Below are 56,167 nucleotides of genomic sequence, written 5' to 3'. Positions count from 1 at the left end.
TGCAGCGAAGGCAAGTCGCGCTCAATCTCTTTCAGCGTGTTGCGCAGCCACTTCCCGAGCGGGACGCCGGGGTGGCGCACCTCGTTGAGAATGAGGCTGGGCTCGACTCCGAAAGAGCCCGCAGGCCCCCGTGCCTCCTTCACATCTTGGCCCGCGACGAATGGGCCGTTGCGCCACGACCATTTCTCCGGCAATGTCACGCAAGGCATGCGTCAATCGGTCCAATCCACGCAGTCGAGCACCCCGAAATGATTGATCACATTCTCAGCCGTGCTGTCAAAAAGCCAGTGAGATCCGCCGCCCGCCATCTCTGCAGCCTCTCCAAGCAAAAAGGAACCAAGAGGGCCTCCCGCATCTCCCACTAGGCCGGCAGCTGCGTTCAGGAAATTGGGGTTCGCTTCCCAAGCGCCGCGCATTGTGCTCTGTATCTCGACCTCAAGCGGCGAGTTTTCAGGATTGTGTGACGAGGTCTCTTTCTGTTCTTGGTACGAGTGGACGAACGTGTCTAAGCCTTGAAGCGCATTTAGTCCAATATCGGCGAAGCCCGTTAGCTTGCCGAAGCCTTTGAGCACCTGTTCGCCCACGCCCCCGTCCGGTACGATGTCCGCGAACTGGTCCGCTATGGACACGACCTTTTCAGGCATGCCGATCGCTTTGGCGTAGTCTCCCAGTTTTGAGAATGTTTTTGGTTCGTCTCTGATCTCGGGCTCGGCTTGATCGACCGCTCGCGAAAGAATGCTGGGCGGGCCTCCCGTCATCAGCACCCCGGGGGTGCGGTAGTATTCCGCCATCGGATCGATTTCTGCCTTCAGGACGCCCTTGCAGCTGCTCTGAAAAGTCGAATGCGCGCTCGCCTCGTCGTCACGGGCCTTCTTGGAACGCTCCTTCAGACGATTGAAGACTCTTACCTTGAAGTCGTAGTCTTTCTTATCGCCGTTTGAAGCGCCGTTGCCGGGTTTCTCCGGCTCCTGGATGACGTTGTTCTTAATTTCCAGATCGTTGTCTTCCGCGTTTCCACGCATCGCCTCAAGTTCGTCCTTGACCGGGGTCAAAGCGTCGTACAAGCTTTGGACATAACCCTTGTAGGTCTTTATGTCGTTGCACGCATCTTCGAGGTCCGCAGCGTAGTTGTACATTTCGACGTCTGCTGCGTCAGCGGTCTTCCCCGAAGGCCAAGCGGAATTCACGCGCTTTCGCACCCCGCTGAAGTCGCTGACGCAGTCGTTGAGAGTCGTGGCCTTGCTGTCGAGATCGTTGATGTGCTGCTGAATGGAAGCCAGGTCGGATTTGAATTCCGTGTCGATGGTGACCATTGTCCTTTACCTCAACTTGTCGAAATCGATTTTGGGATCTTTGCTCGGAGCCGACCCGCCGTCGCCGCCCGAGCCTCCGTCTTTGCCTGGACTCCCGCCGCTTCCCAGGTCCTTGCCGTACTTCGGGCCCTCCTGCTCGTCAGTGTCTTTGACGTCGCGCGAGCCTTGGTCCAAGGAAACGTTGAGTTTGGCGACAGCTCCTCGGGACAACCGCCGCTGCCAGGGCGCCTCCTAATCCCATTGGACAGCGTCTATATTCTCCTCAACCTTGGAATCCACGGCCTTGTGCGCCACATCGACTAATATGCCTCCGATTTGACCGAGGGCGAAGGCTCCGGCTGGCGTGAGGGCCTCCCCGGCGGTGAGAGAGGCTATGTCGATCGAAATTTTGGCGCCGTACGGAGCAGCCTTCCACCGGCCACGGGCCAAACTCTGCACAAGACGCTCTTTGGGCGAAAGTTCGGGATTGTAGGCTCCCATTGCTCTTGGAACCCGGCCCAAAAAGCATCGACGCCCTTCACTGCATTCGTTCCGATGTCGATGGTTCCCATCGCTTTCCAGGGACCATTCGAGATAGATGCGCTTTTGCAGGCCCCGAGCGTCCTGTGAACGCTTCAACGGAGGCGTCGTCGAACGTCCTCGCCCGCAGTTGTGTGCGAGGTGCGCAAACCATGTCTATTTTGCCGGGCGGGCTGTCCCGCGCCCGGGTTGCGAAGAAGGGGCGTCTCGGCGGATCGCGTTAGGGATGCCGCACAAACCCGAGGGGCCTCCTCAAGGCGCATGGCGTAGAATTGCCACAGTTCCACAAGCGTCCCCAACAAGAGGTAGGCCCGTGTTCAACACTCTTTCCGACCGCATCACAGGATCGTTCAAGAGCCTCCGGTCCAAAGGGCGCCTTTCGGCTTCCGACGTCGAGGAGACGATCTCGCAGATACGCCGCGCGCTGCTCGACGCCGACGTCGCCCTGCCCGTCGTCCGCTCCTTCACCGCGGCAGTTCGCGAAAAGGCGACGGGGGCCGTCGCCTCGAAGGCTCTCAACCCCGGCCAGCAAGTGGTCAAGATCGTCAACGACGAGCTCGTCGAAATCCTCGGCGGCGAAACCCGCGAGCTCGACCTTTCCCGCAGGCCGGCCGTCATCATGCTCGCCGGCCTTCAGGGCGCGGGCAAGACGACGCTCGCCGGCAAACTCGGGCGATGGCTGCGAACCGAGCGCAACAGGAAGGTCTTGCTCGTCGCCTCCGACCTCCAGCGCCCCAACGCGGTCAACCAGCTCCAGGTGGTCGGCGGGCAGGCGGGGGTCGACGTGTGGGCGCCCGAGCCCGGCAACGGCGTCGGCGACCCGGTCGCGGTGGCGCGATCCGGCCTGGCTCGGGCCGAAGAGTACGGGTACGACGTCGTGGTGGTCGACACCGCCGGGCGCCTCGGCATCGACGAAGAAATGATGCGCCAGGCCATCGACATCCGGGCCGCCGTCAATCCCAATGAAGTGCTTTTCGTCATTGACGCGATGATCGGCCAGGACGCCGTCGCCACGGCCAACGCCTTCCAGGACGGAGTCGGATTCACCGGCGTCGTCGTCTCCAAGCTCGACGGCGACACCCGAGGCGGCGCGGCCCTGTCCGTGCGGGGCGTGACGGGCGTCCCCATCATGTTTGCCTCCACCGGCGAGAAGCTCACGGACTTCGAGCAGTTCCACGCCGACCGCATGGCCTCGCGGATCCTCGACATGGGCGACGTCCTCACGCTCATCGAGCAGGCGGAGCGCACGTGGGACGAACAGCAGCAGGCGGAGCTCGCGGAGAAAATGAGCGAGGGGTCGTTCACCCTCGACGATTTCCTCGTGCAGATGCGTCAGCTCAAACGCATGGGGTCGATGAAGAAGATCATGGGCATGCTGCCGGGGATGGGGCAGTACCGTGAGGCGCTCGAAGCGTTCGACGAAAGCTCCGTGGGCCGAATCGAGGCGATCGTCCAGTCGATGACCCCGGCGGAGAGGACGGACGTGAAAATCCTCAACGGTTCGCGGCGTCAGCGCATCGCCCGCGGCTCGGGCACCACCGTTCAAGAGATCAACTCCCTGGTCGAGAGGTTCGAACAGGCGCGCAAGATGATGCAGCAGGTCTCGCGCGGGGGAGGCGTTCCCGGGATGCCGGGGATGGGCGGGATGCCCGGAATCGGGGGCGGCGGCCGCAAGGCCAAGCGCGCCGCGAAGAAGAAGTCCGCGAACAAGAAGGGACGTTCCGGCAACCCAGCCAAGCGCGCCGCACAAGAGCGCGAGCAAAGCCAGCAGGGGCAGAAGGGCAAGGGTTCTTCGTTCGGCGTCGGCGCATCGCAGGGCGCCGGGCAGCCGGGAGGCAACCCGGACTTCGAAGACCTCGCGAGGTTCCTCAAGTGACCTCATATCGCCTGACGGGACCTTTGCGAGGAACCGATCTGGCCGAGGTGTGGATCGTCGACGGCGCGATCCGCCACAGCGCGCCCGATAGCCCGGCGCAGACCGTAGCGGGCTGGACCTATCCGGGCCTGGTCGATGCCCACGCGCACCCTGGCCTGTCCCATTCCGCCGAGCCCGTCGCCGACGCCGAGGTGATCCGACGGCTTGACGCGGCGCGTGCGGCCGGGGTGACGACGGTGCGCGAAATGGGTGCGCAGCTCGACGTCGCCCGCTTCGCGGCGCGAGGCAGAACGAAGGCAATCCGGTCCGGACGGCACATCGCCCGGCCCAAACGCTATATTCGGAACGTCGCGGCGGAGATCGAGCCGGGGGAGCTTCCGGACGAGGTCGTGCGCCAGGCCGCGCGCGGCGACGGCTGGGTCAAGCTCGTCGGCGATTGGATCGACCGAACGGAAGGGGCCGATTCGGATCTGCGCCCGCTTTGGCCGCGGGACGTGCTCGCCGACGCCGTCGCCGCCACACACGAGGCCGGTGCGAAGGTCGCCGTCCACACTTTTGGGGTGGAAACGGTCGACGACGCGCTCGAAGCCGGAGTCGACTGCATAGAACACGGTTCGGGGATGAACGAAGACCAGCTTCGCGAGGCGGCGCGGCGCGGCGTGATTCTCGATCCGACGGTCTGTCAGACAGGCACGTTCGCCTCCATCGCGGAACGGGCGGGAAAATACCCCGTCTACCGTGAACGGATGCTCGCGATGTACCGGGGGAGATTCGACCATTTCGCGCTCATGGCGGATGTGGGCGCGCATTTCGTCATGGGCACGGACACCGAGGGAGAAGGAAAAGACAGGACGCTCGACGTCGAGCTTCGCGCTGCCGTCGACGCCGGACTCCCCGCGGGCCTCGTCATGGCCGCCGCGAGCCACTCCGGCCGTTCTCTGCTTGGCCTTCCTTCCTGGGAGGAGGGTGCTCCGGCCGACGTCGTCGTGTACGCGGAGGACCCGGAAAAGGACATCGCGGCCGTCTCGCGTCCGGCCGCGGTGTTCATCGACGGGGAACTGGTCGGCGGGACGCTCGCGACCGCATAGTCAAATGCGCGGAAGAGGCCGGCCCCCGGCAGCCAGACGGCGACGATTGTTTGAACGGACGCCGGCGGGTTGCTCGCGCCGGTTTGACCGCCGCTTGGAGACGCTGCGGCATTGGCGCGAGGGGCTCTGCGTCAGAAGGCGGTTGGCGAAAGGGCGTATTGGAAGACCGCCGGCGAAAGGCCGTATTGGTGGTGGAGGACTGCCGGCGAAAGACCCGCGTCAAACGTCAGGGGCCGCGTAGTCACAGGGCATTAGGCCTGGCCGCCCGCGGCTTTGGCCGCGGGGAGGTCGCCGTCGCCGACGCTGAGCGAACCGGTCGGTATGTCCTCGTAGGAGCGGGGGTCCTCGATCGGCTCGACGTGGATCTGGGAGTCGAGCCCCGGAACGGCTGCGGAAAGCGCCTCGGCGACGTTGTGGGCCAATTTGTGGCCGCGGCCGACCGTCCACGAACCGGGAACGAGCATGTGGACGTTCGCGAAGGAAGCTTGGCCCGCCGCGCGCGTTTGAAGCCCGTGGAATCGCACCGACTCCGTTGTGAATCTCGCGAGAACCTCGATAAGGGCCTGGTTCTGCTCGGCTGAGAGAGTGACGTCCATGAGGCCGCGTATCGATCCCCTGAGCAGACGCCAGCCGGTGACCAGGATGTTCAGGCCGACGAGAAGTGCGACGACGGGATCGAGCACGTCCCATTCCGTGGCGACCACAAGGCCGACCCCCAGGACGACGCCGACAGACGTGATGACGTCGGTCCACAGGTGCCGCCCGTCTGCGACGAGCGCCGGCGAACGCCAGCGCCGCCCGGCCCGCACCAACGCCACTGCGACTATTCCATTGACGACCGAGGCGGCGACGGATATCGCCAGACCCGGTCCAAGATTGTCGATCGGCGCGGGGCGAATGATCCTTCCCACGGCGCTCACGACAATGAAACCTGCCGCGACGAAGATCATCGTCCCCTCGACGGTGGAGGAGAAATACTCGGCCTTCGATCTGCCGAAAGCAAACTGGGAGTCCGCGGGTTTGGCGGCCTGCTTGAGGGCAACGAGCGCTACGACGGCTGCCACGAGGTTGACCACGGATTCGGCCGCGTCCGAGAGCAGGCCCACCGAGCCCGTCACGAAGTAGGCTGCCGTCTTCATCGTAATGGTGGCCGCCGCGGCAACCACGGAAAGCCAGGCGTAGCGGCTGAGGTCTTTGGCGGGGGTTTCGACTGTCACCAGAGTATTCTCCGAGTTTGCTCGGGGCCAGCGACAGAGGAACATGGCAAATGCGGTGCGATCCACGGCATTCGCCTTCCCGAAAACCGCCGGACGCGCGGTTATGACGAGACGTATGCCCACGATGGGAAGCGTACTCATAATGAAATCGCCTAGGATTATGGGCAAGGACGGTTGGCCATCCGTCGGGAGTGAGGAGCAGCGGTGGGAGCCTACGGCGGGCAGGCAGGATTGTCGTTTCGAAACTATGGCGAAGCGGAAGTACTGGAGTGCTGTGCCTCCCAAGATCGCAGGGCTGACGCCTGGCTTCGTCGGCATGTGTCTGACTGCACGTGCCCGGTTGTGGCTCCGATTGCCGGGCGAGCCGTGCATCTGGCAAACTAAGGCTTTGTACTCGGGCGAAAGAGGGCCCTCTCATCCTCTGGCTGCCTCAGTCTCGGGCCTTCTGCACCGCGACTCCCACCGCGATTGCGTCGGCCCAACCTAAAGTAGAACCAGGAGTGACCACACAAGTGGCAGTCAAGATCCGTCTCAAGCGCATGGGCAAGATCCGTGCGCCTCATTACCGCGTCGTCGTCGTCGATTCACGAAAGAAGCGCGACGGCCGCGTCATCGAGGAGATCGGCAAATATCATCCGACCGAGAATCCTTCGCTTATCGAAATCGATTCCGACCGCGTCCAGTACTGGCTTTCCGTCGGCGCACAGCCCACTGAACCCGTGCTCGCCCAGCTCAAGGTGACTGGCGACTGGCAGAAGTTCAAGGGGCTTCCGGGCGCCGAAGGCCGCCTTAAGGTCAAGGAGTCGGTCGACGTCGAAGGGGCCCGGAAAGCTGCGGTGGAATCGGTTCAGAACGAAGCCGAGAAGCGCCGCGCCGCTGCCGCCGAGGCGAAGATCGCGGCGGAGGCCGCCGCAGCCGAGGCCGTTGAGGAATCGGCCGAGGAGGCCTGATGATCGCCGATGCGCTCGAGCACCTTGTGCGTGGAATAGTCGATTCACCCGAGGACGTGGATGTGCGTGCTCGGAGCAACCGCCGTGGCGAGCTGCTTGAGGTTCGCGTCAATCCTGAGGATCTCGGGCGTGTTATCGGACGCAACGGCCGCACGGCCAAAGCTTTGCGCTTGGTCGTGGGCGCGCTTTCCCCCAAAGGGAATGTGCGAGTTGACGTGATCGAAACCGATCAGAGTTAAGTTCAACGGCGTTAAAGAAGGGTCGGCCAGCCTTGCGGTTTGGCCGACCCTCTTCGTGCGCTTCAACAGTTGTTCGCGTGCGACCGGTATCCTAGGAAGCGGATCGAGGCTCAGGTCAGCCATCGCGTTTCAAACCGTTCGTCGATCGAAGGAGAGATATTGCAGCTAACTGTCGCCGTCATCGGCGCCCCGCACGGTCTCAAGGGCGAGCTGCGCCTTGACGTGCGCACAGACCAGCCGGAGCGACGCCTCGGAATCGGAGCCATGCTCGAGACCGACCCTCAGGAGGCCGGCCCGCTCACCGTGGCGCGAACCCGCGAGTACAAGGGCGCAATATACGCGATGTTCTCCGAGTGCACGGATCGAACGATGGCCGAGCGGCTGAGAGGCGTCAAACTCACCGTCGAGACCGACGAAGACGACTATGTCGAGGAGGACGCCTTCTACGAGCACGAGCTCGTGGGCTTGGAAGTGCTCGATCCCGAAGGGTACGAGCTTGGAAGGATTATAGGGCTGGAGACGTTTCCCGCCCAAGACATGCTCGTGGTCCGCGAGCCGGACGGAGACGTCGCCAGGGTTCCCTTTGTGCGCGAGATCGTCACCGAGGTCGACCTGGACGACAATTGCGTCGTCGTTCGGGCGCCCCAGGGGCTTTTCTCAGCGGACGGCGAGGCGGATGGCGCCGATCTGGGCGAGAAGAGCGACGACCAGCGGGAAGAGGCCGCTGAGGAGGAATAATGCGAATTGACATCATCTCGGTGTTTCCGAGGTTTTTCGACGTTCTAGAGCTCTCATTGCTGGGAAAGGCCCAAGAGAGGGGAATCCTCGACGTCGTCGCCCACGACCTTCGCGACTGGACGGACGATCCTCACAGAACGGTCGACGACACTCCGGCCGGCGGCGGCGCAGGAATGGTGATGCGGCCCGACGTATGGGGAAAGGCCCTCGACGAAGTCATTGGCGCCGATGCGGCGTCCGGCGACGTCGTCCTCGCCATCCCGACTCCCGCGGGAAAGCCTCTGACGCAGCGTGCATGCGAGGAGCTCGCACGCGCCGAACGCATCGTCGTGGCCTGCGGACGATACGAGGGGATCGACGCGAGGGTGGCGAGCGAGTACGCCGAGAGGCCCGGCGTGCGCGTCTTCGAGTACTCCTTGGGGGACTACGTGCTCAACGGCGGCGAGGTCGCGGCCGTCGCCCTCGTCGAGGCGGTCGGGCGCCTGCTTCCCGGCATGGTCGGCAACCCCGAGTCGCTCCTCGAGGAGTCCCACGGCGTGGCAGGGCTGCTGGAATACCCTGTCTACACCCGGCCGGCAGTGTGGCGGGGTCGAGAGATCCCCGAGGTTCTGACCTCGGGCAACCACGGAGCCGTAGCCCGGTGGCGGCGCGATCGGGCGATCGAGAGAACCATTGAACGTCGCCCGGACATGATCGAGAAAATCAATGCCGCTTCCCTCGGCAAGAAAGAGCGGCGGGCGCTCGCCGCGCACGGATACCTGGCGCCTGCGAAGGCGGCGCATCCCGCGAGGGCCGAAGTCCGGCGGGCGGCGGCGGCGGACGTGCCCGGGCTGGCAAGCCTTGCAGCGAGGACCTTCCCGGACGCCTGCCCGAAGGGAATGCCCAAACAGGACATCGACGCCTTCATCGCCGAAAGCCTGGGCGAGGAGCATTTCGAACGCTACGTCGGTGACCCGGGCTGCCTCACGATGGCCCTGGAGGTCGGCGGCAAGCTTTTGGGGTACTCGTTGACCTACCTTCCCGAGGACGGCGGAGTCTCCGGCGCCGACAGGGGAGCGCCGGTCGACGCCGTCGTCGCCGGACGGCCCAGGCGCGGGCCGCTCGTCGAGCTATCAAAGTTCTACCTCGATCGAAGCCTGCGCGGACGAGGCGCAGGAAGCCTCCTGTGGGAGGCGACCAGGGCCGAGCTCGAAGAGTGGGCCGAGAACTGGCCGGAGCCGTACGTGTGGCTGGGGACCAATGAGAAGAACACCCGAGCCAGGCAGGCCTACCGCGGGCTCGGCTTCGAGTTCGTGGGCACCCGAGAATTCCTTGTGGGTGAGCAGAACAACGTCGACCGCGTTTTTGCGCGCCCCATTCGCGTGGCATAATTGTGAAGTTGTCTCGCTGTCACAATGCGCTGGACCTGCCGCAGGGGGTCGCGCACCGGCGAGTTTCCTGTAGGCAGGCGGTTTGACCGCCCCGACCACGCTTGTGGCCTGCGCGCACGGGCGGAAAGAGAAACGAATATGCACACTCTCGATTTTGTGGAGGAAAGCCAGCTCCGCAAGGACATTCCCGACTTCCGCCCCGGCGACACCGTTCGGGTCGACGTCCGAGTGGTCGAAGGCACCCGCACCCGCACCCAGGCCTTCCAGGGCGTGGTCTTGGGCCGTTCCGGCTCCGGCATTCGCGAGAGCTTCCTGGTTCGCAAAATATCCTTCGGCGTGGGCGTGGAGCGCTCGTTCCCGCTGCATTCTCCCTCCATTGAGGCGATAACCGTCGTCACTCGAGGCGACGTTCGCCGTGCCAAGCTCTACTACCTGCGCAAGCTGCACGGCAAGGCCGCCAAGATCAAGGAGCGTCGCGAGGACAATCGTCGGTGATTCGACGTCGTCCAAAGGCTTGAAGGGGCTCGGCATCGCGTCGAGCCCCTTTTCGATTGAGCCGGCTTCGTTCGTAAGCTCGAACTTCCGGCTTCGACAGGGGCCGCACGGTTGGGGAGGTCTTGGACCGATCTGAACGAAGGGAGGAAAAGAGCGTGAAATCGCCACTCTGTGCGGTGTGCGCGTCAAACTGTGAGCATAAGCGCCGTCCGTCATGGCGAGAATCCACAGGAAACTCCGATACCCTAGAGGAGGCCGTCGCCGCAGGATCGCGAGACACTGGGCGCAGGCCGGCGATTCACGGGGAGTATCCCCTTGGCATGTGGTGCTCTCGCGGGCGCCGGGGAGCGGAGAATGGACGATCAAAGGCAGTCTGAGGTTGCGGAGGAGATGCCGCCGTCGTACTTGCCGGAAAAGCTGGACGAGGATCCGAAGAGCGCGTCGGACGACGCAGCCGAATCCGAAGACGCCGGCGATGCCGACGACGACCGCAAACTGGACGCCGACGACGACCGCGAGCTGGAAGAAGGGGAAAAACGCAGGTCCGGCATTCGCGCGCTCCTGGAGACGCTCTCCATCGTCGCCGTCGCCCTTCTGGTGTCGGTTATCGTCAAAACGTTCTTCATGCAGGCCTTTTACGTGCCGTCCGGCTCGATGGAAAACACCCTCAGGCCAAACGACCGCATCGCGGTCAACAGAATGGCGGACACCGCCGACGAGATTCACAGGGGAGACATCGTCGTCTTCGTCGACCCCGGGAACTGGCTTCCTCCCAGCGTCGATAAATCCCCGGCTTGGAGGCGCGCACTGAGCAAAAGCCTGCAGACCGTGGGCCTGCTGCCCGAAGACGCGGGCAAGCACCTGGTCAAGCGAGTCATCGGAGTCGGCGGCGACAGGGTCGCATGCTGCACCGCCGCGGGCAAGCTGCGCGTGAACGGCAAGGAAATCACCGAGACGTACCTCAAACCCGGCGTGAACCCGTCGGAGATCTCCTTCGATGTGACCGTTCCCAAGGGCAAACTCTGGGTGATGGGCGACAACCGCTCCAACTCGCGAGATTCGCGCTACCACATCGGCGAAAGGAACGGAGGCTTCGTTCCCGTCGACAACGTGGCCGGACGGGCGTGGGCGATCTTCTACCCGTTCTCGAGGTTCGGGTCCATAGACGACGCATCGAAAGTCTTCGCAGGCGTCCCGTGACTGGCCGGACCGGCGGAGGCGGGCCCAAAAGAGAAGGCGAATCTGCGTCCGAAGGCGGGCGTGCGCGAACAGACAGCCGCGCGCGGAAAGGCACGGACGAGCCTCCGCAAAAGCGGACAGGCGGGTGTTTGCGGAAACCGGCGGACGGGCGTGCGCCGAGCCGAGAGATCGAAATCGATGCCCTCCGCTCCCTGCCGCCTGGCGCATTGATAGCCGGAGTCGACGAGGTGGGGCGGGGATCCCTCGCGGGACCCGTGAGCGTCGGAATCGCGCTCATCGACGCCTCCACAGGCGATTTCCCCGAGGGGCTGCGGGACTCCAAGGCAATGAGCCCGGCTGCGCGCGAACGCATGGCGCCCCTGGTGAGGGAATGGGCGGTGGACGTCGCCGTCGGGCATGCGGGGCCGGACGTCATCGACGACGTCGGGATCGTCGCCGCGCTGCGCCACGCCGCCAAGGAGGCGCTGAACGGACTGTCGGCGACGCCGTCGGCCGTGCTGCTCGACGGCAAACACAATTGGTGGGCCGAGGATTCGCTGTTCGACGTCGATCCTCTCCTCCCGCAGATCCCGGTCCGGATGGAAGTGAAGGGCGACGCAAGGTGCGCCGTGATCGCCGCGGCGTCGGTCGCCGCAAAGGTGGAACGCGACGGACTTATGGTCGTTCTCGACGGGTGTTTTCCGGGCTACGATTGGGCGAGGAACAAAGGCTACGCGAGCCCTTCTCACATCGAGGGGTTGGCAAGGCTCGGACCGAGCGACCATCACAGGAAGTCGTGGCATCTGCCCGGCGTGAGGGAAGGACACCGATGAGCGAGATCGAGAACTACGAGGCCGACGCCGAGCTCGCGCTCTACCGTGAATACCGCGACGTCATCAACATCTTCCGGTACGTCGTAGAGACCGAGCGCCGCTTCTACCTCGCCAACGACGTCGATGTGCGCGTGCGCGCGTCCTCCGGCGGGGAAGTGTTCTTCGAAGTCAACCTTTCCGACGCGTGGGTGTGGGACATCTACCGCACGAGCCGCTTCATCCGATCCGTGCGCATCGTGACCTTCAAGGACGTCAACGTCGAAGAGCTCAACAAGGCCGACATCACCCGCGAGCTAGACCTGCCGCACGGGTGACGCGCGGCAGGCTTGACGCACGGGCGGCCCGCGGGTTTGCCGCACGATTCGCGGGCGGCGGCGGGTTGCGCCGTCTGCGCTAATTTCGCGGGCGGCAGGACGTCAGTTCGCGGGCGACGGTTGTGACGTTTGAGAATGGCAGAGTGTCGGCTGGCGTGCGGCAAGGAGCGATGATGGAGACGACGATTTGAGCCCCTGCGAGAACCGGCCGCTGGATGGCCGCTACTGGGAAGAGCATTGGCAGAGCCTCGGCGAGCACGCTCTCGGCGAGGCTGCGAACCCGTACGTCGTTGCCGAGACGAGCGGTTTGGGGCGCGGGACCGCGCTCGACGTCGGATGCGGCGCCGGGGCCGAAGCCGTTTGGCTCGCAGAGCAAGGGTGGGACGTCACCGGCGCCGACATAAGCCCCACCGCCCTCGCCAAGGCGCGTAGACGGGCGGAGGCCGCCGGGCTGGGATCGGCGGTGCGGTGGGTCGAAGCGGACCTCATGGCTTGGGAGCCCGGCGAACGCTGGGATCTTGTCATGACCTCGTACGCCCACCCGCCGGGCAGCCAGATCGACTTTTACCGGAGGATTTCCCGGTGGGTCGCCCCCGGCGGCACGCTGCTCGTCGTCGGGCACTTGCACGGATCCGGCGTGATGTCTGGAGACGAGGCCCCCGAGGGGACGACCGTCTCCTTGGAGCACGTCGCCGGGCTTTTCGACGGCGGCGATTGGACGATCGAGACGGCGCGCCAGAACGTGCGGACGGCGACCGCCCGCGACGGGAGCGCTGTGGAGATGCGCGACGTCGTCGTCCGGGCGAGGCGGCTTCGCCAAAGGGGCGGCGGCCCAGCTAGAGAGCAGTCGTCTCCGATGCGGACGTCGCATTTGGCGGACGTTGCATTTGGCGGACATTGCATTTGGCGGACATTGCATTTGGCGGACATTGCATTTGTGCCGACGCAGCGTCTGAAGGTGGGTCTGCAATTGGACTGTTCCCCGTGCGTCGCCATTGTTGGTGAGCGCACTGGTCCACAGGCGGGGATGGCGTAGCCCGCATCCACAGATCGTCTGACAGCTGAGCGGCGCACAGCCGCCTTCGGCGAGACTGGGCCCATGGATACGAGTATGAGCGCGACGGTGGATTTCGTCGCTCCGGAGATGCCGGAGCCTCTCGGGAACCAGGAACTCGGAAAATGGGGCGAGGAGCTCGCCGCGAGGTACCTTCAGGCATACGGCTACGTCGTTTTAGCGCGCAACTGGAGGCGCCGTGCAGGCGAGCTCGACCTCGTCACCGCCTGCCCGCAGAGGAGAGCCGTCGTCGCGGTGGAGGTGAAAACCCGCAACGCCGAAGTGAGCGTCGGGCCGGTCGAGGCGATTTCCCGGGCAAAGCTGGCCAGGCTGAGGAAGCTCACAGGCATGTGGCTGCAGGAGACCGGGACGCGCTGTGAGCGGGTTTGCCTCGACCTCGTGGCGATCACGGTCGAAAACGACGGGTCGTGGCTGATTCGGCATCTGCGGGACATCTCGTGAGGGTTGGAACGGCGCACACCATGGCCGTCGTCGGAATCGAAGGAAGGCCGGTGCGGATTGAGGCCGTGCTTCTCCACGGCCTTCCCGCAGTCACGATCGTCGGGCTTCCCGACGCCGCGGTGTCCGAATCTCGCGAACGGATTCGAGCCGCCTTCGCCTCGGCTGGAATCGGCTTCCCTCAAGCGCGCCTGACGATCAACCTTTCGCCTGCGGACACGCCGAAAAGCGGCACGGCATTCGACCTCGGTATAGCGGTGGCGATCCTCGGGGCGATGGGCGGCCGCGAGATTGGGCAACGGTACGTCATGGGCGAGCTCGGCCTGGACGGGTCGGTGCGCGCCGTGCGCGGAATACTGCCGGCGGCTTTGGCCGCGGCAGACGAGGGCGCCGCAATGGCCGTGCCCCCCGGATGCGGGAAAGAGGCGGAACTGGCGGGGGTCAGGGTCAAGGAGGTGTTCCACCTCGCCCAGCTCGCGGAAGCCATGAGGATCCCGTGCGGTCCGGTTCCCGATGCGCCCTCGCCGCCGGGCATGGACGAAACGGAGGCCCCGCCTGCCTGCCCCGACCTTGCGGACGTCCGCGGGCAAGCCCAGGCTCGCCATGCGCTCGAAGTCGCCGCCGCGGGCGGGCACCACATGCTCGTGACAGGGGCGCCCGGTGTCGGAAAGTCGATGCTCGCCGCGCGTTTGCCCGGCATCCTGCCGAGACTCGACATGCACGAGGCCGTCGAGGTCGCCGCGATAGCTTCGGCCGCAGGGGAGTTCGACGGGCGGTTGAGCTACACCCCTCCCTTTTCCAGCCCCCACCATTCGAGCAGCGCAGCCGCGCTCATCGGCGGAGGGGCGATCCCAAAGCCGGGGGCCGCCTCCCGGGCCCATCGCGGCGTGCTTTTCCTCGACGAAATGCCCGAGTTTTCCACCCACAGCCTCCAAACCCTGAGGGAGCCCATGGAAACCGGAAGGATCGAGATCCATCGGGCACGGGCCGTCGTCACCTATCCGGCTCGTTTTCAGCTGATCGGGGCCGCCAACCCGTGCAAATGCGGCAACTACCTGGATGCGCCGGGCAAATGCACCTGTTCCGTGCGGGACCGCCGCGACTATTTCCGCCGAATCGGAGGGCCGATACTCGATCGCTTCGACATCAACGTCGTTGCCCCGAGGCTTTCTCGGGCCGATTTGGCGGAGGCCGGCGCGGGTGAGCCGAGCGCCGTCGTCGCCGAGCGGGTGGCCGAAGCCCGCTTGCGCCAGCGGGCCCGGCTTCGTTCGACCCCGTGGACCGCCAATGCCCAAGTGAGCGGCTCGTGGCTGCGGCGAAACACCCCGCTTTCCAGGGAAAGCGCAAGGGAGCTGGATTCCATGCTCGCTTCGGGGGAGACGTCGATGCGGGCTGTCGACAAGATCTTGCGGATTTCTTGGACCCTGGCCGACCTTTCGGGCAGGTCCTCCCCTTCGCGCGACGACGTCGATTGCGCTTTCACCCTGAGAGAAAGGAACGGCTTCCATGGCACGCACTGACCGCGGCGGAAATGCAGAGCTGGACGGGAAGCCGGGCCGCGGCGGAAAAGCCTGCGGCGACGAAGAGGTTTGCCGCGGCCAAGGCGAGGATCCGAACCGAATGGAGGGGCAGTGCGGAAATGAGCTGCCGGGCGGACACGAGGAGCGCGCAGCCGCAATGGCTTGGACGCGAATCGCGGAGGGGGAGGACGCGTACGCTGTGGCGCTCGTCCGGCAGATGGGCTACGTACGGGCGCTCGAATGGGTCGCAGAAGAAGACATTGCTGAATCCGGAAACGTTGCGCAAGCAGGAAAAGGCGTTGAGTCCGGAAGCGTCGCCGGGCTCGGGGGCTTCGCCGAGCATTGGACCGTCGCCGGGCTCGGGGGCGGCGCAGGGCGCGGCTTGGCGAAAGCCAAGGCCCGATGGAAGACGCGGCTTGCCGCCCTCGGCCCGGACGTCGCCGAATCGGACGGCGCCATGGGCTTCGTCATGCCAGGCGATCCGCTGTGGCCCGCCGCCCTCGACGATCTAGGCGACACCCGGCCGCTCGGCCTGTGGTTCCGAGGCGACGGCAAGGTGCTCGCCAGGGCGGGCGCGGCCGTCGTCGGATCGCGGGATTCCTCCCCGTACGGCGTGAAAATCGCGACTGACGTCGCATACGAGCTTGCCGATTCGGGCGTCAACGTCGTTTCGGGAGGGGCGTTCGGCATCGACGTCGCCGCTCACAGGGGCGCGCTCGCCGCCGACGGATACACAGTCGCCGTTTCCGCCTGCGGCGTCGACAGGTACTATCCGGCCTCCCACGCTGACCTATACCTTGAGATTCTGCGGCGCGGAGGGGCAGTATGCTCCGAGGCGCCGCCGGGGGCCGCCCCGCACAAGCATCGTTTCCTTTCCCGCAATCGGATTATTGCGGCGCTCTCGCGAGCCGTAGTCGTCGTCGAAGCGCCCTTTCGATCCGGGGCGATATCCACGGCCCACCACGCCATGTCGATCGGACGCCCCGTCGGAGCGTTCCCGGGCCCGGTCACTTCCCCCAGATCCTCTGGATGCCACCGGCTGCTCAGAGAAGGGGCCGCCTGCGTGACGCAGACCCGCGAGGTCTTCGAACTCATGGGAATGGAAGCGAAGCTTGGCGGGCAACCCGGACCGGGAGAGCCGCCGACCCCGGGAGGATTGCAAACCGAGAGGCAGCTCGCCCTCGACGTGCTCGATCCGTTGGCGTCGCGCGTGTGCGAGGCGCTGCCGGTTTCCCGCGGGGCGCCTGCGGAAAAGATCGCGGCGGTGGCCGGAGTCTCCGTGACCGAGGCCCTGACAGGGCTGGGAAGGCTCGAAAGGCAGGGAATTGCCGCGCGCAACGCCGGGCTGTGGAAGCTGGCTCGAAAAGGCCGATAACTTACCCTTGACATGTGCGGATCGATGAAACGCTGGACGCCTACGAACGCGAGCTCAGGCTGCGCAGAGGGCTCTCGGAGAACACTGTCGCCGCCTACGTTCGCGAGGCGCGCTCCCTCCTGGAGTTCATATGGGAGATCGCAGGCGGCGACGTCGAAGAGCCCATGGACCTGCGCGGACTCGAACTCGCAGACGTCCGTGCATGGCTCGCCCGCAGCCAGGCGAAGGGACGCTCGCGATCCACCCTAGCGCGACATTCGGCCTCAATCCGCACGTTTTGTCGATGGCTGCATCGAAAGGGCCACACCGACGTCGACGCCGCCGCCCGGCTCAAGGCCCCGCGCGCGGACAACGCTTTGCCGCGCGTGCTCAATCAGGAGCAGGCTCGCCGGCTCGCGGAGCACGCCGGGCGCCTGGCGGCCTCGGGCGATCCGCTCGCGCTTCGCGACCACGCCGCCGTCGAACTCCTGTACGCCTCGGGAATTCGCATCGGCGAACTGTGCTCATTGGACGTCGATTCGCTCGGCGCGGACTCGACGCTGCGAGTCATAGGCAAAGGGGACAAAGAAAGAATCGTTCCCTTCGGCGTCCCCGCCAGACGTGCACTCACCGCGTATCTTCCGGCGAGGGCGCAGCTCCTTGTGCGCCCCAACAGGGCGTTGTTCCTCGGCGCGCGGGGCGGGCGGCTCGATCCGCGCACGCTCCGCAAGACGATCCACCGGCTCGCAGCGAGCGCGGGGGTTCCCGACATATCGCCGCACGATCTACGGCATTCCGCGGCCACGCATCTTCTGGACGGCGGCTCGGATCTGCGCACCGTCCAGGAGATACTCGGCCACGCGTCGCTCGGAACCACCCAGCGATACACGCACGTCAGCTCCGAACGCCTACGGGCGGCCTTCACGCAGGCGCACCCTAGGGCTTGAGCCGCGTGCATCCGGAACCTGAGTCACGTGCGTCTTCGTGCATCGGGCCGTGCGCTGCCTGGCGCATGAGTTCGACGCCGGGAGAATTGACCGCCACGCGAACACTTGAAAGACTGGGAAAGCACGTACAAGTCGATCGATGAGGAGCGACACTATGACCCAGGTCTACATGGGTATCGACCTCGGCACGGGCGGATGCCGAGTGGGACTTTTTGATGATCGTGGAAGGCCGCTTGCTTTTCACAACACGCCTGTGACGGCGATTCATCCCCATCCGAGCTGGGTGGAGCAGGACGTCGACGAGTGGTGGCGGGCGCTGGTCGCCTCCACCCGAGCTGCTTTGGCGCGTTCTGGGATCGACCCAGCTCAGATCGCGGGCATCGGCTTTGACGCGACGTCGGCCACGCTTGTCGCCCTCGACGGCGCCGGAAAGCCCTTGAGAAACGCGATCATGTGGGCCGACGTGCGCGCCAGCGAACAGGCGGGCAGGGCCTCGGAGATCGACCACTGGGCGCGCCTGTACAACGGGGAAGGCAAAGATCCGGCGTCCGCCGAGTGGTTCGTTTTCAAGGCGATGTGGCTCAAGGAGAACGAGCCTGACGTGTGGGCGCGCTCCGCGTGGATACTCGACGCCCCCGATTGGATGGGGCTGCGGCTGACAGGGCGCCCAGCCGTCAACCTGTGTTCGGCCTCGCTGAAGATGTACCACAACAACGACCACGGAGGCTTCCCGGTCGACTTTTACGAGCGGCTGGGGGTGGGCGACCTCATGGACAAGATGCCCTCCCAGGTCAACGCAATGGGCGAGCCGCTGGGAACCCTCTCTCCCGAGGCTGCGGAGGAGCTAGGCCTCGTCGCGGGCACTCCCGTAGCCCAAGGAGGCATCGACGCCGAGGCGGGAATGATCGGAATGAACGTGCTCGCCCCCGGGCGCATGGCGCTCATCACCGGTTCGAGCAACTGCCTTCTCGCCCAGAGCGCCATTCCGCTCTACGGCGCGGGAATGTTCGGCGCGCACACGGCCGCCCTCGTTCGGGGGCAGTACACGATCGAGGCCTCCCAGGCCTCGACGGGGTCGGTGATCCGCTGGTTCCTCGAGAACTCCGCGAAAGACCTCGTGGAGGCGGCCAAAACCGGAGGCCCCTCCCCGTACGAAGTGCTGAACGAGGCGTCCAAGGACATCCCTCCGGGGTCCGACGGCGTCCTCGTCCTCGAATACTTCCAGGGAAACCGCAGCCCCTACACCGACGCCAAGGCGCGCGGAACCATCACCGGGCTGACGCTCAGCCACAGACGCGAGCACATCTACCACGCGATTCAGGAAGCCACGTGCTACGGGCTCGAGCTCAATCTGCGGACGATGCGCGCCGCCGGCTACGAGCCCCGCGCCATCACGGCGTGCGGCGGAGCGCTCTCGAGCCCGGAATGGCTGAAAATGCACGCCGACGTCACCGGACTCGAGATCACAGTCACGGAGATTCAAGACGCCCCGACCCTGGGCTCGGCGATGATGGGCGCCTTGGCCGCCGGCAGGTTCGCCGACCTCCAAGAGGCGGCCGACGCAATGGTCCACTACAGCGCCGTGATCAAACCCGATCCCGCACGCCACGAAGAGTACCGGTACTGGGTCGACGAGTACGCCGCGTTGTTCCCCGCCATTCGCGACATCCAGCACCGGACGGCCGAGCGCGCGGAGAAATCCCACAAGGCCGGGGCCGAGGAGCAAAGGGACGAGGCCAAGGCCCGGATCAGCGGAACCGTCGACGGCGACACCACGGGGCTGGCCGATTTCACCACAATGCTCGGCGACGGCGGCCTTTAGGCCGGAGGCGGGATTTGGGCAAAGGCCGCAATCGCCCGACAACGAAAGCCAAAGCAACGAAAGAGAGGAACGATGACCGCGGAACTCGTGGAAAAAGGGCTTGAGAATGCAAGCCACACCAAAACCGTCGATGTTGGAAGGGGAGTCCTCGCGTCCTCGGGGACGATCATTCGCGACGAGCTGCTCGAAGGGGGGCGCAAAGCGCTGCTCGTCGCCGACGAGCGCACGTGGAAAGCCGCCGGAGCCGACGTCGAAAGGTCGCTCCGCGAAGCGGGCGCCGACCTTGCCGAGCCGATGGTCTACCCCGGATCTCCCACCCTTTACGCCTCCTACGAGCACTGTGAGGAAATCCGGGAGAGGCTCCGCGAGACGGACGCGCTTGCGGTCGCAGTCGGCTCGGGAACCCTCAACGACCTGTCGAAGCTCGCCTCGGGCGAGCTGGATCGGCCCTACGCCGTCGTCGCAACCGCGGCCTCGATGGATGGATACACGGGATTCGGCGCGCCCATGACCAAGGACGGGGTGAAGATCACGATGCCGTGTCCCGCGCCGCGCGTCGTCGTCTTCGACCTCGACGTCGCTGCCGCGGCCCCGCGGCCCATGGCTTCTTCCGGGTACGGAGACCTCTCGGCGAAGATTCCCGCCGGCGCCGACTGGATGCTGGCGGACGCGGTCGGGGTCGATCCCATCCACCCCCTGGCGTGGGAGCTCGTTCAAACCGGTGTCCGCGGGGCGCTGTCGCGCCCGGCAGAGCTTGCAGCCGGAGTTCCGGAAGCCTATGAAGGCCTGTGCGAGGGCCTTGTCCTTTCCGGTTTGGCGATGCAGGTCGCACAGGGCACTCGCCCCGCATCCGGCGCGGAACACTACTTCAGCCACCTGTGGGAGCTCGACCATCTGGGGTCGGAACTCGACCCTCCGCTCAGCCACGGATTCAAAGTCGCGATAGGCACGCTGGCGATGGTGGGCTTCTACGAGAAATTCCTGGAGCGCGACGTCGCGGGCTTGGACATCGACGCGGTGGTTTCCCGGTGGCCCTCATGGGACGAGGTCGAGGATGACATTCGCCGTGTCATGTCCGGCCCGCTCATCGACAAGGGGATAAATGAAACGCGCGAAAAATACGTCGACGCCGCAGGAATCCGCGCTCGCATCGAGAAACTGGTTCAAGCCTGGCCGCAGCTTCGCGCGAAACTGGCGGGCCAGCTGATGCCCGCCAAGGAGCTCCAACTGGCGCTTGCTTCCGCCGGGGCGCCGAGCGTGCCGAGCGACATCGGGCTGACGCCAGAAGACGTCCGCGCTGCGTTCCCGCGTGCAATGTACTACCGTTCGCGTTACACGGTCCTCGACGTGGCCCGCGAACTGGGATGGTTTGAGGAAATCGTCGACGACGTCTTCGCTCCAGGAGGGCTGTGGCAGTAAAGGGCCGCGGCGGCAAATAATTGCGGCGGTGAACGGGCTCCTGCGGCGAGAGGGGCGCCTCGGCGAGACAGTCCCGCGCGTACACTCCCTTCGTCTGAGATGGCGAACGGCCGAGTCATTTGAGAAGGCGAATCGCAGGGTAAAGGAGGGAAAGGGGATCGATGTAGCGGTCTTTTCCGATGCGCGCTCCCCAGTGGAGGCAAGAGGCCGGGACACAGTGCCCGGCCTCGAGCACTCCTATTGGGTCTCCCGCTTTGACCTTGTCGCCGGCGGAGACGGAAGGGCGTACGGGTTCGTAGGTTGTTCGCAGGCCGCCGTGGTCGATCGACACGACGTCCTTGTCGGCAACCTTTCCGGCGAAAACGACGGTTCCCGCGCCCGCCGAGACGACCGTTCCGCCCTCGGGCGCATCGAGGTCGACCCCGCGATGGCCGCTCAGCCATTTGCGCGCGGGAGGGTCGAAAGGGCGCACAACCGTCGCCTTGACGCCCGTCGGCCACACGAATGAGCCCTTGACTGCGCCCCGGCGGAGACGGGAGGCCTCGCCGCTTCGAGGGCGGCCGCTTTCGCGGCTTGTCTCACGGCTGCGCGGCGTCGTTTGGCTGCGCTGCAGCGTCCGGGTGCGCGGAGGCGAAACTCGCCGGGCGGCCAGTTTGCGCGGCGCAGCCGACACGGGCGGACCGGTGAACTCGGCGAACGTCGCCGCGAAAGGCCGGGATTGCGCGGACTGGCCTTGAGGGTCCGAGGCTCCGAGGAGCCCTGAAAACGTCAGAGAGGCCACGCCGATGAGTGCTGATATCGCTTTCATGCCCTGAGTATCCGAGTTCAAAACGGAAAAGGGACGGGCGTCGATCGGGGCTGTGAACGGCGCCTGCGTCTGCCCCGCCTGTGGACCGGGCGACGCGTCCCGGCCGGTGGACCGGCGAAGACTCCCCGTCTGCGCGCCGGCGAAGAGCCGCGCGTGCATGCCGTTCCCTCGCCGCCGTGAAGCATCCTGTCCCTCGCTGCCGTGAAGCATTCGGTCCCTCGCCGTCGGGAAGCAAACGAGGCCGCGATCGACTACACTGGTGGGGTGCCCGGCGTCAGCTGGGCAAAATTCGCGCGCTCGCGCACAACGTCTCCGGGGCGGTGCCACACGTGGCTCCCGGCGCACGGCGAGCGCCAGGGCGGACCGCGACCCCGCGGCGAGCAAGAACCGAAACGCGCTTTTGCGCACTGAGAAAGGACGACCATGGCAGTCGTTAGCATGCGCCAGCTGCTTGAAGCCGGCGTCCACTTCGGGCACCAGACCCGCCGGTGGAACCCCAAGATGAAGCGCTACATCCTCACCGAGCGCAATTCGATCTACATCATTGACCTTCAAAAGACGCTCGTCGACATCGACCGCACCTTCGACTTCGTCAAGCAGACCGTCGCCCACGGCGGCACGATCCTCTTCATCGGCACTAAGAAGCAGGCGCAGGAGGCCGTCCGCGAGCAGGCCGAGCGCGTGGGCATGCCCTACGTCAACCAGCGTTGGCTCGGCGGCATGCTGACCAATTTCTCCACGGTGGCCAAGCGCCTCCAGCGTCTTCGCGAGCTCGAGCAGATCGACTTCGACGACGTCGCATCCTCCGGGCGCACAAAGAAAGAGCTCCTCATGATGCGCCGCGAGAAGGACAAGCTCGAGCGCACCCTCGGCGGCATCCGCGACATGGCTCGCGTGCCCTCCGCCGTCTGGGTCGTCGACACGAAGAAGGAGCACCTCGCCGTCGCAGAGGCCAAGAAGCTCGACATCCCCGTCGTCGCGATCCTCGACACGAATTGCGACCCCGACGAGGTGACTTACCCGATTCCCGGCAACGACGATTCCATCGGCTCCGTGGGCCTGCTCACCCGCGTAGTGGCCGACGCCGTCGCCGAAGGCCTTGTTTCCCGCGGTGGGGGCGCCTCCGGCGCCGAGGCCGCCGAGCCCATGCCCGAGTGGGAGCGTGAGATCCTCGCCGGCGCCGCGGAGGAAAAGCCCGAAGAGGCGAAGGCCGAATCTCCGGATTCGCCCGATTCCCCCGACTCGCCCGATTCCCCCGACTCTCCGGATTCGGCCCCGTCGGCCGATTCGGCAGACGAAGCCAAGCAGGACTGAGAAACAAGACTGAGAAAGAGGAACAAGAATGGCCAATTACGGCTCCGCAGACATCAAAGCTCTGCGTGAGAAGACCGGCGCCGGCATGATGGACGTCAAGAAGGCGCTCGAGGAGGCGGACGGAGACGCGGCCAAGGCCGAGGAGCTTCTTCGCGTCAAGGGCCTCAAGGCGGTCGCCAAGCGCGAGGGGCGCTCCGCGGTCAACGGCTTGGTGGCCTCCGCCGTGTACGACGCCGGGAAGGGCAAGCGAGGCGTGCTCATCGAGGTCAACGCCGAAACCGATTTCGTTGCGAAGAACGAGAAGTTCATCGCGATGGCCGACGAGATCCTCCAGGCGGCCGTCGAGGCGGGCGCCTCCGACGTCGAGTCGGTTCTCGCCGCCAAGCTGGGCAAGGAAACGGTCAAGGACCGCGTCGAGGGGCTCATCGCGGTCATCGGGGAGAAGATGGAGGTTTCCCACGTCGCCGTCGTCGAAGGCGAGCACGTCGAGGCCTACATGCATCGGACCAATCCGGACCTTCCTCCTCAGGTCGGCGTTCTGGTGGCCACCGACGCCGCGGGCGCATCGGTCGCCCACGACGTCGCCGTCCACATTGCGGCTCTCGATCCGACCTACCTCGACCGCGAGTCGGTTCCCGCCGACGTCGTCGAGGCCGAGGAGCGCATCGCGACCGAGACGACGATCGCCGAAGGAAAGCCGGAAAACGCCGTGCCGAAGATCGTCCAGGGCCGCATGAACGGCTTCTACAAGTCGGTCGTGCTTTTGGAGCAGGGCTTTGCCCGCGACCCCAAGGTCAGCGTGGGCAAGATCGTCTCCGACGCCGGCGGCAAGGTGACCGCTTTCGCGCGACTGCGCGTCGGCGCCTCCGCAGAGTGAGCCTGCGCACGAAACAAGTTCGTCTGTCGCATGTGCGTTTGCCGGGAGGATGGTCCTGGAGCCGCCTTGACGGAAAGCGCTTTTCGGCGGCTCCCTGTGGGTGGGCACGAAGGCGCTGAAGCGCATGAAGACATGAGAACAAAAGAATAAAACTCATGAGGGAGGGACCCGCCGGGCCCCTCCCTCGCTTGCAGGCCGGCGCCTGCCGACTGCGTCGTTTGCAGGCCGCTTGGCCCTCAGTTCTTGAAGCCGTGGACGGGGGCCGGCATGAGCCCCCCTCGGCCGATGAAGGCTTCGTTGGAGTACGGGCTGACCGGCATGACGGGCGCCCTGCCGAGAAGGCCTCCGAATTCGACGACGTCGCCCGGGGCCGTGCCCGGAGCGGGAATGATCCGCACCGCCGTCGTCTTGTGGTTCATGACGCCGATCGCCGCCTCGTCGGCGATCATTCCCGCGATCGTCGAGGAAGGGGTGTCGCCCGGAACAGCGACCATGTCGAGGCCCACCGAGCAGATCGCTGTCATCGCCTCCAGCTTTGCCAGCGAAATCGCGCCGGCCTCCGCGGCCTCGATCATGCCCTCGTCCTCGGACACTGGGATGAACGACCCCGAAAGGCCGCCGACCCGAGAGCACGCCATGAGGCCGCCCTTCTTCACCGCGTCGTTGAGCAGGGCCAGCGCCGCCGTCGTCCCGTGCGCGCCGACGCGCTCCAATCCCATCGCCTCGAGCGCGCGAGCCACCGAATCGCCGATTTCCGAGGTCGGCGCGAGGGACAGGTCGACGATTCCGAAGTCGACTCCGAGGCGCTCGGCGGCCATGCGCCCCACGAGCTCTCCCATGCGAGTGATCTTAAAGGCCGATTTCTTGACGGTCTCGGCGAGCGCGTCGAAGGGCTCGCCCGCGGCCGAGGCAATCGCCCGGGTGACGACGCCGGGGCCGGAGACTCCCACGGACACGACGCAATCGGGCATCTCGACGCCGTGGAAAGCGCCCGCCATGAACGGGTTGTCGCCCACTGAGTTGGCGAAGACGACGAGCTTGGCCGCTCCCAGCCCGTTTTCGGTGGCTCGGGCGGAGGCCGTGATCGCCTCGCCCATGGCCCGGACGGCGTCCATGTTGATTCCCGCGCGAGAGGATCCCACATTGACCGACGAACACACGACCTTGGTCGAGGACAGAGCCTCGGGGATTGAATCGATGAGGGCGAGGTCGCTCGCCGTCGCCCCTTTTTCGACGAGAGCCGAGAATCCGCCGATGAAGTCGACGCCGACGGCGGCCGCTGCTTCGTCGAGCATGTGAGCCCAGGGCGTCAGGTCGGATTCGCGCGAGGCGGCGGCCACGAGGGCAATAGGAGTGACGGAGACGCGCTTGTTGATGATCGGTATGCCGAGTTCCGCCTCGATCGCCTCGCACACCGACACCAGATCGGCGGCGCGCTTGACGATGCGTTCGCAGCAGCGTCTTCTGGCCCGCCTCCCGTCAGAGTCGGCGCAATCGAGGAGCGAGACCCCCATCGTCACGGTCCGAATGTCGAGACGGTCTTCCGAGATCATCTCGATCGTTTCGAGGATGTTGCTTGCTGTGTCCATTGTTCCGCTTGTGCCTGCCCGCTTGCGCCCCGTGCCTACAGCTTGTGCATGGCGTCGAAGATCGCCTCGGATTGGATTCGAATCTCCAGGCCCTCGGCCTTTCCGACGTCCGTCATGGTTCGCTGAAGGTCGACGAGCGGAAGGACGTCGTCGTCGAAGTCGATCTGAAGGATCATGGTGAAGTAATTTCCCATGAGCGTCTGCGAAACGTTCGTGATGTTGACGTCCCGCTCGGCTAAAGCCCCCGAGACCGCGGCGATGATTCCCGTGTGGTCGAGTCCCGTGACTGTCATGATGGCGCGCATGCACACAATTGTGTCACGCTCCGGGGCGGCGGGCCCCGTCATCGGGCGCCGAGCGTTTTGCGCCGCCGCGCGAACTTGCGCCGCCGCGCAGAATGAAATGAGTCGGTGGTCCACAGGCATCGGCGACGCAGGGTCTTTCCACAGACCGCTGTTTTGGGGACGCCGGAGGCATTCTTCCCGCTCTAAGGTGGAGGACATGAACGAGCAGGAGCGAAGAACGGCCGAGGAAGGGCGCGGCAGCGAAAAGAACAGCGCCGGAAGGGCCGCCGGGGAAGAGGCGTCGTCGTCGGCGACGGACGAGGCCTTGACGAAGATTCCCCGATGGGCGGCCGCGGACCCGCTGTTGGCGGCGTACCACGCGGAGGAATGGGGCATGCCCGTGCGCACGGAGGCCGGCATCTACGAGAGACTGTGCCTCGAAGCCTTCCAGGCAGGCCTCTCGTGGTTGACGGTGTTGCGCAAAAGGGAGGCTTTCAGGGAGGCGTTCGCAAAATTCGACCCCGAGGCGGTGGCCGAGTTCGGCGAAAAGGACGTTGAACGGCTCCTGGCAAACTCAGCCATCATTCGAAACCGAGTGAAAATCGAGGCGACGATACACAATGCCCGGGCGACCCTTGCGCTGCGTGAATCCGGAGGGCTTCCGTCCTTCGTTTGGTCGTTTCAACCCGAGGTCAACATCTTCCCCGAACGGTCGGAGGACATTCCCCAGCACACGCCCGAATCTTCGGCGATGGCGGCCGCCCTGCGCGGGCGCGGATTTCGCTTCGTCGGCCCGACGACGTGCTTCGCCCTCATGCTGGCGATAGGAATGGTCGACGGACACCTCGTGGGTTCGCGCGAGCGCGGAAGGTCCGGCGTGTGGGAGGGTGAGTGGCCCGACGGGCCGGAGACGTATCCCGGAGTGGAGCCGCTCGAATACCACGAAGCGTGGGGCAGGCTGAAGGCCGTCTGACTCGCCGCAAGACTCCCACCCGGGTCCGGGTTCCCCTTCAGCCCGAACCCGGGCGGGCCGCGTTGCTTTGCTTCGCCGGCATTCTCGGGCGCTGCTACTCTTGAACCTGGCATTGAACCCATCTATTTGGAAGAGGGAAGGACACGAGGTGGCGGAAGCGATTCATTCTGGCCCTGACGGCAAACGCAGGAGAAGGGTCCTTCTCAAGCTGTCCGGGGAAATGTTCGGCGGAGGGGCGGTCGGGCTGGACGCCGACGTGCTCACCCGAGTGGCGGCGGAGATCGCCGAGGCGGTCCGCGACGGCGTGCAGGTGGCCATCGTCGTCGGCGGAGGCAACTTTTTCCGCGGCGCCGAACTGCAGGCGCGGGGAATGGACCGTGCCCGCGCGGATTACATGGGCATGCTCGGCACCGTCATGAACGCCATCGCCCTTCAAGACTTCGTTGAGCGCGCCGGAATTCCCTGCCGGGTTCAAACCGCCATCACAATGACCCAGGTGGCCGAGCCGTACATTCCGCTGCGGGCCGTCCGCCACCTCGAAAAGGGGAGGGTCGTTGTGTTCGGGGCGGGTGCGGGAATGCCCTACTTCTCAACCGACACAGTGGCTGCGCAACGTGCGGCCGAGCTTCGCTGCGACGAGATCCTCGTCGGGAAGAACGGCGTCGACGGGGTCTACACCGCGGACCCGAAGATGAACCCCGATGCGGTCAAGCTGGATTTCATCACCTACGAACAGGCGATTTCCCAAGGTTTGAGGGTGGTCGACGCCGCGGCCTTCTCGCTGTGCCAGGACAACGACGTGGCCATGCGGGTGTTCGGAATGGGCGAATCCACCAACGTTACGCGCGCACTGCGAGGCGAAAAGATCGGTACGCTTGTATCGGCATCCAGATAGCGCTTGGCCAGCTTTCGAGCAGAAAAGGACAACCATGATTGACGAGACGCTCCTCGAAGCCGAGGAAAAAATGGAAAAGACCGTCGAGGTCGCGCGCAACGAGTTCAGCGGCATCCGCTCGGGCAGAGCCAACGCCGCGATGTTCAACGCGATCCTCGTCGACTACTACGGCGCGCCGACCCCCTTGCAACAGCTGGGAACCATTGCGATTCCCGAGGCGCGCACAGTTTTGATCACTCCTTTCGACCGGTCGGCCATGGCGTCTATCGACAAGGCCCTGCGCGAGTCCGATCTAGGAGTCAACCCGACCGACGACGGCAACCTGATCCGCGTCGTCCTTCCCGCCCTGACGGAGGAGCGACGCCGCGATTACGTCAAGCTCGCCAGGAACAAAGCCGAGGAAGCGCGCGTGGCCGTTCGCGGGATTCGCCGCAAGGCCAAGGAAGCCCTCGACAAGATCAAGAAGGACGGCGAAGCAGGCGAAGACGACGTCAAGCGCGCCGAGGAAAAGCTTGACGGGTTGACGAAGCGCCACGTTGAGCAGGTGGACAAAGTGCTCGAAGGCAAGGAAAAGGAACTCCTCGAGGTCTGAGACGGCGATGGGCGAGTTGCGCAATCTGACGTCTCGGCTGGCGCCCCACCCGCCCAAGCCGCCCGAGCCGTCGGCGTCTAAAGCGGGAAGGAACCTCAAAGCGGCGGTACCCGTCGCCTTCGGGCTTTTGGGCCTCGTTGCTCTCAGCGTCCTGTGGCGCATGGAGGTCTTCGTCGTACTCGTGGCCGCCGCCTTGTGCGTGGCCCTGTGGGAGGTCGCCGGGGCATTCCTCAACAAGGGGCGCCACATTCCCCTGCTGCCGCTGTGGTGCGGGATCCTCGCGATGGTCGGTGCGACGTGGGCGAGAGGCCCGCTCGCCGGGCTTGCGGCCTACTGCGTGGCCGCCGTCGCAGTCGTTCTCTGGCGCTGGGCGGAAAGGCGGAGGCATCCGAGCCCCTGGTCCGGCGACGCCGCAGCAGCCGTTTTCGCCTTGGGATGGATCGGCCTGCTCGGCTCTTTCGCGGTAGCGCTCGCCGGCCTTCCGCGAGCCGAGTGGATGGTGGCGCTGCTTATCCTCATGCCAGCCTTCTCCGACACAGGCGGTTGGGCCTTCGGCGTGCTGTGGGGCCGCCATCCGATGAGCCCTTCCGTCTCGCCCAAGAAATCCTGGGAAGGCTTTGCCGGCTCTCTCGTTGCGGCCGTCGCGCTCTCCTTAGCTCTGGTCGGCTCGGCGTTGGATCGCCCATGGCCGGTCGCCTTGCTCGTAGGGATCGCAGCCGTGCTCTGCTCGACCGTCGGCGACCTGTCCGAGTCGCTTCTCAAACGCGATTTGGATGTCAAAGACATGGGATCCATCTTCCCCGGCCACGGAGGAATGCTCGACCGCATCGACTCGATCCTCATGTGGGCGCCGGTCTGTTACGCGATGATGACCGCGCCGTTTGCGACTTGACGCCGTTGACTCGCCATGCCCTTGACCTGCCATGCCCTTGATCCGCGGACCCTTGCATTTGCCTCGGGCTCGGCCTGCCTGCCGGGCAGGCCATCCGGCGTCGAAATGCCTGTGCTCTGCAGCAAGGCACATTTCCTGCGGTTCGGCAAGCCAATCTCTTGTGGGAAACAATACGACGATCAGGTAATATAACGATCTCGTAATCTGATATGCTCTGTTCCGTCGGCGGGTTGGAGACGCCGACGAAACAACCTCATACAGTACTCAATCCCCATATAGTACGTAATCCCCATACGGCAGACGGTCCAGCCCTTCGCAAGCCTCGCTCACCGGCGGAAGGGCGCGCAATTTTCCGTTGCACCCGCCTGCACAGAATCTTGATTCGTTCTACGCAACGTGCCTCATTCGACAGCCGAGCCGTTGCGAACGAACGAGCCTACCGTGAGAGAATGGGCGAGTTATGACGCCACCACCATCCCAGGCTCAATCGAGCCAAAACGCGCCTGGCCGCGGCGGCCGCCAAGTCATGCCCGCCGTCGAATCGGGGCCGCGTCCGCTGCTCTCGTTCGCGGAGGCGCGCAGGGGCAAGCCGCCCGAACACTTGGCGGACCTTGACGTCGCCGAGAGGAAAGACAGGGTGGCAAAGGCGGGCTTTCCGGCTTTTCGAGCCGATCAGCTGTCGAGACACTACTTCGAGCATTTCGACGTCGACCCGGAGCGAATGACCGACCTTCCCGCGCGGGGGCGCGAGGAGCTCGTGTCAACGTTTCTTCCTCCGTTGCTGACGAAAGTCCGCGACCTGACCGCGGACCGGGGTCTCACGATCAAATCGCTTTGGCGGATGTTCGACGGCGCAATGGTCGAAACGGTGCTCATGAAATACCCCGACAGGGCAACTCTGTGCATTTCCTCCCAGGCCGGATGCGGGATGGCGTGTCCGTTCTGCGCAACGGGTCAAGGAGGGCTCACGCGCAACCTGTCCGCGGGGGAGATCGTCGAACAGGTCCGCTGCGGAATGCTCGCCGCCGCGCGAGGCGACCTCGGCGAACCGTGCCGCCTGACCAACGTCGTGTTCATGGGCATGGGCGAGCCCCTTGCGAATTGGAAACAGGTGCTCAAAGCCCTCCGGCGGATCATTGAGCCTTCGCCCGCCGGCTTCGGCCTGTCTGCCCGCAACGTCACGGTTTCAACCGTGGGAATGGCGCCGCTCATCGAGAAGCTCGCCGAGCAGGGCATGCCCGTGACGTTGGCGATCTCCCTCCACGCGCCCGACAACGAGCTTCGCGACCCCCTGATTCCCATCAACTCGCGATTCAACGTGGGTCGACTGCTCGACGCCGCCCGTTCCTATTTCGCCAAGACGGGCCGTCGCGTCTCCGTCGAATACGCCCTCATCCGGGACATGAACGACCACAAGTGGCGCGCGCAGCTGTTGGCCGACGAGCTCAACCGTCGTGGCCGAGGGTGGGCGCACGTCAACCCCATTCCCCTCAATCCGACTCCCGGCTCCATTTGGACTGCGAGCACCCCTGAGGCCCAGAATACTTTTGTACAGACTTTGCTGGACGCGGGCATCCCGACGACGATACGTGACACGCGCGGATCGGACATTGACGGCGCCTGCGGACAGTTGGCAGCTGAAGTCACGCGATCTTCTGCAAGGGCGGCCAAGGCCGCCGAGGCCGCCGAGCTCGTCAGGCGCGGGTCGGGGGCGGACGGACCGAAGGGGGTTTTGCGATGAAGGACAGACCGTTTCGCACGGTTGGTATCTTCGACAAGGGATACGACATCGAGGAAGTCGATGATTTCCTCCGCAGGGCGAAGGATGCCTACAACGGGCCGCTGACTCCGGCTTTCGACGAGAACACCGTGCGAAACGCCGCCTTCAGCAGGGCGCGCGGCGGATACGTGCCCGCTGAGATCGACGACGCGCTCGACAGGCTGGAGGCCGCCTTCGTCCAAAAGCGGAGGGCCTTGGTCGTTGCGGACCGGGGCGAGAAAGCCTGGCTGAACACCACATATCAGGACGCCAAGAGCCTCTACCCGCGTCTTTTGCGCCCGGTGGGCCGCAGATTCCGCGAGGCAGACGGGTGGGGCTACTCGAAGATCGAGGTCGACGAACTCATCGACAGGCTCTCCGACTACTTCGACGGAAAAACCGATCTGTCGGCGCGCGAGGTGCGCGAAGCCGTCTTCGGCTCCGCGAAGGACAATCACGCTTACGACGAGTCGGTCGTCGACGTCTACCTCGAACGCGCCGCGAGCGTTCTCCTGTCAGTCGAGTGATGGCGGGTTCACAGCGCGGGGTGGTTCTTTTGGGGTCCACCGGTTCCATCGGTACGCAGGCGCTCGACGTCGTCGCGCGGAACCCGGAGGATTTCCGCATTCTCGCACTCGGAGCGGGCGGAGGAAACGTCGATCTGCTTGCCCGCCAGGCCGTGCAATTCGGTGCGAAGGCCGTGGCGGTCGCCGATCCGGCCGCGGAGGCAGCCCTCGCAAAGGCGCTTTCGGCCTATGCCCCCGCCGGAAGCTGGTCCGACGCGTGCGGTGCAGCACGCCCCTCGGCCGATGATTCGTCCTCCGCACGAGCGGACGCCGGCCCTTTCACCGCCGATTCGGCCGGGGCCGTCGCCGAGCCGGCCCGCAGTCCCGGCGGCGTCGGCCGACTGCCGGAAATCGTCTCCGGCCCGTCGGCGATGTCGGCGATAGCCTCCATGGCGGGGGAGGACGACGTGGTCCTCAACGGCGTCACTGGTTCGATCGGCCTGGCGCCCACCCTCGCGGCGCTGCGGTCGGGAGCGACGCTGGCCCTGGCCAACAAGGAGTCCCTCGTCGTCGGAGGCCCCCTCGTCGGGCAGGCGACGGTCCGGCCGGGCCAGATCGTCCCCGTGGACTCGGAGCATTCGGCCATAGCTCAAGCCCTCTCGTCCGGGCGGCATCGCAAAGGCCTGACGAGCCCCGTCGTCGACGGTTCGACGGAAGTGCGGCGGATCGTCCTGACGGCTTCCGGCGGGCCTTTCCGAGGCAAGACAAGAGCCGAACTGGCCCGCGTCACCGCGGAGGAGGCGCTCGCCCATCCGACGTGGAACATGGGGCCGGTCGTGACGGTCAACTCCTCGACACTCATGAACAAGGCCCTCGAGCTCATCGAGGCGGCCTACCTTTTCGACGTCGCCCCCGACGACATCGTCCCCGTCGTCCACCCCCAATCCGTGGTGCACTCGATGGTCGAATTCCGCGACGGATCGACGATCGCCCAGGCGTCGCCGCCGGACATGAGGCTTCCCATCGCGCTCGGCCTGTCCTGGCCGCGGCGGCTTGCCGACGTCGTCCCCGCGAACGACTGGGACAAGCCGGCAGCGTGGACGTTCGAGCCGCTTGACGACGAGACCTTTCCCGCAATCGGCCTGGCGCGAGCCGCGCTTGTGCAGTCGCCGCTGCACCCCGCCGTCTTCAACGCCGCCAACGAGGAATGCGTCGAAGCCTTCCTGCGCGGGCGGCTCTCCTACCTCGCCATCGTCGACACCGTCGCCGATGTGTTGGAGGCTTTCGAAGCAATCGACGAGCCGAGTTACGAAAGCGTGCTCGAGGCCGACCGATGGGCCCGCGCCCGCGCCCGCGAGACGATGGGAGTTTGATGTCAATCCTGGGAATCCTCTTCCTTGTATTGGGCTTGCTGATTTCGGTGGGAATCCACGAACTCGGCCATATGATCCCCGCCAAGAAGTTCGGGGTGAAGGTCTCCCAGTACTTCATCGGCTTCGGCCCCACCCTGTGGTCGAAGAAAGCCGGCGGAACGGAATACGGGATCAAGGCGCTGCCCCTGGGCGGATTTGTGAAGATCGCGGGCATGATTCCGCCGGGCAGGCCCGGGCGCAAAGAGCTCGACAGGCGGGGCAAGCTCACGCTGGCCGAAGAGGCGCGCCGCGAAAGCGCCTCCGAAATCGGACCGGGCGAAGAGTCCCAGGCGTTTTGGCGGCTTTCGGCTCCGAAGAAGCTCGTCGTCATGTTCGGCGGGCCGTTGACGAACCTCGTCCTGTGCTTCGTGTGCCTGACGATCGTCGTATGCGGGATCGGGCTTCCCAAAGCCACATCGACGGTTGGGAAAGTCGTGCCGTGCGTGACCCAGAAATCCGAGTGCGCGGCCTCGGACCCCAAGTCGCCGGCGGCTGAGGCGGGGCTGCGCGCGGGCGACGAAATCACCTCCTGGGGCGGACGCGCCGTCAAGGATTGGAAAGATATCCAGGCGGCGATCGCCGAGGGCGGCACCGACAAGGCCGACGTCGTCGTCCGGCGCGGCGGCGCGACGACGACGCTGAGCATCGCCCCGATCGCGACGAAACGGCCGAAGACCGACGCCTCCGGGAAGGCCGTCAAAGACGCCCGGGGGGAAACGGTCTACGAGATCAAGCCCTACGTCGGCATTTCTCCCACGCACGAACGCCGATCCGACTCCCTGGCGCGGGTTCCCGGGATGGCCCTTGAGCAGGCGGAAGGGACGGCCAAAGCGCTCGCTCGGCTTCCCGTGGGTCTGTGGCAAACCGCCCGAAGCGTCGTGACGGGGGAAGAGCGATCCGCCTCGGGCGTCGTAGGAATCGTCGGCGTCGCCGATCTGGCGGGGGACATTGCCTCGGTGCAGGCAAAGTCCTACGACTGGCCGGCGCGCCTCGGCGATCTCCTCTTGCTGATCGGCTCGCTCAACATGACGCTCTTCATCTTCAACCTCATCCCCCTCCTTCCGCTCGACGGCGGGCATTTGGCCGGCGCCACATTCGAGGGGCTGCGGCGATCGATCGCCCGAAGGCGCAGACGCCCCGACCCGGGCCCGATCGACACCGCGCGTCTCATGCCTCTCAGCTACGCCGTCGCGATCGCCTTCATCGCCATGACCGTCGTCCTCGTCGTGGCCGACGTCGTCAACCCGGTCAAGCTTCTGTAGCCGGCCCGCTCCGCCCTGCTCCGAGTCTCCTCTTGAAAACGCAGGCGGGCGCATCGCTTCGGTGATAGTTTTGACGGTGACGGCGTTTTGGCGCCGACGCCGCGTTCGCGACGTCGTCTTCGAGCCGAAGCGCTTTCGCCGCCGCGTCGTCCTTTACATTCTGTCCGCTGCGGAGACCGACGACGTGAACGCGCATCCGTCGTTTCTCATGAGAATGGGAGTCTCGAGCGGGACGAACGCTTCGCTCGTCGACCTTGCCGCGCTAGTCGGCGCCGTCATGTTGCTTGTGACGCCGATGGTTTCGCTGGCCGACGGGCCGGGGACTTTGGGCGCCAGGCGCGCGTGCACACGGGACGCTCCGACATAGGAGGCGCGGACCTGAAAGACGCGGACCCGGGAGAGGCCTCGGACATGGAAAACCGGTGATCTCGCGGTCCCGTCCGGGCCCGCTGGGCAGACGCTCGAGCCGAGACGAAAGCCGGAGGTACCTGACAGAAACGAGAGCGAGGGAACGGGCAAATGGACGATCGCGCCGACGACGCCTTCGGCGATCTGCTGGGCGTTTTTCTGCAGAAAGAACGCAAGAAAGAGGCCCAAAACAAACCAAACCGTCTGCGTGCAGAAAGAAAGGGCGGACGCGGAAGAAGGATGTCGGCGATCGCTGGAAAACGAGCTGCCGCGCGCACCGAGCCCGAGCCCCGAACGCCGGGATGGTTCGTTCGGTTCATGCTTTTCTTCCAAATTGCGATGATCTATTTTGCGCCCTTTTTGACGATTTTGGTGCCGAAATGGTCAGGAAACGACGTTGCGATCGACATGATCGCGATTTGCTTGTTTCTTCCCGTGATGCTTCTTGCTCAAATGCTGATTTTCATTGTGACGATGGTGCGCGCCATCTCCAGCGGCGTCTTTGCACTCGGCTACGTCGTATCGACCTTTCTGTGCTCTTACTATCTCTGTGTATTCGCCTACGCGCTCAGCATGGGAGGATTCGGCGGGGAAGGAAGCCATCCGCCTTTCCTCCGCAGAATCGGCTTCTCTTTTGAAACCTCGATGTCCGTGGCCGTTTTCAGCGTCTATTTCGGCGTCTTCTCCCTGCTCTTGGCGCTGGCGACGTCGTTTTGCGACACTCCGAAGAAGCCTGATAAGGAAAAGTCTGTTCTCGTTGACCGGAAGGTTTCCGAGCGCGGAACTCTTGACGGCGACGGAAGTCCATTCATATCCTCGTAGGCGCTGGATGCTTGCGAGCGCGAGGGTAAGTGCAGAAAAACACTGCGCTGCCCTCCTTCGTCCAAGGCGGAAGGCAGGAGTTATAAACATGCCCGACGATACAAGCAGCTCCGCCGGAGACCCGAATGCGCCCCATGGGCCTGCGCCCTGCCAAGAGAAGGGGGGCGAGAGCCTTCCAGACCGAGAGGAACGGCCGACGCTCGGCAGCATGTACGGCCTGTATCGGCTGCAGGGCATTTTGGCCTTCGTCGTGCCGCTGGCTTGCCTCGCCTCGTACTACGCGGCGTACGCGGCAACCGGGGACTCCTCCGACGTCGCCATGGTTCTGGGTATGGCCCTGACCATGCTCATCGGGCAGACGGCGGCCTGGATTGCAAGCGCGACAAAAGCCCGCAAAATCGGGGTTCTCGGTTTGGGAAGGCCGACGGCCGCCTGTCTTGTCGCCTACTGCGCCTGCGCGTCCTTCGTCGTTGTCTGCCTAGCCTTCGGCACAAGGCTTTTTCACGTGCGCGGACTCGACCGCGGCGCGGCTCTTCGTCTCACCGCCCCGGTCATGGTCGTTTTGCTCCTTGCGGCGGTCGCATCCGCCCTGGCGAGCGAGCCGACAGCCGACGGGGCCGGAAAATCGACCCCGCCCGTGCGAGGCCAGCCTGGCCCGCCGAGCAGGCAAAGAAGGGGAGGCGGCCCCGCCATGCCCGGGCTTCGACGCTTCGTCTACAGGCGCCAAGGCTTGATGATGCTCGGCGTCGTCGCGGCGATCACGCTTATGCCCGGAGGCGTGTGCAAAAAAGGCTGGATGGTTTTCATCGGCGTTCTGTTCCTTTCCCCGATCGCGCTTTTCGGCCTTCTGCTCGTGCGGATCGTCACGCATTCGCGAATGAAGCGTTCGAACGACGTCGCGCGCGCAATGCCGGCTCCGACGGCCGTTTTTTTGACGGCCGTCTACGCAAGCGCGATCCTTTACGGACTGAGCATGTATGAGAACGACGGCGCAGAGGACCATCCCTCGATTTTGGACAACATCGGAGTGCCGACGAGCGTGAGCTTCTTCCTCGTCTCCGTTTCGCTCATCGCGGGAGGGTTGAGTCTGCTCGCGGCGGCCGTGAGCCTGGCCTTCGTCAAGCCGGCGCGGGCTTTCACACACGGCGAGTGAAGTCGCAGCGGCTGATTCTCCCGTCACACAGACAGGCCCGAGATCACATCGTCGCGGTTCACGTGGGATACTTGGACGCGTGATTGTTGACCTTGGCATGCCGGGCCTGCGCCCCGAGCTCAATGTCCTCTCCCCGAGGAAGCGCACGCGTCAGATCCAGGTCGGGGGCGTCGCCGTCGGCGGCGACGCCCCGATTTCAGTGCAGTCGATGACCACGACGAAGACCCACGACATCGGCTCGACCCTCCAGCAGATCGCCGAGCTCACGGCCGCCGGGTGCGACATCGTCCGCGTTGCGTGCCCCACGGACAAAGACGCCTCCGCGCTGAAGATCATAGCCCAGCAGTCCAGAATCCCCGTCATAGCGGACATTCACTTCCAGCCCAAGTACGTTTTCGCCGCCATTGAGGCCGGATGCGGGGCCGTTCGGGTCAACCCCGGAAACATAAGGAAGTTCGACGACAAGGTCGCCGACATCTGCAAGGCCGCCTCGGACTGCGGCGTCTCCCTTCGCATCGGCGTCAACGCTGGGTCGCTCGACCCGCGGCTGCTCAAAAAATACGGCTCCGCCACCCCGGAGGCGCTCGTCGAATCCGCCGTCTGGGAGGCATCCCTCTTCGAGGAATGCGGTTTCCGCGACTTCAAGATTTCGGTCAAGCACCACGACGTCGTCACGATGGTGCGGGCCTACCAGATGCTTGCCGAGCGAGGCGACTGGCCCCTCCATCTCGGCGTCACCGAGGCGGGCCCCGCCTTCCAGGGAACCATCAAATCCGCCGCTGCCTTCGGCACGCTCCTGGCGCAGGGGATCGGCGACACGATCCGCGTCTCCCTCTCGGCGCCTCCCGTCGAAGAGGTGAAGGTCGGATCCAAGCTCCTCGAATTCATGGGGCTGCGTCCGCGCAAGCTCGAGATCGTCTCCTGTCCCTCGTGCGGGCGCGCCCAGGTGGACGTGTGGACGCTCGCCGAATCCGTCGAGGAAGGGCTCAAGGACGTCAAGGCGCCGCTGCGGGTGGCCGTCATGGGCTGCGTCGTCAACGGGCCCGGAGAGGCGCGCGAAGCCGACCTCGGCTGCGCCTCGGGAAACGGCAAGGGCCAGATCTTCGTGCACGGACAGGTGGTCGAGACGGTCCCTGAAGACCAGATCGTCGAGACCCTGCTGAAGTACGCCAACGAGATGGCTGAGGAAATGGGCGAGGCCGCCGAAGGCGACAAGCCCGTGGTTCAGGCATTCTGAGCGGTCGACGTGTCCTGGCTCAATCGCAAACGCTGCCCCGGCATGCGCTCCCTCGGATCCTCCGACGCGGAGGCAGTCTTGCGTTTCTTCGAAAGCAGACCGGTGGATGCGGTCCTTGCGCGGGTGGCCGTGGAAGACATGGGGCTTTCCGGCCACAGGGGAATCGGCTTGTTCGACGCCGCCAACGAGCTCACGGGGTTCGCGTGGGACTGGGGCAACGTCATTCCCCTCGGCTTCGACGCCGCGGGCCTTGACCTCCTCGCCGAAGAGCTGCTCGGGAAGTGGCGGTCGGCGACGTCGATGGTGGGCCCCAGCGACCAGGTGATGGGCCTGTGGGAACGGGTGGAGAGCCAATGGGGGCCGGCCCGTGAAATTCGCAGGCGGCAGCACTCGATGGTCATGGGCGAAAGGCTCAAGACGGCCCCGGATCCGCTTGTCCGGCAGGCTGAGCTTTCAGACATGCCCATCGTCTTTCCGGCCTCCGTGGCAATGTACATCGAGGAAGTGGGGCAGGACCCGACCGCCTTTGGCAACGCCTATGAGAGACGAGCCGAAGGCCTCGTCATGCGCGGCCACACGTTCATTCGCACGGCGCCCGCAGCCGACGGCGTGGGCGAGCGCGTCGTCTTCAAGGCCGACGTCGGCGCCTTGGCCGGCGGCGTGGCGCAGATCCAAGGGGTGTGGGTGCCGCCGGATCTGAGGGGGCGCGGCATCGCCACATCGGGGATCGCCGCCTCCGTCGCCCTCATTCGGGAAAAGGTCGCTTCGACCGTCTCCCTCTACGTCAACGACTTCAACGAGCCCGCCGTCGCCGTCTACCGCAAGGTGGGCTTCGACGCCGTCGGAGAATGGACCACGATATACATATAGCCGTGCGGGCGGGGCCCGAGGCACGGTGCTGCCGAATGCCGTGCGCGGCCGGCCGCACCGGGGCGCGGCGAAAACGGGGGAGCGGCGAGGCAGCGAATGCGGCGAAAGACGGGCGCGGCCCGTCGGATTCGACGGCTTCGGCAGGCCGCCCGGTATGCTTGTACCCGTGCTTAGAATGTCGTCTCTTTTCGTTCGTACGCTGCGCGAAGATCCGGCCGACGCCGAAGTCGCCAGCCACAGGCTTCTCGTGCGGGCGGGGTACATCCGCCGCGCGGCCCCCGGAATCTACACGTGGCTGCCGCTTGGCCTCCGGGTGCTGAGAAAGATCGAGAGGATCGTGCGCGAAGAGATGGAGGCGGCCGGCAGCCAGGAGGTCCATTTCCCTGCGCTCTTGCCGCGCGAACCCTACGAGGCCTCGGGCCGGTGGAGCGATTACGGACCCACGCTGTTCAAGCTCAAGGACCGCAAAGAATCGGACTACCTCTTGGCGCCGACGCACGAAGAGCTTTTCACCCTGCTGGTCAAGGACATGTACTCCTCGTACAAGGACCTTCCGCTCTCGCTCTACCAGATTCAAACGAAGTATCGCGACGAGGCCCGCCCGAGGGCCGGGGTCATCCGCAGCCGCGAGTTCGTGATGAAGGACGCCTACTCCTTCGACGTCGATGAAGCGGGGTTGGACGCCTCCTACGCCGCCATGCGATCCGCCTACCAGAGAATCTTCGCCCGGCTTGGCCTGCCCTTCGTCATATGCTCGGCGGTCTCCGGTGCGATGGGGGGATCGCGAAGCGAGGAGTTCCTCTTTCCCTGCGAAATCGGGGAGGACGCCTTCGTGCGCTCCGCCGGAGGGTACGCGGCCAACACCGAGGCGGTCACCACGGTCCCGCCGGTCGAGGTCGATTCATCCTCCTTCGGCCAGCCTATCGAGATAGTCACCCCCGGAGCCTCGACGATCGCCACGCTGGTTGACGCGGTGAACGAGGCGGCGCCGAAGCCCGACGGACTGTGGACGGCCGCGGACACCCTGAAGAACGTCGTCGTCGCGGCCGTCCATCCCGACGGCAAGCGCGAGGTGATCGTCATCGGGCTGCCGGGCGACCGGGACGTCGACATGAAGCGGGTGGAGGCGGCGCTCGCCCCCGCCGAGGTCGAGATGGCGACGCCGGAAGACCTCGAAGCCTATCCGGAGCTGGTCCCCGGATACATCGGGCCTCAAGCGGTCGGGCCGCAGTCGGCGCGTCCGGCCGAGGCGGAGCCGCCTGCTCCGCGCTACCTCCTTGATCCCCACGTCGCGAGGGGGTCGCGTTGGGTGACCGGGGCGAACAAGCCGGACGTTCACGTGGTCGGCCTCGTCTACGGGCGTGATTTCGAGGCCGACGGCTCAATCGAGGCGGCCGAGGTGCGCGCCGGGGACGAGGCGCCCGACGGCTCGGGCCCCTTGGAGATCGCCAAGGGAATCGAGGTCGGGCACATATTCCAGCTGGGCCGCAAGTATGCGAAGGCCCTCGGCCTTTCCGTCCTCGACGAGAACGGAAAGAGCCGAACCGTGACGATGGGATCCTACGGAATCGGGATCACCCGGGTTCTGGCCGCGCTCGCCGAGGAGAACCACGACGGGCGGGGCTTGATGTGGCCGGCGAGCGTGGCGCCCGCGCACGTTCACATCGTCGCCGCCGGAAAGGACGACTCCCTTTACGCCGCCGCCGAGGAAATCGCCGCCGGTTTGGAGGCCGACGGAGTCGAAGTGCTGCTCGACGACCGCCGCAAGGTCAGCGCCGGAGTGAAGTTCGCCGACTACGAGCTGCTGGGCGTGCCCTTCGGCGTCGTCGTCGGACGCGGGCTGGCCGAGGGACGCGTAGAGATCCGAGACCGGGCCGGAGAAACGATCGAGGCGCCGATCGAGCAAGTCCGCGAGCGAGTCGGCGAGCTCGTCCGGTCCGCCTTGTCCGCGCAGAGCTGACGTCCAGGCGGTTTATAGGCTCGCGTCCGGGCGGTTTGGCCCGCTATTTCTTCAGGAGCGTCCCCGCGCTGTCGCGTTCCTCTTGCGTGGCATACAGAGAGCAGGCGTAGCTGACAGCCGCCTCCCCGTTGGGTTTGTCGGCTTTCGCCGCGCCGCTCACGAGCGCACTTGAGCTTCTTTTCAGCGCGGCGCCCCTCAAGGTCTCGCCCGCGGCGAGCTTGGGAAGGGCGACGACGGCCGGGCGCCTGTCCTTGGCGCCGGAGGAGATCATCGCCGACTGGGCGGCTTTGATCGAGTCGATCCGGGAGATTCCCGCCTGCCGTTGATTCGCGGGAAGGGAGGCGACGTCCGTCTCCAGCCATTGGCGGGCCGCCTCGACGCCCGAAAGGGCTTCCTCGGTCGCCGCCGCCTTGCCCGCGGCGACCGGATCGACGTCGCCGCATGAGGCCTTGCCCCCGGCGTGCGTCGCCACGCCCACGGCCTGAAGACGGGCGTCGAGAGCGACCGAAAGATAGGTTTGGCGTTGCGAAGCCGGGGCCGAATTGGCGGCCGCAACGGCCTCTCGCGAGAGCTCGCCGAGTTTGAGGGCAAGGAAGGAGGCATCCGCGTTCGCCGGCGCCGAGGTCGAAACCGGCGGGTTCGTGCGTCCCGAAGGCGCGCCGTTCGGCCACGGCCTCCACACCCCTCCCAACGCGGAGGCATACGCGGAGGCGGCGCTTTCCACACGGGGAAAAACGCTCGAATTCGGCGACGAGGCGGCCAGCCGCTTCGCCGCATCGGCGATGAGCGTCGACTTTTCAGCGAGCGCCTGGCGCTTGCGCTCCTGGCTCGAAGCGGGCGCCGGTTCGACGTCCTGATTGTCGAAGCGCACGCCCGATGCGATGAGCAGGCCGATTATGAGCACCGCCAGAAGAGCGGAAAGGCCGAAAACTAAGCGACGAGATGTCATGAACCAATTTTGCCACGGGCGCGATCCCACATTTCACTCGCTCCGGGGCGATGAATCGGTAGGCTAGGGGCATGGCACCGTCACGTAGAACTCATCCCGGTGGGCGTCGCGACTCCCGCAATTCGCGCCGTCCGCACCAGGAACGCCGGGAAAACGCAGAGATGACCGAGAGCATTTCCACGGCACTGGACGAAGTCGTCGCCTCGCGGGGACTTTACCTGGAAGCGGTGAAGATCGGCAGGGGCGGCAAGAACCTCGTCGTCAAAGTCGTCGTCGACCTGCCCTCCGGCCCCGGGGGAGTCGATTCCGACCGGCTGACCGAGGTTTCACGCGACATCTCGCAGCGGCTCGACGACGTCGACTTGGTGCAAGGCGCGTACACGCTGGAGGTTTCGACTCCCGGCGCCGAGCGCTCGCTGCGCGAACCCCGCCATTTTTCCAGGGCGCAAGGCCGCCTCGTGGAGCTGCGCACGGTTGACGGGAAGAGCGTCGTCGGCCGGCTCGTGAGCCTTTCCGGCGACGCGTTGAACGTCCAAGTCGAGGGGAGTCGACGCAGCGTGCCCATGGCCGAGGTCGTCTCCGGCCGTGTCAAGATCGATATGAGCCGGGCTCCGCAGTCCGCGATCGAGGAGGAAGAAGACTGATGGACATTCAGATGAACGAGCTTCGCATCGTCGAAAGCGAGCTTGGCATCAGCGTCGACGTGATCGTGGGTGCGATCGAGGACGCGTTGCTTCACGCCTATCAACGCGTTCCGGGGGCGGTGCGCGGCGCCCGGGTGGAAATGGACCGGAACACCGGCAAGGTCACGGTCTATGCGCCCGAGGTCGACGAGGAGGGGGAGGTCATCGGCGAATTCGACGACACCCCCGGAGACTTCGGCCGCATCGCGACGTCCACGGCGCGGTCGATCATCGCGCAGCGCCTGCGCGACGCCGAGACGGACAGGGTGCTCGGATCGTTCAAGGGGAAGCAGGGCGAGGTCGTCTCCGGCGTCGTCCAACAGAACCCTCGCCACGACAGCCGAGACCTGCTGGTCGACGTCGGCGAACACGAGGCCATCTTGCGGGTTGAGGAGCAGGTGCCGACGGAGAGGTTCCGCCACGGCGACCACATTCGGGCCCTCGTCCTCGAGGTGTCCGTGGGCACTCGCGGCGCTTCCGTCCGCCTCTCGCGGACCCATCCTGACTTCGCGCGCAAGCTCTTCGAGATGGAGGTGCCTGAAATCCAGGACGGCACGGTCGAAATCGTCGCGCTTGCCAGAGAGGCGGGGCACCGCGCGAAGATCGCCGTGTGGTCGGACATCCCGGACGTCAACGCAAAAGGCGCGTGCATCGGGCACAACGGGCAGCGAGTGCGCGCGGTCACCACCGAGCTTGGCGGCGAGAAAATCGACATAGTCGACTACGACGACGATCCCAAGGCCTTCATCGCGGCGTCCCTCTCGCCCGCCAAAGTCGTGCGCGTCGATATCCTCGACAAGGCCGAACGCCAGGCGAGGGCGATAGTCCCCGACGGGCAGACGTCGCTCGCGATCGGGAAAGAGGCGCAGAATGTGCGCCTTGCCGCCAAACTGACCGGCTGGTCGATTGACATCCGCAAGGAATCGGACGATCTGGACGCCTTCGACGACTGAATGTGAGTGAGCGCTCCCTTCTTCGGCCCGGCCGTTTCGGCATCTTCGGCGTAAAAGCGCTAAAATACCCAATGGCGTTCTTGAAGGAGGAGGCTGGTGACAGGTCGACCTCGTACCTGCATTGGATGCAGGCTCAAGGGCAGCCGTATGGAAATGGTCCGCGTGGTGCGGCGCGAATCCGCGGTTGTCGTGGATTCGCGCGGAACGATGCAAGGCCGCGGAGCTTGGGTGCATCCCGATCTCTCGTGTCTTAAACGTGCGGTGCGCTCGCGGGCCTTCGAGCGCGCTCTCAAAGCTGCGCCTCTCGATACGGGGGCAGTGGAGGAGTTGCTTGTCCCGTCGGACGGAAACCCGTCCGAGAGTCGAGATAAGAAAGCGGGTAGAGACCCGATGGGCACCCGATGAGTACCCAGCGATGAGCTGCCAGCACTAGTGGGCCTGTGCGCGACACTGGCCCGTACGAAGGAGAACTGTGGCCAAGGTCCGCGTCCATGAACTCGCCAAGGAATTGGGCATAACGAGCAAAAAGCTGCTCGAAGTGCTCAAGGAAAGCGGCGAATTCGTCAAGTCCGCCTCGTCGACCATCGAGGCGCCCGTCGTGCGCAAAGCGCACGAATACATCGAAGCTCACCCCGAGCTAATTGAAAAGAAGAAGAAATCCGCCAAGAAGCCCGCCTCGCAGGCCAAGGCAGGCAAGTCGGGCGAGCGCGCCGTCGATCCTGACGCTGAAAAGGCCGACGGCGCAAAGTCCCAGAGCCCCTCTCGTGCCCGTGCGCCTGAAGGCAAGGATGCGCCGGGCGACGGCTCGACGTCGGCGCAGGCGTCCCCCGCAGCCGAGCGGACCGCGCCCCGAGCCCAAAGCGGCGGCGCACCGGTTCCGGGACCCAAGCCCGGACCCGCTGCTGCGGCTTCCAGTTCCAAGGCGCCCGCGGAGAAAACGGACAAGCCGCGTGAAGCGGCCGGGGCGAAGGCTGCCAAGCCGGCTGCGCCCAAGCCCGGCGCCCCGAAGCCCTCTGCGCCCAAGCCGGCCGGGGACAAGTCCAAGGCCCCTAAGCCTTCGAATCCGAAGAAGAAGCGTTCCGGCGGCGGGGGGCCGAAGCCCCAGGCGCCGCGCCCTGGCAACAATCCGTTCGCGCCCGCGCAGGGAATGCCCCGCCCCGGCGGCGGGGGGCCGAAGCCTCAGGCGCCGCGCCCTGGCAACAATCCGTTCGCGCCCGCGCAGGGAATGCCCCGCCCCGGCGGCGGTCAGCGTCAGCAGGGCAAGTCGGGAGGCCGATCAGGCTCCTCGCGCCCGCGTTCCGGCGCTCAGCGCCCCAACCCGAGCATGATGCCCGACAGGTCGTCCGCCCAGCCGGCGGGGCGTTCCTCCTCGGGCGGCAACAGGGGACGCTCCGGAGGCCCGGGCCGCGGCGGTCCAGGCGGACCCGGAAACCGCGGCGGCGGCTTCACCCGGTCCGGCGGGAAGTCCCGCGGCGGCTCAACGGCCGGCGCGTTCGGACGGCAGGGCGGGCGCCCCTCGCGCGGCCGCAAATCGAGAAGGGCCAAGCGCGAAGAGTTCGAGGCGCAGTCCTCTCCCATGGTCGCGGGCATCGAGGTTCCCCGCGGCGACGGATCCACGGTGGTCCGGGTTCGCGCAGGCGCATCCCTCGCCGACTTCGCCGAGCGCATCGGCGCAAGCTCCGCCGCCCTCATCGCCGTTCTGTTCCGCATGGGCGAGATGGCCACGGCCAATCAATCGCTCGACGAAGACACGTTCACCCTGCTCGGAGCCGAGCTCGGCTACGACGTCCAGATCCTCTCGCCCGAAGACGAAGACCGCGAGATCCTCGAGGCCTTCGACATCGACCTCGAGGCGGAGGACGAGGCCGAGGACGACAAGGACCTTGTCGCGCGGCCCCCGGTCGTCACCGTCATGGGCCACGTCGACCACGGCAAGACGAAGCTGCTGGACGCGATCCGCTCGACTCACGTCATCGACACCGAGCACGGCGGCATCACCCAGCACATCGGCGCCTACCAGGTGCATCTCGACTACGAGGGCCAGGACAGGGCGATCACCTTCATTGACACGCCCGGCCACGAGGCCTTCACCCAGATGCGTGCGCGAGGGGCCGACGTCACCGACATCGCCGTGCTCGTCGTCGCAGCGGACGACGGCGTCATGCCCCAAACGATCGAGGCCGTCAACCACGCGCAGGCGGCGGGCGTCAAGATCATCGTCGCGGTCAACAAGATCGACGTCGACGGCGCCAACCCGGAGAAGATCCGCGGCCAGCTGACCGAGTACGGGATCGTCACGGAAGAGTACGGCGGCGACACGATGTTCGTCGACATCTCCGCGAAGCTGCGCACCGGCATCGACGATCTGCTCGAGGCCATCCTCTACACGGCCGACGCCGACCTCGATCTGCGCGCCAATCCGAACCGGGACGCCCGCGGCGTCGCGATCGAGGCAAAGCTCGACCAGGGCCGGGGCGCCGTCGTCACGGCGCTCGTCCAGACGGGCACGCTCCGCATCGGCGACTCCCTCGTCGTCGGAACGGCCCACGGCCGAGTCAGGGCGATGTTCGACGACGGCGGAGGCGCGGTCGAAGAGGCCGAGCCGTCGCGTCCCGTGCAGATCTTGGGAATGTCCACGGTCCCCGCAGCGGGCGACTCCTTCCTCGTCGCGCCCGACGACCGCACTGCCCGCCAGATCGCGGACAAGCGCGAAGCGGCCCAGCGCGCGGCAACGCTCGCCAAGCGCCGCAAGCGGATCTCGCTGGAAAACCTCAACGACGCCCTCAAGCAGGGGACGGTCCAGACGCTCAATCTCATCATCAAGGGAGACGCGTCCGGCTCCGTCGAAGCCCTCGAAAGCTCGCTCCTCGAGCTGGAGGTCGGCGACGAGGTCGCGCTGCAGATCATCCACCGCGGCGTGGGCGCCATCACCCAGAACGACGTCAACCTCGCCACCGTCGACAACGCGATCATCATCGGATTCAACGTTCGCCCGGCCGAACGCGTCCAGGAGATCGCCGACCGCGAGGGCGTGGACATGAAGTTCTACTCGGTCATCTACTCCGCCATCGAAGACGTCGAAGCCGCCCTCAAGGGCATGCTCAAGCCGATCTTCGAGGAAGTTCAGCTGGCCGCGGCCGAAATCCGCCAGGTGTTCCGCTCCGGCAAGTTCGGAAACATCGCCGGTTCGATCGTGCGCTCGGGCACGATTCGACGCGGCGCGAAGGCCCGCTTGGTCCGCGACGGCGTCGTGGTCGCCCCCGATCTCGAGATCGTCTCGCTGCGCCGGGAAAAGGACGACGTCACCGAGGTCCGCGAAGGATACGAGTGCGGCATCACTCTCGGGTATCGCGACATTCGCGAGGGCGACTTCATCGAAACCTTCGAGATGCAGGAAAAGCCGCGCGATTGACGCGATCGGCGGCGGGCCGCCAGGTCCGCCGCCGCGGTCTCAGGCCCGCCCGTCGTCGAAGGCCTGCTTGTCGTCGAAGCCCAGCGGCCGGTCGAAGCCCATCCGCCGAAAAGGAGTGCCAGATGCCCAATCCACGCGCCAACAGAGTCGCCGAGCGCATCCACGAGATAGTCGCGTCTTTGGTGACAAACCGATTGAAGGATCCCCGCCTGGAGCTCGTGACCGTCACGGACGTCCGCGTCACCGGCGACCTTCAGCACGCCACGGTCTTCTACACCGCCTATGGCGATGAGAGGAAGCTCAGGGACGCCGGCCGAGCCCTCAACCGGGCCAAGGGCAATATTCGCTCGCACGTCGGCAGGCAGTTGGGCCTGCGCCTGACGCCGACGATCGAGTTCACTGCCGACGCCCTGCCGGAGACGGCCCGCTCCCTCGAGGACGCGCTCGCGGCAGCCCGGCACAGGGACGCCGAGATCGCCAAGTCGGCGGAAGGCGCTGCGCCCGCCGGGGACGCCGATCCGTACAAGAAGCCCCGCGACGTTGAGGAGGGCGAGGCCGCCGACGAAGCCTCGGCCGACGGCGACGATGCCTCAGACGGCGACGCGCTCGAGAGCGGCGAAGCCTTCGAGGCCTCCTTCGAATCGTCCGAGAACGACCAAGCCGAGGGCGTGGATGAGGCCTGAGCCTCGGAGCGCCCCGCGGCGAGTCATGCCGTGGGGCGAGATTCCCCGCGGGAGCTTCCCGGGAGACGGCCTTGCGGTCATCGACAAGGATCCCGGCGTCACGAGCCACGACGTCGTCGGCGCCGTCCGGCGGCTGGCGGGAACGAAGAAGGTCGGGCATGCCGGAACCCTCGACCCGATGGCCACGGGCGTTCTCTGCATCGGCCTAGGGCGCGCCACGAAGCTGCTGCGCTACGTCACGGGAACCGCCAAAGAGTACGAGGCGACGATTCGTTTCGGGATTGAAACGTCCACCGAGGACGCGCAGGGCGAACTCGTGCGGGCGAGGGGCGCGCGGGAGGCGGACGCCGCGGAGCTCGCCCGCGCGATGGCGGACCTGACCGGCGAAGTCCTTCAGGTTCCAAGCTCGGTGAGCGCTCTGAAAGTCGAAGGCCGCAGAGCCTACGATCTGGTTCGCGAGGGGCGCGAGGTGGTCCTCGACGCCCGGCCGATTCGCGTCGATGTCTTCGAAGCGGTCGGCGGCCCCCGATTCGCCGAGGCCTGCGGGGCGCCCGTCTTCGATTTGGACGTGCGCGTTGTGTGCGGCGCGGGAACCTACGTGCGAGCGCTGGCGCGCGATCTGGGGGAGGCTCTCGGATTCGGCGCGCACCTGACGTCTCTCAGGCGCACGCGAGTCGGCCCCTGGGATGTCGGCGAGGCCGTGAGCGTGCGCGAATGCGCCGACGCGGTCGAGGCCGACGGACAGATGCCCGTCCACACCTTGGCGGACCTGTGCCGCGCGATGTTCCCTGCTCTGGAGGTGTCGGAGCAGGCGGCGCGCGACCTGCGCATGGGGCGTTTCACAGATTCGCCCTTCGACTTCCTCGGCGCGAAAGCCGCAGCCTCCGCCGCTCTCGCTCCGAGCGCGGCGGGCCGCGACGCCCCAGGTTCCGGACCCGACGGACGCGGATCGGGATCCGCCGTCGCGGTGGCGTGGAGCGACGGAACGCCTGTTGCCCTCGTCAGCCGCAGAGGCGGGAGGGTCAAACCCGACCTGCTTTTGACGCTCGCTTCGGAAGAGTGACCTCTCTGCCCCGTGCAGGCGTCGGCTCGTGTACGGAGTACGTTGGGCCGGCATCAATCTTTCGCCGCCCCGACGGCTTCTCGCGATCGTCGACGTCGTCCAGATCGGAAGGCGATTTTTCTGCCCTGTACCCGCGTCGACATGCTCGGCTCCCGCGTCGATGTGCCCGGCGTCGGTGCTGAGCATTAACCTATATCTCATGACTAACGCTAACCACTCTCATTGCGGATGCGGGGGCAGCGCGGTCGATGCCGCCGCCGTCGCCGCCGCGATAGTCCGCGGGCACACTGCTGAGCCCCCGGCTTCTGTTGAACCGACGTCCGAATGCGGCTGCGGCGGGCACGGAGGATGCGGATGCGGGGGAGACGGAGCCTGCGGCTGCGGAGGAGGCACGGGCGAAAGGCCCGTCGTCGACGAGCGGATCGTCGACCTTTCGGAGGGGCGGCGCGACCTCGGCCTTCGCGGGTTGCCGGCGTGAGCATCGACGTATGGCGCAAACCTGAGGACATTCCGAGCGGCCTTGTCGGCACGGCGGTGACGATAGGGGTCTTCGACGGCGTGCACAAGGGCCACCGCGCGGTGCTGCGGGAGACGGTTCGGCAGGCGAGGGAACGCGGCTTCGTCTCCGTGGCGCTCACGTTCGACCCGCATCCCGCCTCCGTGCATTCGGCCCAGAACGTGCATCTCGTCTCGACCCTGGAAGACCGGATCGATCGTCTCGCTGCGGCGGGAATCGACGCCGTCTACGTCCAGAGGTACACCCTCGACTACGCCCGCGCGACGCCCCGCGAATTCTTCGAAAATCAGCTTGTGGGCGAGCTGCGGGCGCGCGTCGTGGTCGTCGGCGAGGACGTCAGATTCGGATTCCGCAATGAAGGCGACGGCGCTGTGCTCGCCGAACTGGGAGAGGAAAAAGGCGTCGATGTGACGCTTGTGTCCGATCTCGCCGCGCCGGAGGGACGCAGGTGGTCCTCGACTTGGGTGCGCGAGCTTCTCGCCGCCGGCGACGTCGCGGGGGCCGCCCGGGTCCTTGGGCGTCGCCATCGAATCCGCGGCGAGGTCGTCCACGGATTCCAGCGTGGGCGGGCCATCGGCTTTCCCACGGCCAATCTCGCGGGCGACGACCTCGGCGAAGTGCCAGCGGACGGCGTGTACGCGGGATGGCTCGTGCGCTCGGTCGAGGGCTCCTGCGCCGCGGAGTACCTCCCCGCGGCGATATCGGTGGGGACGAATCCGCATTTCGAGGGAACCGAGCGGACGGTCGAGGTCCACGTCCTCGGCAGGTCGGACCTCAACCTCTACGGAGAGTCGATAGCCGTGGACTTCGTCGAGTACCTCAGGCCCATGCTTTCTTTCGACTCCCTCGAGGGCCTCCTCGGCCAGATGGACGAGGATCTGCGCAACACGGCCGAGATTCTGGGCGTTCCGACGGCGGGAAGGGTCGATCCAGCGTCGGTCACCGCCGTGTGACCCGAGGGGACGCCGCCCGGGGCACGGCGCCGCCTGGGACGACGCCGGCGGCGCCCGGCCGCTCCCGGCACGCAAGCTCGTGGAAACCCGGTATGCAAGCTCACACAGGAAAGTCAACCTTCGTTTGTGCTTGCTGGTAAACTTAAAAGGCCGTCAGATCGGCCACGGAAGCGTCATAGCTCGGGAGAACATGCCCCGGAGCTCCGTGCAACGGAACGAAAAGGAGAATCATGGCCCTCAAGCCGGAACAGAAGAAGCAGATCATCGCCGAGTACGCGACCCATGAGGGCGACACCGGTTCCCCGGAGGTTCAGGTTGCTTTGCTCTCGGCCCGCATCAAGGAGTTGACCGAGCATTTTCGCACCCACAAGCACGATCACCATTCGCGGCGAGGCCTCATGCTTCTCATCGGCCAGCGCAAGCGGCTTCTGGCGTACCTTGCCGAAGAGGACATCGAGCGCTACCGCTCACTGATCGCTCGTCTCGGCCTTCGCCGGTGACATGGGGCGGCCCGGATGGAACAGTCCGGGCCGCATTTCGTTGATAAAGAGATCCCCAGTGCCCGGTCTTCGGTGGGAGCTTCCGGAAGGTTCCGTGAGTTGTCACTGATGGCCGTGTCGGGGAGAGAGACAGAAAATAAGGAGACATTCCATGGAGGGACCCGACGTCCACTCTTCGAACGCCGTCATCGACAACGGCTCGTTCGGAACCCGCACCATTCGTTTTGAAACGGGCCTTCTCGCCCGCCAGGCCAACGGATCGGCGCTCGCCTACCTTGACGATGACACCACGGTTTTCGCGGCGACCACTGCCTCGAAAGCCCCGAAAGAACATTTCGACTTCTTCCCCCTGACGGTCGACGTCGAAGAACGCTCCTACGCCGCCGGGCGCATTCCCGGCTCCTTCTTCCGCCGCGAAGGGCGCCCCGGAACCGAGGCCATCCTCGCCGCCCGGCTCATCGATCGGCCGCTGCGCCCCGCCTTCAAGAAAGGCATGCGCAACGAGGTCCAGGTGGTCGCCACGGTCATGACGATCAACCCGGACGAGGCCTACGACGTCCTCGCCATCAACGCCGCCTCCATGGCGACCTCTCTCGCGGGGCTTCCCTTCTCGGGCCCGATCGGCGGAACCCGCATGGCCCTCATCGACGGGCAATGGGTTGCCTTTCCGCGGTGGAGTGAGCTCAAGCGGGCCACGTTCTCCATGGCGATCGCCGGCCGCGTCGTGGGCGACGACGTCGCCATCATGATGGTCGAGGCGCAGGCCCCCGAACACGCGGACGCCGTCATCAAGGCCGGCGGCGCCAAGCCGACCGAGGCCGAGGTGGCAGCGGGCATGGAGGCGGCCAAACCCGTCATCCGCACGCTGTGCGAGGCGCAGTCCAAGCTCGTGGAGGAGTGCGGAAAGCCCGTCGGCGATTTCCCGTTCTTCCCGGATTACACGGACGAGCAGTACGAGGCCGTCGAAGAGAAAATCGGCGGCCGCTTCGCGCCGATCCTCGGCATCGTGGCGAAGGCCGAGCGCGACGAGGCTCTCAACGAGCTGACGGAGTCCGTCGTCGAAGAGCTCGCGGAGGCGTTTCCCGAGGAGGAAGCGGCGATTGCGGCCGCCGTCAACGCCGCGTTCAAGAAGACCATGCGCCATCACGTGCTCACGGAGGGCGTTCGCATGGACGGACGCACGCCCGTCGAGATCCGCACGATCACGGCTGAGGCGGGGGTCCTTCCCCGCGTCCACGGCTCGGCGCTGTTCCAGCGCGGCGAGACCCAGATCCTCGGGGTGACCACCCTCAACATGCTGAAGATGGAGCAGCAGCTCGACAACCTTTCCCCGGCGACGTCGCGGCGCTACATCCACCATTACAACTTCCCGCCGTACTCGACGGGGGAGACGGGCCGCGTCGGCTCGCCCAAGCGCCGCGAGATCGGCCACGGACACCTCGCCGAGATCGCCCTCGAATCCCAGCTTCCCGGCCGCGAGGAGTTCCCGTACGCGATTCGCCAGGTTTCCGAGACGATGGGCTCCAACGGCTCGTCGTCGATGGGCTCGGTGTGCGCATCGACCCTTTCGCTTTACAACGCGGGCGTCCCGCTTAAGGCGCCCGTCGCCGGAATCGCCATGGGCCTCGTCTCCGCTACGATCGACGGCGAGACGAAGTACTGCACCCTCACCGACATCCTCGGCGCCGAGGACGCGCTGGGCGACATGGACTTCAAGGTCGCCGGAACCCGCGAGTACGTCACGGCCCTCCAGCTGGACACGAAGCTCGACGGCATTCCCGCCGCGGTTCTCGACGCCGCCCTCGGCCAGGCCCGCGACGCCCGCTTCGCGATCCTCGACCTCATCACCGAGGCGATCGACGGGCCCGACGAGATGGCAGCCACCGCGCCGCGCATCATCACCGTCAAGATCCCGGTCGACAAGATCGGCGAGGTCATCGGCCCCAAGGGCAAGATGATCAACCAGATTCAGGAAGACACGGGTGCCGAGATCTCGATCGAGGACGACGGCACCGTCTTCATCGGCGCAACCGACGGCCCGTCCGCCGAGGCTGCCCGTCAAGCGGTCAACGCCATCGCCAACCCGCAGATGCCCGAGGTCGGCGAGCGCTTCGTCGGCACAGTCGTCAAGACGACGACCTTCGGCGCCTTCGTCTCCCTCGCCCCAGGGCGCGACGGCCTTCTCCACATCTCGCAGATTCGCCGAATCGTCGGCGGCAAACGCGTTGAGAACGTCGAGGACGTCCTCAACGTCGGCGACAAAGTCGAGGTCGAGATCGCCGAGATCGATCCTCGCGGAAAGGTCTCGCTCCACGCCGTCGTCGAGGAGGAGCCCGAGGCCCCGGCCGAGCAGGAAGAGGCGGAGCGTCCCGCCCGCCGCGAGCGCGGATCGCGCCGGGCGCCGCGCCAGCGCCGCCGCTCCAGCGAGAGCTCCGGTTCGACCGAGTGACGCGGCGGCCGCTCGGGCGGCACCTGTTCCGGCAGCAACAGTTCGAACGGCGACAGACGCAAAAGGGCGGCCCCTGTGGGGCCGCCCTTTCTATGCAGGGCCGCGCCGTCGGCCCATTCTTGACGCCGCGCGATCCGGGACCCGGATCCTCGGCCGATTCAGCACGCCGGGCGATTTAAGGGGCCTTCGCGGGCGGGTCGAAATCCGGTTTGGGCCGATTGCCTGCGCTCGGCTTCGCATAGACGCGTGTGCTTGGCTTGGCGTAGGCGCGTGTGCTTGGCTTGGCGTAGGCGTGTATGCTCGGCTTCGTATAAGCGGGTGCGCTCGGCTTCGCATCGATGGCAGGGTCGGTTAACCTTGACGGGTGACTGAGTTTTCCACCGTCGACCTTCCCATTTGCCCCGGTCCGCATGACATGTCTCTCACGGACGACGGCGCCCTCATCCGCCGCTCGGTGCTTCCGAGCGGGGTTCGGGTGCTGACCGAACGCGTCGAGAACGCGCACACCGTCTCCGTCGGCTTCTGGGTCGGGGCGGGGTCCGCCGATGAAAACGAGGGGACGCTCGGCTCCACGCACTTCCTCGAGCATCTTCTTTTCAAGGGCACGGCTTCGCGCAGCGCGAAGCAGCTCGCCGACCGCATCGACTTCCTCGGCGGCAATTTCAACGCCGGCACGGGCAAGCAGCTGACCTATTATTACGGGCACGTCGTGGAGGAGGACCTCGCGGACGCCGTCGATCTGCTCGCGGACATGGTTGCCTCCTCGGCTCTTGCGGAAGCAGACATGGAGATGGAGCGGGGCGTCATCCTTGAGGAACTCGCGATGTACGCCGACGACGCCTCCGAGGTCGCCCATGAGCAAATCGCCTCCCTCGTCATGGGCGGGCATCCGCTGGGCCGGCCGATCGGCGGAACCTCCGAGAGCGTCCTCGGGCTTGATCACGCGAATCTCACGAGCCACTACAAGCAGAACTATCGGCCCGAGGAGCTGGTGGTCACGGCCGCCGGGAAGGCCGACCACGAGGCGCTGTGCGCCACGGTCGAGGCGTCGCTGCGCCGAGCCGGATGGGACCTTCGCGAAGGAGCCGCGCCGGCTGAGCGTCGGCGACGCGCGCCCATCGAGTACCCGGAGGGCCGGGACCTCTCGATCGAACGCCCCGTCGAGCAGAGCGCCGTCGTCGTCGGCATGCCCGCGATGACCGACGAAGACGAACGCCGATACGCCCTGTACACGCTGTCGACGATTCTCGGAGGCGGCACCTCGTCCCGTCTTTTTCAGGAGGTGCGCGAAAAGCGCGGCCTCGCCTACTCGACCTACTCTTTTCCCGGCCTGTACCACGAGGGCGGCCTTTTCGGCCTGTACGCGGGGTGCTCTCCGGAGTCGGCGAAAGACGTCGCGGAGATCATGGAGGGGTGCCTGGAGGCGATCGCCGGCGAATCCGTCACGAAGATGGAGCTTGAGACCGCCTACAGGCGCGCCCGCGCCGACCACGCCTTCAGCTCAGAGTCAGTCGGCTCGCGGATGAATCAGCTCGGCCAGGCCGAAATCGTCCGCGGATCCCTCATTTCCCGGCAGGAGGCCCTGCGCCGTTCGCGGGAGGTCTCCGCCGACGACGTCGCAGCCGTCGCCGCCGAGCTCGCCCGCGCGCAGCGCTCTCGCGTGACCGTCGGCCCCTCCCAGTGACGCGAGGATTGCGCGGGCACAGACTTCATTTTCGCCACTCAGCCGGGTCCCCGTCTTTGAGCTGCCGCATCACCCCGCCTTTCCGACGACGACGTCGGCCAGCTGGTCCTGCGACTGCGTGCCGTCGTTCATGTACTCGGTATGCGTCCCGGCTCCGAAGCCCAGTGGGAACTTCATCCCGAAAATGTCCAGTGACTTTTCTTCCGTCGGCGAATAACCGGAGAGGTGCTTGATGTTCGGGTCCTTCATCGGATCTTCTCCCAAGCCTTCGAAGAACTCGGTGTCGTTCCTAAAGTCCTTTACAAAATCGGTTCGGTGGCGCATGGCGTAGGTGTGGCCTTCCGGCACGTTGTAGGTTTCGCCGCTGCCCCGTCGCCGGATCGTAGAGGAGCGGCTGTTTGGGAGGCTTGCCCTCTTCAGCGCCCAATTGGCCGCGCAGCTTCTCCAACTCCTCCAGGCGCTCGCGCAAGCGTGCCCGTTCGTGATTTCTTGCTTGGCCTTCAGCGGCGTACTCCTCTCCTGGGCCTTTGTTTCCCGGCAGCGCGTCTCTTTGGCGTTTCGTATCCTCTATGTCCCACTCGAGGAGCGAGCGGTTGACGTTGTCGCGAGCCCAGCCTTCGATCCCGTCGAGACTGACGAATTTCCGCGCCTGCTCGCGGATGCTCTCGTCGTTCGGCGCCTCGGGTTTGGTGAAACGATCGACGTGCCTTTGACGTTCGCCTTCCGCCAATCTGCTCCACCAGTCGGAGACCTGTTCGGGCGTGGCGCCGTCGCCCCTTCGCCTGCCCACGTGACGTCTTTGTCGATGTCTTGAATCGACTCGCCCGCGGTGTAGCATTTTTGCGTTCGGCGATGAGGTTGTCCACGACGGTGTCCAAGATGGAGGCATCCCAGGCTGTGACATTTTGCCAATCGACCATCACTCGAGCCTTCCCGATATCTTTGTTGAGAACCGACTGAAATCCACCGAGGCGTGTTGATCCGTGGATTTGCATTGGTTCGTCGCGTCCTGGAGGGCCGTGGAGAAGGTTTCGAGCGAGTCCGTGATCCTCTTTGCGAGCCCGTCGATGTGCGAACCCGCAGACGCAGCCGCTCCTCCCGCGCTTGCCGAAGGCATGGCCGTGGCAACGGTTGCCAAAGGGACCGAGCCCTTGATTTGGTCGACTTGCCCTCTGGCCTTGCATTGTCCTTGGCGCAGACGAGGCTGTCGAGATCGATCACTAAAGTGTCTGCCATTTCATTCCTAAATACTGCATCGATATTCTGATTGTTTTATTTCCTCTGCCTTCAAGCGTTTCTACATCGCATAAGACACTGAGATACTCTGTGTGTGGCTGCCCTTGTCAAAAGAAAAATGGAATCATCGGCATCCTCCTTTCGCATTCTTATAGCGCGGTTCGTGTGCAACGGAAGTCAAGAGCGCCGAAGGTTATGGCTCCCCACGGCCCGGGACGTGCGCATTCGTCCGGGCCCGGGACGCACGCATTCGTCCGCTTTCCTCGACGAGCCGGTCGGCGAAAGGAACTGCGACGGATTAGGCTTGAGGCCATGACTATCAAAGTTGCAGTAGTGGGCGCCGCCGGGCGCATGGGCGCGACCGTATGCGAGGCGGTCGAGGCCGCCGAGGACATGGAGCTGACTGCCAGGCTCGACGCCGGAGACCCGATCTTGTCGGAGAGCCTCGGTGGGGCCGACGTCGCCGTCGAATTTTCCGTGCCCTCGGCCTCCGAGGCAAACACCCTGGCCATTTTGGAGGCCGGGGCCGACGCCGTCGTCGGAACTACCGGGTGGACCGAGGAATCCTTGGGCCGGGTGCGTGAGACCGCCGAAAGGCTCGGCCGCAGCGCGGTCATTGCGCCGAACTACGCGCTCTCGGCCGTGTTGGTCATGAGTTTCGCGGAGAAGGCCGCGCCCTATTTCGAATCGGTCGAGGTCCTCGAAATGCACCATCCGAACAAGGTGGACGCCCCGTCCGGCACGGCGATATCCACCGCCTCGCGGA

General features: G+C 65.7%; 57 protein-coding genes (2 of these 57 running past the window's edge). 45 read left to right on the top strand and 12 right to left on the bottom strand.

Features of this window, described 5'->3' with window-relative positions:
• The 4 genes in view from A4H34_RS09810 to A4H34_RS09795 are tightly spaced (at most 57 nt apart) and all read right to left on the bottom strand, a layout consistent with a single transcriptional unit that may run on beyond the window.
• Nucleotides 1–209 carry the beginning of a hypothetical protein gene (locus tag A4H34_RS09810; protein ID WP_064231974.1) on the bottom strand. It extends 214 nt beyond the left edge of the window, so 209 of the gene's 423 nt are visible here — the first part of the coding sequence; it begins with the start codon at nucleotides 207–209; its stop codon lies beyond the left edge, outside the window.
• A gap of 3 nt (nucleotides 210–212) precedes the next feature.
• Nucleotides 213–1,313 (bottom strand): hypothetical protein, encoded by a 1,101-nt coding sequence (locus A4H34_RS09805; RefSeq protein ID WP_064231973.1) that lies wholly within the window; start codon nucleotides 1,311–1,313, stop codon nucleotides 213–215.
• Nucleotides 1,314–1,319: 6 nt separating this feature from the next.
• Nucleotides 1,320–1,487, bottom strand: coding sequence for a hypothetical protein (locus A4H34_RS09800; protein WP_156510322.1), 168 nt, complete (start codon nucleotides 1,485–1,487; stop codon nucleotides 1,320–1,322).
• A 57-nt stretch (nucleotides 1,488–1,544) separates the two neighbouring features.
• Nucleotides 1,545–1,793, bottom strand: coding sequence for a hypothetical protein (locus tag A4H34_RS09795; RefSeq protein WP_009199900.1), 249 nt, complete (start codon nucleotides 1,791–1,793; stop codon nucleotides 1,545–1,547).
• A 352-nt stretch (nucleotides 1,794–2,145) separates the two neighbouring features.
• On the opposite strand from A4H34_RS09795, the gene ffh reads away from it, so the two are divergent.
• Both ffh and A4H34_RS09785 read left to right on the top strand, forming a co-directional pair.
• Nucleotides 2,146–3,708: a signal recognition particle protein gene (ffh, locus tag A4H34_RS09790; RefSeq protein ID WP_064231971.1), complete on the top strand. Its 1,563-nt coding sequence runs from the start codon at nucleotides 2,146–2,148 to the stop codon at nucleotides 3,706–3,708.
• Entirely contained in the window at nucleotides 3,705–4,796 is a 1,092-nt protein-coding gene (locus A4H34_RS09785) for an amidohydrolase family protein (protein WP_064231970.1), read from the top strand. Before ffh ends, A4H34_RS09785 begins: the two co-directional genes overlap by 4 nt.
• A gap of 251 nt (nucleotides 4,797–5,047) precedes the next feature.
• On the opposite strand, the gene A4H34_RS09780 is transcribed toward A4H34_RS09785, so the two are convergent.
• A complete protein-coding gene (locus tag A4H34_RS09780; RefSeq protein WP_407946344.1) occupies nucleotides 5,048–6,058 on the bottom strand; it encodes a cation diffusion facilitator family transporter in 1,011 nt (336 codons plus the stop codon).
• A 467-nt stretch (nucleotides 6,059–6,525) separates the two neighbouring features.
• Between A4H34_RS09780 and rpsP the strand changes: the two genes are divergently transcribed.
• From rpsP to A4H34_RS09705, 15 genes are all read left to right on the top strand, one after another.
• Nucleotides 6,526–6,963, top strand: a complete 438-nt coding sequence (gene rpsP, locus A4H34_RS09775; protein ID WP_064231968.1) for a 30S ribosomal protein S16 — start codon at nucleotides 6,526–6,528, stop codon at nucleotides 6,961–6,963.
• Complete coding sequence (locus A4H34_RS10760) at nucleotides 6,963–7,202, top strand: RNA-binding protein (protein WP_009199893.1); 240 nt, start codon at nucleotides 6,963–6,965, stop codon at nucleotides 7,200–7,202. Before rpsP ends, A4H34_RS10760 begins: the two co-directional genes overlap by 1 nt.
• Nucleotides 7,203–7,361: 159 nt before the next feature.
• Nucleotides 7,362–7,940: a ribosome maturation factor RimM gene (gene rimM / locus A4H34_RS09765; protein WP_064231966.1), complete on the top strand. Its 579-nt coding sequence runs from the start codon at nucleotides 7,362–7,364 to the stop codon at nucleotides 7,938–7,940.
• Complete coding sequence (trmD, locus tag A4H34_RS09760; RefSeq protein WP_064231965.1) at nucleotides 7,940–9,310, top strand: tRNA (guanosine(37)-N1)-methyltransferase TrmD; 1,371 nt, start codon at nucleotides 7,940–7,942, stop codon at nucleotides 9,308–9,310. The genes rimM and trmD overlap by 1 nt, the downstream gene beginning before the upstream one ends.
• Nucleotides 9,311–9,448: 138 nt before the next feature.
• Nucleotides 9,449–9,805, top strand: coding sequence for a 50S ribosomal protein L19 (gene rplS / locus A4H34_RS09755; protein WP_009199890.1), 357 nt, complete (start codon nucleotides 9,449–9,451; stop codon nucleotides 9,803–9,805).
• Nucleotides 9,806–10,159: 354 nt separating this feature from the next.
• Nucleotides 10,160–11,005: a signal peptidase I gene (gene lepB / locus A4H34_RS09750; RefSeq protein WP_009199889.1), complete on the top strand. Its 846-nt coding sequence runs from the start codon at nucleotides 10,160–10,162 to the stop codon at nucleotides 11,003–11,005.
• Between the two features lie 128 nt (nucleotides 11,006–11,133).
• On the top strand, nucleotides 11,134–11,817 hold the full coding sequence (locus A4H34_RS09745) for a ribonuclease HII (protein WP_082903218.1): 684 nt from the start codon (nucleotides 11,134–11,136) through the stop codon (nucleotides 11,815–11,817).
• Nucleotides 11,814–12,131, top strand: a complete 318-nt coding sequence (locus A4H34_RS09740) for a DUF2469 domain-containing protein (protein WP_009199887.1) — start codon at nucleotides 11,814–11,816, stop codon at nucleotides 12,129–12,131. The genes A4H34_RS09745 and A4H34_RS09740 overlap by 4 nt, the downstream gene beginning before the upstream one ends.
• Nucleotides 12,132–12,318: 187 nt before the next feature.
• Entirely contained in the window at nucleotides 12,319–13,167 is an 849-nt protein-coding gene (locus tag A4H34_RS09735) for a class I SAM-dependent methyltransferase (protein ID WP_064231964.1), read from the top strand.
• A 63-nt stretch (nucleotides 13,168–13,230) separates the two neighbouring features.
• On the top strand, nucleotides 13,231–13,647 hold the full coding sequence (locus A4H34_RS09730; protein WP_197480473.1) for a YraN family protein: 417 nt from the start codon (nucleotides 13,231–13,233) through the stop codon (nucleotides 13,645–13,647).
• A gap of 20 nt (nucleotides 13,648–13,667) precedes the next feature.
• Nucleotides 13,668–15,164 carry a YifB family Mg chelatase-like AAA ATPase gene (locus tag A4H34_RS09725; protein WP_064231963.1) on the top strand — a complete coding sequence of 499 codons (1,497 nt, stop codon included), beginning with the start codon at nucleotides 13,668–13,670 and terminating at the stop codon, nucleotides 15,162–15,164.
• A complete protein-coding gene (gene dprA, locus A4H34_RS09720; protein WP_197480472.1) occupies nucleotides 15,151–16,539 on the top strand; it encodes a DNA-processing protein DprA in 1,389 nt (462 codons plus the stop codon). Before A4H34_RS09725 ends, dprA begins: the two co-directional genes overlap by 14 nt.
• Nucleotides 16,540–16,553: 14 nt before the next feature.
• Nucleotides 16,554–17,465, top strand: a complete 912-nt coding sequence (locus tag A4H34_RS09715; protein ID WP_009199882.1) for a tyrosine recombinase XerC — start codon at nucleotides 16,554–16,556, stop codon at nucleotides 17,463–17,465.
• Between the two features lie 154 nt (nucleotides 17,466–17,619).
• On the top strand, nucleotides 17,620–19,287 hold the full coding sequence (locus tag A4H34_RS09710; protein ID WP_231871029.1) for an FGGY-family carbohydrate kinase: 1,668 nt from the start codon (nucleotides 17,620–17,622) through the stop codon (nucleotides 19,285–19,287).
• A gap of 72 nt (nucleotides 19,288–19,359) precedes the next feature.
• On the top strand, nucleotides 19,360–20,706 hold the full coding sequence (locus A4H34_RS09705; protein WP_064231961.1) for a sn-glycerol-1-phosphate dehydrogenase: 1,347 nt from the start codon (nucleotides 19,360–19,362) through the stop codon (nucleotides 20,704–20,706).
• 115 nt (nucleotides 20,707–20,821) lie between these two features.
• Here the strand turns inward: A4H34_RS09705 and A4H34_RS09700 are convergent, their stop codons facing one another.
• On the bottom strand, nucleotides 20,822–21,514 hold the full coding sequence (locus A4H34_RS09700; RefSeq protein ID WP_082903216.1) for a M23 family metallopeptidase: 693 nt from the start codon (nucleotides 21,512–21,514) through the stop codon (nucleotides 20,822–20,824).
• A gap of 423 nt (nucleotides 21,515–21,937) precedes the next feature.
• Here A4H34_RS09700 and rpsB point away from each other — a divergent pair, with 423 nt between their 5' ends.
• Both rpsB and tsf read left to right on the top strand, forming a co-directional pair.
• Nucleotides 21,938–22,828: a 30S ribosomal protein S2 gene (rpsB, locus tag A4H34_RS09695; RefSeq protein WP_064231960.1), complete on the top strand. Its 891-nt coding sequence runs from the start codon at nucleotides 21,938–21,940 to the stop codon at nucleotides 22,826–22,828.
• Between the two features lie 28 nt (nucleotides 22,829–22,856).
• A complete protein-coding gene (gene tsf, locus A4H34_RS09690; protein ID WP_009199876.1) occupies nucleotides 22,857–23,705 on the top strand; it encodes a translation elongation factor Ts in 849 nt (282 codons plus the stop codon).
• Between the two features lie 236 nt (nucleotides 23,706–23,941).
• Here the strand turns inward: tsf and A4H34_RS09685 are convergent, their stop codons facing one another.
• Together A4H34_RS09685 and A4H34_RS09680 are read right to left on the bottom strand one after the other, a co-directional pair.
• A complete protein-coding gene (locus A4H34_RS09685; RefSeq protein WP_064231959.1) occupies nucleotides 23,942–25,294 on the bottom strand; it encodes a PFL family protein in 1,353 nt (450 codons plus the stop codon).
• A gap of 35 nt (nucleotides 25,295–25,329) precedes the next feature.
• The gene (locus A4H34_RS09680) at nucleotides 25,330–25,599 is read right to left on the bottom strand and encodes an ACT domain-containing protein (RefSeq protein WP_040323594.1); all 270 of its coding nucleotides are present in this window, start codon (nucleotides 25,597–25,599) and stop codon (nucleotides 25,330–25,332) included.
• Nucleotides 25,600–25,795: 196 nt separating this feature from the next.
• Between A4H34_RS09680 and A4H34_RS09675 the strand changes: the two genes are divergently transcribed.
• The 14 genes from A4H34_RS09675 to A4H34_RS09610 all read left to right on the top strand — a co-directional run bounded on the left by A4H34_RS09675 (nucleotide 25,796) and on the right by A4H34_RS09610 (nucleotide 40,319).
• On the top strand, nucleotides 25,796–26,551 hold the full coding sequence (locus A4H34_RS09675; RefSeq protein ID WP_064231958.1) for a DNA-3-methyladenine glycosylase I: 756 nt from the start codon (nucleotides 25,796–25,798) through the stop codon (nucleotides 26,549–26,551).
• A gap of 148 nt (nucleotides 26,552–26,699) precedes the next feature.
• Entirely contained in the window at nucleotides 26,700–27,446 is a 747-nt protein-coding gene (pyrH, locus tag A4H34_RS09670) for a UMP kinase (RefSeq protein ID WP_064231957.1), read from the top strand.
• A 34-nt stretch (nucleotides 27,447–27,480) separates the two neighbouring features.
• A complete protein-coding gene (frr, locus tag A4H34_RS09665) occupies nucleotides 27,481–28,038 on the top strand; it encodes a ribosome recycling factor (RefSeq protein ID WP_009199870.1) in 558 nt (185 codons plus the stop codon).
• A 7-nt stretch (nucleotides 28,039–28,045) separates the two neighbouring features.
• Nucleotides 28,046–28,930 carry a phosphatidate cytidylyltransferase gene (locus A4H34_RS09660; protein ID WP_064231956.1) on the top strand — a complete coding sequence of 295 codons (885 nt, stop codon included), beginning with the start codon at nucleotides 28,046–28,048 and terminating at the stop codon, nucleotides 28,928–28,930.
• Nucleotides 28,931–29,456: 526 nt separating this feature from the next.
• Nucleotides 29,457–30,671, top strand: coding sequence for a 23S rRNA (adenine(2503)-C(2))-methyltransferase RlmN (gene rlmN, locus A4H34_RS09655; protein WP_064231955.1), 1,215 nt, complete (start codon nucleotides 29,457–29,459; stop codon nucleotides 30,669–30,671).
• Nucleotides 30,668–31,216, top strand: coding sequence for a DivIVA domain-containing protein (locus tag A4H34_RS09650; RefSeq protein WP_009199866.1), 549 nt, complete (start codon nucleotides 30,668–30,670; stop codon nucleotides 31,214–31,216). The genes rlmN and A4H34_RS09650 overlap by 4 nt, the downstream gene beginning before the upstream one ends.
• Nucleotides 31,216–32,568: a 1-deoxy-D-xylulose-5-phosphate reductoisomerase gene (locus tag A4H34_RS09645; RefSeq protein WP_064231954.1), complete on the top strand. Its 1,353-nt coding sequence runs from the start codon at nucleotides 31,216–31,218 to the stop codon at nucleotides 32,566–32,568. Before A4H34_RS09650 ends, A4H34_RS09645 begins: the two co-directional genes overlap by 1 nt.
• On the top strand, nucleotides 32,568–33,869 hold the full coding sequence (locus tag A4H34_RS09640; protein ID WP_082903194.1) for a M50 family metallopeptidase: 1,302 nt from the start codon (nucleotides 32,568–32,570) through the stop codon (nucleotides 33,867–33,869). The genes A4H34_RS09645 and A4H34_RS09640 overlap by 1 nt, the downstream gene beginning before the upstream one ends.
• 76 nt (nucleotides 33,870–33,945) lie before the next feature.
• On the top strand, nucleotides 33,946–34,236 hold the full coding sequence (locus tag A4H34_RS09635; RefSeq protein ID WP_156510321.1) for a hypothetical protein: 291 nt from the start codon (nucleotides 33,946–33,948) through the stop codon (nucleotides 34,234–34,236).
• Nucleotides 34,237–34,388: 152 nt separating this feature from the next.
• The gene (locus A4H34_RS09630; RefSeq protein ID WP_064231951.1) at nucleotides 34,389–35,099 is read left to right on the top strand and encodes a hypothetical protein; all 711 of its coding nucleotides are present in this window, start codon (nucleotides 34,389–34,391) and stop codon (nucleotides 35,097–35,099) included.
• A gap of 88 nt (nucleotides 35,100–35,187) precedes the next feature.
• A complete protein-coding gene (locus A4H34_RS09625) occupies nucleotides 35,188–36,252 on the top strand; it encodes a hypothetical protein (protein WP_156510320.1) in 1,065 nt (354 codons plus the stop codon).
• A 97-nt stretch (nucleotides 36,253–36,349) separates the two neighbouring features.
• The gene (gene ispG / locus A4H34_RS09620) at nucleotides 36,350–37,489 is read left to right on the top strand and encodes a flavodoxin-dependent (E)-4-hydroxy-3-methylbut-2-enyl-diphosphate synthase (RefSeq protein ID WP_064231949.1); all 1,140 of its coding nucleotides are present in this window, start codon (nucleotides 36,350–36,352) and stop codon (nucleotides 37,487–37,489) included.
• Nucleotides 37,490–37,498: 9 nt separating this feature from the next.
• Nucleotides 37,499–38,359 carry a GNAT family N-acetyltransferase gene (locus A4H34_RS09615; RefSeq protein WP_231871028.1) on the top strand — a complete coding sequence of 287 codons (861 nt, stop codon included), beginning with the start codon at nucleotides 37,499–37,501 and terminating at the stop codon, nucleotides 38,357–38,359.
• 175 nt (nucleotides 38,360–38,534) lie between these two features.
• On the top strand, nucleotides 38,535–40,319 hold the full coding sequence (locus A4H34_RS09610) for a proline--tRNA ligase (protein ID WP_082903193.1): 1,785 nt from the start codon (nucleotides 38,535–38,537) through the stop codon (nucleotides 40,317–40,319).
• A 43-nt stretch (nucleotides 40,320–40,362) separates the two neighbouring features.
• Here A4H34_RS09610 and A4H34_RS09605 read toward each other — a convergent pair whose 3' ends face one another.
• On the bottom strand, nucleotides 40,363–41,268 hold the full coding sequence (locus A4H34_RS09605; protein WP_064231948.1) for a hypothetical protein: 906 nt from the start codon (nucleotides 41,266–41,268) through the stop codon (nucleotides 40,363–40,365).
• A gap of 161 nt (nucleotides 41,269–41,429) precedes the next feature.
• On the opposite strand from A4H34_RS09605, the gene A4H34_RS09600 reads away from it, so the two are divergent.
• The 11 genes from A4H34_RS09600 to A4H34_RS09555 all read left to right on the top strand — a co-directional run bounded on the left by A4H34_RS09600 (nucleotide 41,430) and on the right by A4H34_RS09555 (nucleotide 54,165).
• Nucleotides 41,430–41,912, top strand: a complete 483-nt coding sequence (locus A4H34_RS09600) for a ribosome maturation factor RimP (protein ID WP_009199853.1) — start codon at nucleotides 41,430–41,432, stop codon at nucleotides 41,910–41,912.
• Entirely contained in the window at nucleotides 41,912–42,904 is a 993-nt protein-coding gene (nusA, locus tag A4H34_RS09595; protein ID WP_064231947.1) for a transcription termination factor NusA, read from the top strand. Before A4H34_RS09600 ends, nusA begins: the two co-directional genes overlap by 1 nt.
• Before the next feature lie 96 nt (nucleotides 42,905–43,000).
• Complete coding sequence (locus A4H34_RS11600; RefSeq protein ID WP_407946332.1) at nucleotides 43,001–43,309, top strand: YlxR family protein; 309 nt, start codon at nucleotides 43,001–43,003, stop codon at nucleotides 43,307–43,309.
• Between the two features lie 67 nt (nucleotides 43,310–43,376).
• On the top strand, nucleotides 43,377–46,316 hold the full coding sequence (gene infB, locus A4H34_RS09590) for a translation initiation factor IF-2 (RefSeq protein WP_064231946.1): 2,940 nt from the start codon (nucleotides 43,377–43,379) through the stop codon (nucleotides 46,314–46,316).
• 122 nt (nucleotides 46,317–46,438) lie between these two features.
• Entirely contained in the window at nucleotides 46,439–46,999 is a 561-nt protein-coding gene (gene rbfA / locus A4H34_RS09585; protein WP_064231945.1) for a 30S ribosome-binding factor RbfA, read from the top strand.
• Complete coding sequence (truB, locus tag A4H34_RS09580; protein ID WP_231871027.1) at nucleotides 46,989–48,062, top strand: tRNA pseudouridine(55) synthase TruB; 1,074 nt, start codon at nucleotides 46,989–46,991, stop codon at nucleotides 48,060–48,062. The genes rbfA and truB overlap by 11 nt, the downstream gene beginning before the upstream one ends.
• 199 nt (nucleotides 48,063–48,261) lie before the next feature.
• A complete protein-coding gene (locus tag A4H34_RS11095) occupies nucleotides 48,262–48,540 on the top strand; it encodes a hypothetical protein (protein ID WP_156510319.1) in 279 nt (92 codons plus the stop codon).
• Between the two features lie 2 nt (nucleotides 48,541–48,542).
• Nucleotides 48,543–49,532 carry a bifunctional riboflavin kinase/FAD synthetase gene (locus A4H34_RS09570; RefSeq protein WP_064232059.1) on the top strand — a complete coding sequence of 330 codons (990 nt, stop codon included), beginning with the start codon at nucleotides 48,543–48,545 and terminating at the stop codon, nucleotides 49,530–49,532.
• A gap of 230 nt (nucleotides 49,533–49,762) precedes the next feature.
• On the top strand, nucleotides 49,763–50,032 hold the full coding sequence (rpsO, locus tag A4H34_RS09565) for a 30S ribosomal protein S15 (protein ID WP_009199845.1): 270 nt from the start codon (nucleotides 49,763–49,765) through the stop codon (nucleotides 50,030–50,032).
• A 151-nt stretch (nucleotides 50,033–50,183) separates the two neighbouring features.
• Nucleotides 50,184–52,481, top strand: coding sequence for a polyribonucleotide nucleotidyltransferase (locus A4H34_RS09560; protein WP_064231942.1), 2,298 nt, complete (start codon nucleotides 50,184–50,186; stop codon nucleotides 52,479–52,481).
• A gap of 415 nt (nucleotides 52,482–52,896) precedes the next feature.
• Nucleotides 52,897–54,165 carry a M16 family metallopeptidase gene (locus tag A4H34_RS09555; RefSeq protein WP_064232058.1) on the top strand — a complete coding sequence of 423 codons (1,269 nt, stop codon included), beginning with the start codon at nucleotides 52,897–52,899 and terminating at the stop codon, nucleotides 54,163–54,165.
• Between the two features lie 69 nt (nucleotides 54,166–54,234).
• On the opposite strand, the gene A4H34_RS09550 is transcribed toward A4H34_RS09555, so the two are convergent.
• From A4H34_RS09550 to A4H34_RS09540, 3 genes are all read right to left on the bottom strand, one after another.
• Nucleotides 54,235–54,414: a hypothetical protein gene (locus A4H34_RS09550; protein WP_064231941.1), complete on the bottom strand. Its 180-nt coding sequence runs from the start codon at nucleotides 54,412–54,414 to the stop codon at nucleotides 54,235–54,237.
• 40 nt (nucleotides 54,415–54,454) lie between these two features.
• A complete protein-coding gene (locus A4H34_RS09545) occupies nucleotides 54,455–54,895 on the bottom strand; it encodes a hypothetical protein (RefSeq protein WP_156510318.1) in 441 nt (146 codons plus the stop codon).
• 189 nt (nucleotides 54,896–55,084) lie between these two features.
• Nucleotides 55,085–55,303, bottom strand: coding sequence for a hypothetical protein (locus tag A4H34_RS09540; protein WP_156510317.1), 219 nt, complete (start codon nucleotides 55,301–55,303; stop codon nucleotides 55,085–55,087).
• A 410-nt stretch (nucleotides 55,304–55,713) separates the two neighbouring features.
• Between A4H34_RS09540 and dapB the strand changes: the two genes are divergently transcribed.
• Nucleotides 55,714–56,167, top strand: partial view of a 4-hydroxy-tetrahydrodipicolinate reductase gene (gene dapB / locus A4H34_RS09535; RefSeq protein WP_064231938.1) — the 5' portion only. Its footprint extends 290 nt past the window's final position; the window shows 454 of its 744 coding nt (coding positions 1–454); its start codon is at nucleotides 55,714–55,716; the stop codon falls past the right edge of the window.

This window comes from Peptidiphaga gingivicola, from assembly GCF_001652275.1.
In the GTDB taxonomy this organism is placed as follows: Bacteria; Actinomycetota; Actinomycetes; order Actinomycetales; family Actinomycetaceae; genus Peptidiphaga; species Peptidiphaga gingivicola.
This window is presented reverse-complemented; position numbering and strand designations above follow the sequence as displayed.

Bases quoted from the DNA above. Each gene is read 5' to 3' on its own strand.
- A4H34_RS09805 (WP_064231973.1), bottom strand. From the start codon at position 1,313: ATGGTCACCATCGACACGGAATTCAAATCCGACCTGGCTTCCATTCAG.
- A4H34_RS09795 (WP_009199900.1), bottom strand. From the start codon at position 1,793: ATGGGAGCCTACAATCCCGAACTTTCGCCCAAAGAGCGTCTTGTGCAG.
- A4H34_RS09780 (WP_407946344.1), bottom strand. From the start codon at position 6,058: ATGTTCCTCTGTCGCTGGCCCCGAGCAAACTCGGAGAATACTCTGGTG.
- A4H34_RS10760 (WP_009199893.1), top strand. From the start codon at position 6,963: ATGATCGCCGATGCGCTCGAGCACCTTGTGCGTGGAATAGTCGATTCA.
- trmD (WP_064231965.1), top strand. From the start codon at position 7,940: ATGCGAATTGACATCATCTCGGTGTTTCCGAGGTTTTTCGACGTTCTA.
- rplS (WP_009199890.1), top strand. From the start codon at position 9,449: ATGCACACTCTCGATTTTGTGGAGGAAAGCCAGCTCCGCAAGGACATT.
- lepB (WP_009199889.1), top strand. From the start codon at position 10,160: ATGGACGATCAAAGGCAGTCTGAGGTTGCGGAGGAGATGCCGCCGTCG.
- A4H34_RS09740 (WP_009199887.1), top strand. From the start codon at position 11,814: ATGAGCGAGATCGAGAACTACGAGGCCGACGCCGAGCTCGCGCTCTAC.
- A4H34_RS09730 (WP_197480473.1), top strand. From the start codon at position 13,231: ATGGATACGAGTATGAGCGCGACGGTGGATTTCGTCGCTCCGGAGATG.
- A4H34_RS09725 (WP_064231963.1), top strand. From the start codon at position 13,668: ATGGCCGTCGTCGGAATCGAAGGAAGGCCGGTGCGGATTGAGGCCGTG.
- dprA (WP_197480472.1), top strand. From the start codon at position 15,151: ATGGCACGCACTGACCGCGGCGGAAATGCAGAGCTGGACGGGAAGCCG.
- A4H34_RS09710 (WP_231871029.1), top strand. From the start codon at position 17,620: ATGACCCAGGTCTACATGGGTATCGACCTCGGCACGGGCGGATGCCGA.
- A4H34_RS09705 (WP_064231961.1), top strand. From the start codon at position 19,360: ATGACCGCGGAACTCGTGGAAAAAGGGCTTGAGAATGCAAGCCACACC.
- A4H34_RS09700 (WP_082903216.1), bottom strand. From the start codon at position 21,514: ATGAAAGCGATATCAGCACTCATCGGCGTGGCCTCTCTGACGTTTTCA.
- rpsB (WP_064231960.1), top strand. From the start codon at position 21,938: ATGGCAGTCGTTAGCATGCGCCAGCTGCTTGAAGCCGGCGTCCACTTC.
- tsf (WP_009199876.1), top strand. From the start codon at position 22,857: ATGGCCAATTACGGCTCCGCAGACATCAAAGCTCTGCGTGAGAAGACC.
- A4H34_RS09685 (WP_064231959.1), bottom strand. From the start codon at position 25,294: ATGGACACAGCAAGCAACATCCTCGAAACGATCGAGATGATCTCGGAA.
- A4H34_RS09680 (WP_040323594.1), bottom strand. From the start codon at position 25,599: ATGCGCGCCATCATGACAGTCACGGGACTCGACCACACGGGAATCATC.
- A4H34_RS09675 (WP_064231958.1), top strand. From the start codon at position 25,796: ATGAACGAGCAGGAGCGAAGAACGGCCGAGGAAGGGCGCGGCAGCGAA.
- frr (WP_009199870.1), top strand. From the start codon at position 27,481: ATGATTGACGAGACGCTCCTCGAAGCCGAGGAAAAAATGGAAAAGACC.
- A4H34_RS09660 (WP_064231956.1), top strand. From the start codon at position 28,046: ATGGGCGAGTTGCGCAATCTGACGTCTCGGCTGGCGCCCCACCCGCCC.
- rlmN (WP_064231955.1), top strand. From the start codon at position 29,457: ATGCCCGCCGTCGAATCGGGGCCGCGTCCGCTGCTCTCGTTCGCGGAG.
- A4H34_RS09650 (WP_009199866.1), top strand. From the start codon at position 30,668: ATGAAGGACAGACCGTTTCGCACGGTTGGTATCTTCGACAAGGGATAC.
- A4H34_RS09645 (WP_064231954.1), top strand. From the start codon at position 31,216: ATGGCGGGTTCACAGCGCGGGGTGGTTCTTTTGGGGTCCACCGGTTCC.
- A4H34_RS09640 (WP_082903194.1), top strand. From the start codon at position 32,568: ATGTCAATCCTGGGAATCCTCTTCCTTGTATTGGGCTTGCTGATTTCG.
- A4H34_RS09630 (WP_064231951.1), top strand. From the start codon at position 34,389: ATGGACGATCGCGCCGACGACGCCTTCGGCGATCTGCTGGGCGTTTTT.
- A4H34_RS09625 (WP_156510320.1), top strand. From the start codon at position 35,188: ATGCCCGACGATACAAGCAGCTCCGCCGGAGACCCGAATGCGCCCCAT.
- ispG (WP_064231949.1), top strand. From the start codon at position 36,350: ATGCCGGGCCTGCGCCCCGAGCTCAATGTCCTCTCCCCGAGGAAGCGC.
- A4H34_RS09610 (WP_082903193.1), top strand. From the start codon at position 38,535: ATGTCGTCTCTTTTCGTTCGTACGCTGCGCGAAGATCCGGCCGACGCC.
- A4H34_RS09605 (WP_064231948.1), bottom strand. From the start codon at position 41,268: ATGACATCTCGTCGCTTAGTTTTCGGCCTTTCCGCTCTTCTGGCGGTG.
- A4H34_RS09600 (WP_009199853.1), top strand. From the start codon at position 41,430: ATGACCGAGAGCATTTCCACGGCACTGGACGAAGTCGTCGCCTCGCGG.
- nusA (WP_064231947.1), top strand. From the start codon at position 41,912: ATGGACATTCAGATGAACGAGCTTCGCATCGTCGAAAGCGAGCTTGGC.
- rbfA (WP_064231945.1), top strand. From the start codon at position 46,439: ATGCCCAATCCACGCGCCAACAGAGTCGCCGAGCGCATCCACGAGATA.
- truB (WP_231871027.1), top strand. From the start codon at position 46,989: ATGAGGCCTGAGCCTCGGAGCGCCCCGCGGCGAGTCATGCCGTGGGGC.
- A4H34_RS11095 (WP_156510319.1), top strand. From the start codon at position 48,262: ATGACTAACGCTAACCACTCTCATTGCGGATGCGGGGGCAGCGCGGTC.
- rpsO (WP_009199845.1), top strand. From the start codon at position 49,763: ATGGCCCTCAAGCCGGAACAGAAGAAGCAGATCATCGCCGAGTACGCG.
- A4H34_RS09560 (WP_064231942.1), top strand. From the start codon at position 50,184: ATGGAGGGACCCGACGTCCACTCTTCGAACGCCGTCATCGACAACGGC.
- A4H34_RS09555 (WP_064232058.1), top strand. From the start codon at position 52,897: ATGTCTCTCACGGACGACGGCGCCCTCATCCGCCGCTCGGTGCTTCCG.
- A4H34_RS09550 (WP_064231941.1), bottom strand. From the start codon at position 54,414: ATGAAGGACCCGAACATCAAGCACCTCTCCGGTTATTCGCCGACGGAA.